General features: G+C 69.4%; 42 protein-coding genes and 2 tRNA genes. 34 read left to right on the plus strand and 10 right to left on the minus strand.

Annotated elements, in window-relative coordinates; genetic code table 11:
- Positions 1 to 146 precede the first annotated feature (146 nt).
- Positions 147 to 647, plus strand: coding sequence for a single-stranded DNA-binding protein (locus NJ4_RS10745; RefSeq protein WP_067434303.1), 501 nt, complete (start codon positions 147 to 149; stop codon positions 645 to 647).
- 39 nt (positions 648 to 686) lie between these two features.
- Here the strand turns inward: NJ4_RS10745 and NJ4_RS10750 are convergent, their stop codons facing one another.
- Entirely contained in the window at positions 687 to 1,607 is a 921-nt protein-coding gene (locus NJ4_RS10750; protein WP_067434306.1) for a hypothetical protein, read from the minus strand.
- On the minus strand, positions 1,607 to 2,125 hold the full coding sequence (locus tag NJ4_RS10755; protein WP_067434307.1) for a SigE family RNA polymerase sigma factor: 519 nt from the start codon (positions 2,123 to 2,125) through the stop codon (positions 1,607 to 1,609). The genes NJ4_RS10750 and NJ4_RS10755 overlap by 1 nt, the downstream gene beginning before the upstream one ends.
- Positions 2,126 to 2,265: 140 nt before the next feature.
- Here NJ4_RS10755 and ettA point away from each other — a divergent pair, with 140 nt between their 5' ends.
- Entirely contained in the window at positions 2,266 to 3,948 is a 1,683-nt protein-coding gene (ettA, locus tag NJ4_RS10760) for an energy-dependent translational throttle protein EttA (protein ID WP_067434309.1), read from the plus strand.
- 145 nt (positions 3,949 to 4,093) lie between these two features.
- On the opposite strand, the gene NJ4_RS10765 is transcribed toward ettA, so the two are convergent.
- Together NJ4_RS10765 and NJ4_RS10770 are read right to left on the minus strand one after the other, a co-directional pair.
- Positions 4,094 to 4,612, minus strand: coding sequence for a MarR family winged helix-turn-helix transcriptional regulator (locus NJ4_RS10765; RefSeq protein ID WP_067434311.1), 519 nt, complete (start codon positions 4,610 to 4,612; stop codon positions 4,094 to 4,096).
- A gap of 106 nt (positions 4,613 to 4,718) precedes the next feature.
- Positions 4,719 to 5,945: an acetyl-CoA C-acetyltransferase gene (locus NJ4_RS10770; RefSeq protein WP_067434313.1), complete on the minus strand. Its 1,227-nt coding sequence runs from the start codon at positions 5,943 to 5,945 to the stop codon at positions 4,719 to 4,721.
- Positions 5,946 to 6,047: 102 nt separating this feature from the next.
- Here NJ4_RS10770 and NJ4_RS10775 point away from each other — a divergent pair, with 102 nt between their 5' ends.
- Positions 6,048 to 6,938: an acyl-CoA thioesterase gene (locus NJ4_RS10775; protein WP_245644531.1), complete on the plus strand. Its 891-nt coding sequence runs from the start codon at positions 6,048 to 6,050 to the stop codon at positions 6,936 to 6,938.
- On the opposite strand, the gene NJ4_RS10780 is transcribed toward NJ4_RS10775, so the two are convergent.
- Positions 6,922 to 7,308: a globin gene (locus NJ4_RS10780; protein ID WP_174524598.1), complete on the minus strand. Its 387-nt coding sequence runs from the start codon at positions 7,306 to 7,308 to the stop codon at positions 6,922 to 6,924. The two genes, NJ4_RS10775 and NJ4_RS10780, sit on opposite strands and share 17 nt — an antisense overlap.
- A gap of 115 nt (positions 7,309 to 7,423) precedes the next feature.
- On the opposite strand from NJ4_RS10780, the gene NJ4_RS10785 reads away from it, so the two are divergent.
- A complete protein-coding gene (locus NJ4_RS10785; RefSeq protein WP_067434317.1) occupies positions 7,424 to 7,849 on the plus strand; it encodes an OsmC family peroxiredoxin in 426 nt (141 codons plus the stop codon).
- Here NJ4_RS10785 and NJ4_RS10790 read toward each other — a convergent pair.
- On the minus strand, positions 7,838 to 8,893 hold the full coding sequence (locus NJ4_RS10790; protein WP_082748416.1) for a mechanosensitive ion channel family protein: 1,056 nt from the start codon (positions 8,891 to 8,893) through the stop codon (positions 7,838 to 7,840). The two genes, NJ4_RS10785 and NJ4_RS10790, sit on opposite strands and share 12 nt — an antisense overlap.
- 60 nt (positions 8,894 to 8,953) lie before the next feature.
- Between NJ4_RS10790 and NJ4_RS25960 the strand changes: the two genes are divergently transcribed.
- Complete coding sequence (locus NJ4_RS25960) at positions 8,954 to 9,328, plus strand: hypothetical protein (protein WP_067434320.1); 375 nt, start codon at positions 8,954 to 8,956, stop codon at positions 9,326 to 9,328.
- Positions 9,315 to 9,683, plus strand: coding sequence for a DUF5130 family protein (locus NJ4_RS10800; RefSeq protein ID WP_067434321.1), 369 nt, complete (start codon positions 9,315 to 9,317; stop codon positions 9,681 to 9,683). Before NJ4_RS25960 ends, NJ4_RS10800 begins: the two co-directional genes overlap by 14 nt.
- A gap of 91 nt (positions 9,684 to 9,774) precedes the next feature.
- Here the strand turns inward: NJ4_RS10800 and pepN are convergent, their stop codons facing one another.
- Positions 9,775 to 12,327 carry an aminopeptidase N gene (gene pepN / locus NJ4_RS10805; protein ID WP_067434409.1) on the minus strand — a complete coding sequence of 851 codons (2,553 nt, stop codon included), beginning with the start codon at positions 12,325 to 12,327 and terminating at the stop codon, positions 9,775 to 9,777.
- Positions 12,328 to 12,414: 87 nt separating this feature from the next.
- Here pepN and chrA point away from each other — a divergent pair, with 87 nt between their 5' ends.
- From chrA to NJ4_RS10820, 3 genes are all read left to right on the plus strand, one after another.
- Entirely contained in the window at positions 12,415 to 13,524 is a 1,110-nt protein-coding gene (gene chrA / locus NJ4_RS10810) for a chromate efflux transporter (protein WP_067434322.1), read from the plus strand.
- A gap of 51 nt (positions 13,525 to 13,575) precedes the next feature.
- A complete protein-coding gene (locus NJ4_RS10815; protein ID WP_067434326.1) occupies positions 13,576 to 14,175 on the plus strand; it encodes a DsbA family protein in 600 nt (199 codons plus the stop codon).
- Positions 14,176 to 14,275: 100 nt separating this feature from the next.
- Positions 14,276 to 15,508, plus strand: a complete 1,233-nt coding sequence (locus NJ4_RS10820; protein WP_169799244.1) for an N-acetylmuramoyl-L-alanine amidase — start codon at positions 14,276 to 14,278, stop codon at positions 15,506 to 15,508.
- Positions 15,509 to 15,565: 57 nt separating this feature from the next.
- Here NJ4_RS10820 and NJ4_RS10825 read toward each other — a convergent pair whose 3' ends face one another.
- Entirely contained in the window at positions 15,566 to 16,246 is a 681-nt protein-coding gene (locus NJ4_RS10825; protein ID WP_067434331.1) for a GOLPH3/VPS74 family protein, read from the minus strand.
- Positions 16,247 to 16,297: 51 nt separating this feature from the next.
- Here NJ4_RS10825 and NJ4_RS10830 point away from each other — a divergent pair, with 51 nt between their 5' ends.
- Together NJ4_RS10830 and metG are read left to right on the plus strand one after the other, a co-directional pair.
- Positions 16,298 to 17,026 carry a lysophospholipid acyltransferase family protein gene (locus NJ4_RS10830; RefSeq protein ID WP_067434334.1) on the plus strand — a complete coding sequence of 243 codons (729 nt, stop codon included), beginning with the start codon at positions 16,298 to 16,300 and terminating at the stop codon, positions 17,024 to 17,026.
- A gap of 56 nt (positions 17,027 to 17,082) precedes the next feature.
- Entirely contained in the window at positions 17,083 to 18,876 is a 1,794-nt protein-coding gene (metG, locus tag NJ4_RS10835; protein WP_067434337.1) for a methionine--tRNA ligase, read from the plus strand.
- Positions 18,877 to 18,900: 24 nt separating this feature from the next.
- Here the strand turns inward: metG and NJ4_RS10840 are convergent, their stop codons facing one another.
- Entirely contained in the window at positions 18,901 to 20,112 is a 1,212-nt protein-coding gene (locus NJ4_RS10840) for a S1C family serine protease (protein WP_082748424.1), read from the minus strand.
- 104 nt (positions 20,113 to 20,216) lie between these two features.
- Here NJ4_RS10840 and NJ4_RS10845 point away from each other — a divergent pair, with 104 nt between their 5' ends.
- From NJ4_RS10845 to NJ4_RS10915, 15 genes are all read left to right on the plus strand, one after another.
- Positions 20,217 to 20,786: an LURP-one-related/scramblase family protein gene (locus NJ4_RS10845; protein WP_067434343.1), complete on the plus strand. Its 570-nt coding sequence runs from the start codon at positions 20,217 to 20,219 to the stop codon at positions 20,784 to 20,786.
- A gap of 10 nt (positions 20,787 to 20,796) precedes the next feature.
- Positions 20,797 to 21,720 (plus strand): alpha/beta hydrolase, encoded by a 924-nt coding sequence (locus NJ4_RS10850; protein ID WP_067434346.1) that lies wholly within the window; start codon positions 20,797 to 20,799, stop codon positions 21,718 to 21,720.
- 13 nt (positions 21,721 to 21,733) lie between these two features.
- Positions 21,734 to 22,255, plus strand: coding sequence for a ribose-5-phosphate isomerase (locus NJ4_RS10855; protein ID WP_067434348.1), 522 nt, complete (start codon positions 21,734 to 21,736; stop codon positions 22,253 to 22,255).
- Positions 22,248 to 23,096, plus strand: coding sequence for an Fpg/Nei family DNA glycosylase (locus tag NJ4_RS10860; protein WP_067434412.1), 849 nt, complete (start codon positions 22,248 to 22,250; stop codon positions 23,094 to 23,096). The genes NJ4_RS10855 and NJ4_RS10860 overlap by 8 nt, the downstream gene beginning before the upstream one ends.
- 113 nt (positions 23,097 to 23,209) lie before the next feature.
- Entirely contained in the window at positions 23,210 to 24,229 is a 1,020-nt protein-coding gene (locus tag NJ4_RS10865) for a PP2C family protein-serine/threonine phosphatase (RefSeq protein WP_245644532.1), read from the plus strand.
- A gap of 90 nt (positions 24,230 to 24,319) precedes the next feature.
- Positions 24,320 to 24,393: transfer RNA gene (locus NJ4_RS10870), tRNA-Gly, on the plus strand.
- 33 nt (positions 24,394 to 24,426) lie between these two features.
- Positions 24,427 to 24,499 (plus strand) — tRNA-Pro (locus tag NJ4_RS10875).
- A gap of 49 nt (positions 24,500 to 24,548) precedes the next feature.
- The gene (gene tig / locus NJ4_RS10880) at positions 24,549 to 25,943 is read left to right on the plus strand and encodes a trigger factor (RefSeq protein WP_067434351.1); all 1,395 of its coding nucleotides are present in this window, start codon (positions 24,549 to 24,551) and stop codon (positions 25,941 to 25,943) included.
- 133 nt (positions 25,944 to 26,076) lie between these two features.
- Positions 26,077 to 26,949, plus strand: coding sequence for an esterase/lipase family protein (locus NJ4_RS10885; protein ID WP_067434354.1), 873 nt, complete (start codon positions 26,077 to 26,079; stop codon positions 26,947 to 26,949).
- Positions 26,950 to 27,046: 97 nt separating this feature from the next.
- Positions 27,047 to 28,237, plus strand: a complete 1,191-nt coding sequence (locus NJ4_RS10890) for a lipase family alpha/beta hydrolase (protein WP_067434357.1) — start codon at positions 27,047 to 27,049, stop codon at positions 28,235 to 28,237.
- Entirely contained in the window at positions 28,234 to 28,695 is a 462-nt protein-coding gene (locus NJ4_RS10895; protein WP_067434360.1) for an SRPBCC family protein, read from the plus strand. Before NJ4_RS10890 ends, NJ4_RS10895 begins: the two co-directional genes overlap by 4 nt.
- An 86-nt stretch (positions 28,696 to 28,781) precedes the next feature.
- Positions 28,782 to 29,441, plus strand: a complete 660-nt coding sequence (locus NJ4_RS10900) for an ATP-dependent Clp protease proteolytic subunit (RefSeq protein ID WP_067434363.1) — start codon at positions 28,782 to 28,784, stop codon at positions 29,439 to 29,441.
- A 3-nt stretch (positions 29,442 to 29,444) separates the two neighbouring features.
- Positions 29,445 to 30,053, plus strand: a complete 609-nt coding sequence (locus NJ4_RS10905) for an ATP-dependent Clp protease proteolytic subunit (RefSeq protein ID WP_067434366.1) — start codon at positions 29,445 to 29,447, stop codon at positions 30,051 to 30,053.
- A gap of 89 nt (positions 30,054 to 30,142) precedes the next feature.
- Entirely contained in the window at positions 30,143 to 31,426 is a 1,284-nt protein-coding gene (gene clpX / locus NJ4_RS10910; RefSeq protein ID WP_067434369.1) for an ATP-dependent Clp protease ATP-binding subunit ClpX, read from the plus strand.
- 144 nt (positions 31,427 to 31,570) lie between these two features.
- On the plus strand, positions 31,571 to 32,200 hold the full coding sequence (locus NJ4_RS10915) for a hypothetical protein (protein WP_067434372.1): 630 nt from the start codon (positions 31,571 to 31,573) through the stop codon (positions 32,198 to 32,200).
- Between the two features lie 56 nt (positions 32,201 to 32,256).
- Here NJ4_RS10915 and valS read toward each other — a convergent pair whose 3' ends face one another.
- Positions 32,257 to 34,893, minus strand: coding sequence for a valine--tRNA ligase (valS, locus tag NJ4_RS10920; RefSeq protein ID WP_067434375.1), 2,637 nt, complete (start codon positions 34,891 to 34,893; stop codon positions 32,257 to 32,259).
- Positions 34,894 to 35,016: 123 nt separating this feature from the next.
- On the opposite strand from valS, the gene NJ4_RS10925 reads away from it, so the two are divergent.
- From NJ4_RS10925 to NJ4_RS10960, 8 genes are all read left to right on the plus strand, one after another.
- The gene (locus NJ4_RS10925; RefSeq protein ID WP_067434378.1) at positions 35,017 to 35,925 is read left to right on the plus strand and encodes a GNAT family N-acetyltransferase; all 909 of its coding nucleotides are present in this window, start codon (positions 35,017 to 35,019) and stop codon (positions 35,923 to 35,925) included.
- A 124-nt stretch (positions 35,926 to 36,049) separates the two neighbouring features.
- The gene (gene folC, locus NJ4_RS10930) at positions 36,050 to 37,414 is read left to right on the plus strand and encodes a bifunctional tetrahydrofolate synthase/dihydrofolate synthase (protein WP_067434381.1); all 1,365 of its coding nucleotides are present in this window, start codon (positions 36,050 to 36,052) and stop codon (positions 37,412 to 37,414) included.
- The gene (locus NJ4_RS10935) at positions 37,411 to 37,782 is read left to right on the plus strand and encodes a DUF4233 domain-containing protein (protein WP_245644533.1); all 372 of its coding nucleotides are present in this window, start codon (positions 37,411 to 37,413) and stop codon (positions 37,780 to 37,782) included. The genes folC and NJ4_RS10935 overlap by 4 nt, the downstream gene beginning before the upstream one ends.
- A gap of 2 nt (positions 37,783 to 37,784) precedes the next feature.
- Complete coding sequence (locus NJ4_RS10940) at positions 37,785 to 38,276, plus strand: DedA family protein (RefSeq protein ID WP_067434387.1); 492 nt, start codon at positions 37,785 to 37,787, stop codon at positions 38,274 to 38,276.
- Positions 38,277 to 38,319: 43 nt separating this feature from the next.
- Positions 38,320 to 38,748: a nucleoside-diphosphate kinase gene (gene ndk, locus NJ4_RS10945; RefSeq protein WP_067434391.1), complete on the plus strand. Its 429-nt coding sequence runs from the start codon at positions 38,320 to 38,322 to the stop codon at positions 38,746 to 38,748.
- Positions 38,748 to 39,734 carry a hypothetical protein gene (locus NJ4_RS10950; protein ID WP_067434394.1) on the plus strand — a complete coding sequence of 329 codons (987 nt, stop codon included), beginning with the start codon at positions 38,748 to 38,750 and terminating at the stop codon, positions 39,732 to 39,734. The genes ndk and NJ4_RS10950 overlap by 1 nt, the downstream gene beginning before the upstream one ends.
- A gap of 65 nt (positions 39,735 to 39,799) precedes the next feature.
- Positions 39,800 to 40,477 carry a response regulator transcription factor gene (locus tag NJ4_RS10955; RefSeq protein ID WP_067434397.1) on the plus strand — a complete coding sequence of 226 codons (678 nt, stop codon included), beginning with the start codon at positions 39,800 to 39,802 and terminating at the stop codon, positions 40,475 to 40,477.
- A complete protein-coding gene (locus NJ4_RS10960) occupies positions 40,470 to 41,852 on the plus strand; it encodes a sensor histidine kinase (protein ID WP_067434400.1) in 1,383 nt (460 codons plus the stop codon). Before NJ4_RS10955 ends, NJ4_RS10960 begins: the two co-directional genes overlap by 8 nt.
- Positions 41,853 to 41,877: the final 25 nt, after the last annotated feature.

A 41,877-nucleotide genomic window follows, 5' to 3' on the forward strand; every position in this document is an offset into this window, starting at 1 on the left:
AGTTCGTGACGTGGGGCCGGTATCGGTGCACATGTCGGTTCATGTGCGGGTTCTCCACAGTGCGTGCCGTTCGTGAGCTCGTACGTCGGTCGTCCTCCGCAGGCTTGTGCCATCGACAACCGATCGAGAGACAAGGACACCGTGCGATGAACGAGACCATGATCACCTTCCAGGGCTGGGTCGGCAGTGAGGTCAACTGCCGTGACGCGGGCGGCAGCCCGTTGGCCACATTCCGCGTGGCATCGACCCCGCGTCGGTTCAACCGTTCCCAGCAGAACTGGGTTGACGGCGAGACGAACTGGTACACCGTCAATGCGTGGCGCACCCTCGCCCTCAACTGTGCCGAGTCCCTGGAGAGCGGCCAGGCCGTGGTCGTGTTCGGCCGGCTGAACGCACAGGTCTGGCGTGATGACAACGGGGTCGACCGCCTCCACAACGTGGTGGAGGCGATCGCGGTCGGTCATGACTTCACCCGCGGTACCGCCCAGTTCCACAAGAGCGAGCCCGGCTCTCGCGACGGCATCGATCCGCAGGTGCTCGCCGAGGCGAACGCAGCGATGGGCGTCGGTGGTCCCCAGGTGACGAGCAACGGTCAGACGCTCGACGACCTGGTGGTCAAGGAGGACGCCGAGGCGCCGGCCGCCTGATCGGCAGCCGGCGCGCCGGCACGTGACCGGTGACCGCGGTCAGGGCTGGTACGACGTCCAGACCGGGTTCTCGGCAATCGCCCGCAGCTGTGCCAGCGAGAGGGCCACGTCGGGAGACGTCGCCGTCGCACCGTCCGGCCACTTGTCGGACAGGGTGTTGGCCACGTCGATCATCACCGTGCCGTCGTCCGGAGTGACCAGGGTGACCGACAGGTCACGCACCCCGTTGACCGTGGTGTCGAGGATGCGCCCGATCACCTGGCCGGCGTCGTCACGGATCACCGTGCAGTCCTTCGGGTTCGTGACCCCGGTCGGGTCGCAGTTGTAGCGGGCATCGCCTTCCGGCCCGGCCGCTTCGACCGGGTCGCCCTCCGAGGATTCGGCGTCGGGCTGCGACTCGCCGATCCACGACGGGCCGTTCGACTCCTCCCCACCGTCGACGGTGGAGGCGCCCGCAGGCTCGCCGCCTGAGAAGGCCAGGTTGACCTTGCCGGGGCCGTCCTCGGTGGTGAGTGTGGCGACCAGATAGCCCTCCATCTCGGCCTTCGCCTCGCCCGGTGCCCGGTCGGTGTTGATCAGCTCGGGATCGCTGAGCGTCACACCCCCGGGAAGAAGTGAGGTGAGTGTCTCGGCCATCTCGCTGGCGGGCATGCTCCACCAGCCGTCCTCGTCACCGCCCCGCGACTCCGTGGCACTCGGGTCGGTGGACGGATCAGCGGCAACGGCCGCGTCGGACGGTCGTTCGTCGACGCCGTCGCCCTGGCCGATCGCCATCGGCACCCCGATGGCGACGGTGGCGGCGACCGCGGCCACAGCCACGCCCGAAGCAAGCCTGCGGCGGGCGCGCAGGCGGCGTCCCCTCGAGCGGGCTCCGGCCTCCACCCCGGTGGGTGCAAGCACATCGTCCATCGAGGAGTGCAGCACCTCGCGCAACGCGTGTCCGTCAGTGTGTGGGTCCATCATCGGCCTCCGTTCGGCGCTTCGGACAGGGATGGCTCGGTGAGCAAGGTGCGCAGGGAGCGGAGGGCGCGCAGGCTGCGGTTCTTCACTGCCGCCTCGCTGATCCCCAGCTGGTCCGCCGACTCACGCACGCTCAGGTCCTCCCAGTAGCGCAGCACCACCACGGCCCGGTCGAGACGACCCAGCGTCCCCAGCGCCTGCATCAACGCCAGCCGCCGGGCCGGGTCCTCGTCGGTGACCCTCCGTTCGGGCAGGTCGGCCATCGCCAGCTCGTGGCTGCTGCGCCGACGCCGTTCGGAGAGGAACGACTTGGTGATGATGCCGTGCACGTAGGCCACCGGGTCCTCGGCGCGAACCACGCGTGGCCAGGCGACGTACGCCTTGGCCAGTGCGGTCTGCAGCAGGTCCTCGGCGCTGTGCGGGGAAGTGGTGAGCAGGTAGGCGTGGCGGAAGAGCCGGTCAGATCTCGCCGCGACGAACTCGGTGTAGTCGCGGTCGAGCCCCCGTCGATTGCGCACGTCCGAGCCTCCTGTCCGTGCGGTCCCCCGTTGGGACCATCACTCATGAAGACGCCCTGGGCGACTCGATGGTCTCAAACGGGTTGTCGGGCCCGGCACCGGTTGGTGGGCGGGCCCCTCGGCACCGTAGGCTCGCGCCCATGGCTGAGTATGTCTTCACACTGCGTAACGTCCGCAAGGCGCACGGCGACAAGGTTGTCCTCGAGAACGTCACCCTCTCGTTCCTGCCCGACGCGAAGATCGGCGTCGTGGGTCCCAACGGCACCGGCAAGTCGTCCCTGCTGAAGATCATGGCCGGGCTCGACAAGGCCAACAACGGCGACGCGATCCTGACACCCGGTGCGACGGTCGGCATGCTCCAGCAGGAGCCGCCTCTCTCCGAGGGCAAGACCGTCCTCGAGAACGTCGAGGAGGCCGTCGCCGAGACCAAGGCCAAGATGGCCCGCCTCGACGCCCTCTACATGGCGATGGGTGACCCCGACGCCGACCTCGACAAGATCAACGCGGAGGCCGGCGATCTCCAGAGCGAGCTCGACGCCGCCAACGTGTGGGACCTCGACAGCCGCCTCGAGCAGGCCATGGACGCGCTGCGGTGCCCGCCGCCGGACGCCATCGTCGACAACCTCTCCGGTGGTGAGCGGCGCAGGGTCGCGCTCTGCAAGCTGCTGCTCCAGCAGCCGAGCCTGCTGCTCCTCGACGAGCCCACCAACCACCTCGACGCCGAGTCCGTGCAGTGGCTCGAAGGCCACCTCAAGGACTACCCGGGCGCCGTCCTGGCGGTCACCCACGACCGGTACTTCCTCGACAACGTCGCGACCTGGATCCTCGAGCTCGACCGTGGCCAGGCGCACCCCTACGAGGGCAACTACACGACCTACCTCGAGACCAAGCAGTCCCGCCTCAAGATCGAGGGTCAGAAGGACGCCAAGCGAGCCAAGATGCTGGAGAAGGAGCTCGAGTGGGTCCGCTCCAACGCGAAGGCCCGTCAGACCAAGAGCCGTTCCCGTCTCGCGCGCTACGAGGAGATGGCCAAGGAAGCCGACCGGATGCGCAAGATCGACACCTCCGAGATCAACATCCCGGCCGGCCCGCGACTCGGTGACATCGTGCTCGAGACCCACGACCTGGCCAAGGGGTTCGATGACCGCACCCTGTTCCACGACCTGTCGTTCACGCTGCCGCGTGCCGGCATCGTCGGGGTGATCGGACCGAACGGCGTCGGCAAGACCACGCTGTTCCGGATGATCACCGGTGGCGAGCAGCCCGACGAGGGCGAGCTCAAGGTCGGCCAGACCGTGAAGCTGTCGTACGTCGACCAGAGCCGCGGCGGCATCGACCCGAACAAGAACGTCTGGGAGGTCGTCTCCGACGGGCTGGACTTCATCAAGGTCGCCAACTTCGAGATGAACTCGCGTGCCTACGTCGCCTCGTTCGGCTTCAAGGGCCCCGACCAGCAGAAGAAGGCCGGTGTGCTCTCCGGTGGTGAGCGCAACCGGCTCAACCTGGCGCTGACCCTGAAGATGGGCGGCAACCTGCTGCTCCTCGACGAGCCCACCAACGATCTTGACGTCGAGACGCTCTCCTCGCTCGAGGACGCGATCCTCGACTTCCCGGGCTGCGCCGTGGTCACCTCCCACGACCGGTGGTTCCTCGACCGGGTCGCGACCCACATCCTCGCCTGGGAGGGCGACGAGGAGGACCCGGCCAAGTGGTTCTGGTTCGAGGGCAACTTCGCGGCCTACGAAGAGAACAAGATCGAGCGCCTCGGCGCCGACGCCGCTCGCCCGCACCGCGTCACGCACCGCCGCCTCACCCGCGACTGAGCACCCGGCAGCCGCCACGGGCCGCCGTGCGCGCTTCTGCTCGTACGGCGGCACCTGTGCGGTGCAGTCGACGCTTGCGCGGTGTCCTGCCACGGGTGGAGCGACCGTGGCCCGCGTTGCACCGGCCAGGGGTGGGGCCGGGAGCTCAGCTGCCGGGGGTGCGCAGGTCGGCCTCGGGGTGGGCCTGGGCCAGCTGGTCGACGACGGCGTCGAAGACGCGGCCCATCGCCGCGAAGTCGGCCGGCTCGGTGAGGTCGACCAGGTGGGCCCGGACCCCGGCAACGTGCACCGGGGCGGCCTTCACCAGCAGGGCATAGCCCGCGTCGGTGAGGTGGGCGAAGATGCCCCGGCCATCGTCCTGTGCCTCGCTGCGTGAGACCCAACCGGCCGCCTGCATGCGCTTGATGGTGTGGGTGATCCGGCTCCGGCTGAAGCGCATCGCGTCGGCCAGTGCGGACATGCGCAGGGAGTGGTCCTCGCGCTCGGAGAGGCGGACCAGCACCTCGTACTCGTTCAGCCCGATGTTGAACTCCTCGCGGAGCTCGTCGTCGAGGCGGTCGGTGAGGAGGGTGGTGGCCACCATGTATGCACGCCACGCACGTTGTTGGTCAGGTTCGAGCCAACGAGTCTCCGCGGCGGCAGCTTCCGAGTTGCTGTCCGTCATGCGGGGCAGTCTAGACGTGCTCGGCCGGGTGAGCGCACACAGCGGCCCCGGGACACCGTGTCCCGGGGCCGCTGTCGTGGCGGAAGGTGCCGCGTGGAGCGTGGGCTCAGACGCGCTCGAGGATCAGCGCCATGCCCTGACCGCCGCCGACACACATGGTGATCAGGCCGGTGGACTTGTCGTGCCAGTCCAGGGAGTTGATCATCGTGTTCTGCAGACGGGCACCGGTCATGCCGAACGGGTGGCCGACCGCGATCGCGCCGCCGTTGACGTTGAGCCGGTCGATGTCGATGCCGAGGTCCTGGTAGGACGGCACCACCTGGGCCGCGAACGCCTCGTTGATCTCGACCAGGTCGATGTCGCCGATGCTCATGTTGGCGTTTGCCAGGGCGCGCTTGGTGGCCTCGACCGGGCCGAGGCCCATGATCTCGGGGGAGAGGCCCGAGACGCCGGTCGACACGATGCGCGCCAGCGGCGTGAGGCCGAGCTCGGCGGCCTTCGTGTCGGACATGATCACCACAGCCGCAGCGCCGTCGTTGAGGGCGCAGCAGTTGCCCGCGGTGACCAGGCCGTCGGGGCGGAAGACCGGCTGCAGCTGCGAGATCGCGTCGTACGTGACACCGGCGCGGGGACCGTCGTCGGTGCTGACGACGGTGCCGTCGGGCGTGGTGACCGGGGTGATCTCTCGGGCCCAGAAGCCGTCGGCGATCGCCTTCTCGGCCAGGTTCTGCGAGCGGACGCCGAACTCGTCGAGCTCCTGGCGGGAGAGACCGCGCAGGCGGGCGACGTTCTCCGCGGTCTGTCCCATCGCGATGTAGGCGTCGGGGAGCACACCGTCCTCGCGCGGGTCGTGCCAGTCCGGGGTGGTGGCGCCGTCGCCCTTGGCGTTGGTGTCGGTGCGTGCGGTGGCGTCGTCGAAGAGCGGGTTGCGGGTGTTCGGGATGTGGTCGGAGGTGCCGTTCTTGAACCGTGACACCGTCTCGACACCGGCCGAGATGAACACGTCACCCTCGCCGGCCTTGATCGCGTGGAAGGCCATCCGGCTGGTCTGCACCGACGAGGCGCAGTAGCGGGTGATGGTGGCGCCGGGAACCTGGTCCATGTCGTTGAGCACGTTGACGATGCGCCCCATGTTGTTGCCCATCTCGCCGCCGGGCAGACCGCACCCGAGGTAGAGGTCGTCGACGGTGTTGCGGTCGAGCGCGGGGATCTTGTCGAGCGCCGTCCTGACGATCATGGCGGCCAGGTCGTCGGGACGGAAGTCCTTGAGCGAGCCCTTGTTGGCTCGCCCGATGGGGGTGCGAGCAACGGAAACGATGACTGCCTCGGGCATGTTTCTCCGATCAGGGGTGGAAAGAAGGGGTCGTGCGACTCCGGCCAGACTAATCCGGGGTACGGACTGTCCGGGAGCAGGTCCCATCAACCGGGTCCGACCGTGCTCTGGGAGACTGACGTCGTGCGCCACGTCTACGAGTGCCCCGTCCGCTGGGCCGACCTCGACCTGCTCGGACACGTCAACAACGTGACGTACGTCGACTACCTCCAGGAGGCGAGGATCGACATGCTGTTGACCCACGCCCCCGACAGTCGGGCCAACGACCTGGCCGAGGGCGTGGTCGTGGTCAGTCACGACGTGAAGTACGCCCGACCCCTCACCTTCCGCACCGAGCCGGTGAAGATCGACAGCTGGGTCAGCGAGATCAAGGCAGCCACGTTCACGATGGCCTACGAGGTCTACGACGAGACACCCGAGGGGCGGGTCGTCTACCTGCAGGCCACCTCGGTGCTGACCCCGTTCGTCTTCGCCGAGGAGCGGCCGCGTCGCATCTCGGCCGACGAGCGCGCGATCCTCACCCGGTTCCTCGGCGAGAGCCCGCTGGCCCCCACCTCGGTGGCGACTCCGGCACGGCACACCGAGACCGGCCACTATTCGCTGCAGGTGCGCTTCTCCGACGTCGACGTCTACGGGCACGTGAACAACGTGAAGTACTTCGAGTTCTTCCAGGAGGCCCGCATCGCCTACATGACGCGGATCTGGGCGGGCGTCAGTGAGAGCACCAGCACGGTACCGATGGTGCTGGCCCAGATGAGTGTCACCTACCGGACGCCGATCCTCTTCCGCCCCGAGGCGTACGACGTCCGTTCGTGGATCTCCCACGTGGGCAACTCGTCGTTCGTGGTCGAGTCGGAGATCCTCGACGGAGAGCAGGTGCTGAGCCGGGCCCACGTGGTGATGGTGACCTTCGACCCCGAGACGCAGACGGCGGCCCGTGCCCCCGAGGCCTACCGCGAGGTGCTCACGCGCGAGCTCACTCGAACGAGTTGACCATGAACTGGGCGGCGTGGGTCACGTAGTCCCAGAAGCGCTGGTCCTGCTCGGGCGTCAGCTCAACGGAGTCGAGACCCTCCCGGAAGTGCACCAGCCAGCGCTCCGCAGCCGCCGGTGTCACCTCGTACGGCGCGTGGCGCATCCGCAGACGCGGGTGGCCGCGGTTGTCGGAGTAGGTCGTGGGGCCGCCCCAGTACTGGACGAGGAACAAGGTGAACCGCTCGGCGGCGGGGCCGAGGTCCTCCTCGGGGTACATCGGCCTCAGCAGCGGGTCGGTGGCGACGCCTTCGTAGAAGCGGTTGACGATGCGGCGGAAGGTCTCGAACCCGCCGATCTCGTCGTAGAACGTCACGTCGTCACTGCCCATGGCCCCCATTGTGGCCGGGCCTCCCGAACCGGGTGCTACCCGGGGTTGCGGCTGCCGTGGAAGACTCGAGGCGTCCCGCCGGAACCGGCACCCCCACATCGCACGGAGGAGCACCATGGCAACGACCCGCACCGCCAGCACCCGCTGGGAAGGCACCTTGTTCGAGGGCTCCGGCAAGGTCACCCTCAACTCCAGCGGCATCGGCACCTACGACGTGTCCTGGCCGGCCCGCGCCGAGGAGCCGGGCGGCAAGACCAGCCCCGAGGAGCTCATCGCCGCCGCGCACTCGGCCTGCTTCTCGATGGCCTTCTCCAACGGCCTGGCCAAGGCCGGCACCCCGGCGACGACGCTGGACACGAAGGCCGACGTCGAGTTCACGCCCGGCACGGGAATCACCGGCATCCACCTGACCGTGGTCGGCGTTGTCGAGGGCATCGACGAGGCGGCCTTCGTCGCGGCCGCCGAGGAGGCCAAGGCCGGTTGCCCGGTCAGTCAGGCGCTCTCCGGAACGACGATCACGCTGAGCGCCTCACTCGGCTGACGTGCTGTCGACTCCCGGGGTGGGTGCCATCGAGCCCGTCGGTGACGTGGCCCCGCCCTGGTGGGCGGGATCACGCACGACCCACTCGGGGTAGGGCACCTCGATGCCCTCGAAGTCGAAGCGTGACTTGATCCGCTGACGCAGCTCACGTCCGACCGCCCACTGCTCCTGCGGTGCGGTCTTCAGGGCGACCCGGATCAGCACGCCGTTGGCGCCGACCTCCTGGACGCCCCACACCTCGGGCTCCTCGATGACGATGCCGCGGAACTCGTCGTCCTGCCACAGGTCGTGGGCCACGTCGACCAGCACGCGGCGTACGTGCGCGAGGTCCTCGTGGTAGGCCACGGCCACGTCGAGCACGGTCCGTGCCCAGTTCTGGCTCATGTTGCCGACCCGCAGGATCTCGCCGTTGCGGACGTACCAGACGGTGCCGTTGACGTCGCGCAGCCGGGTCACCCGCAGGCCCACCGCCTCGACCGTTCCGGTCGCCTCGCCGACGTCGATCGAGTCGCCCACGCCGTACTGGTCCTCGAAGATCATGAAGATCCCGGACAGGAAGTCACGGACCAGGGCCTGGGCGCCGAACCCGAGTGCGACACCGAGGATCCCGGCGCTGGCGATCAGTGGTGCCACGTCGTAGCCGAGCTCGGAGATCGTCATGATCAGCACGACCGTGAAGATGACCCCGGTGACCACGCTCTTCAGGAGCGAGCCCATGGTCTGCGCGCGTTGCAGTCTGCGCGTGGCGGCCTCGCTCGGCGTGATGCCGAAGCGGGAGCCGACCGAGCGACCACCGAGGGTGATGTTGGTGACCCGCCCGGTCATCGTGCCGTCCGGGGTCTGGCGCACGATCCGGTCGATCACCCGGTGGATCAGCCATCGCGCGACGATCGCGATCAGGATCAGTCCGACGATCGCGAGAGGCTTGCCGATCACCCACTCCGCGAGGTCGGCGGCGGTCTCGTTTCCGGTCAGCTTCCACACCAGGCGGCAGGAGACGGCTCCGTTCTCACCGCACTGGTCGTACTGGTCGAGTGCTGGCATGTGACGGAGGCTACGGGCACCGTGGCAACAGGCAAAACTCCGAGCCGATAGCATGGAGGTGTGAACACCTCCACTGACTCGCGCGCGGTGCGCCGCGCCGCCAGGTTCGCCACTGTCACCGCGATGTTCGGCATCCTCGCCGGGGCAGCGGTGCTTGCCTCACCGGCTCAGGCCAGTGTCCCGGACGGCTGGAGCAACCCGGCCGACGTCGACCCGCTGCACGCGATCGCACTGCTCGCCGGTGTCCCGCTCCTCCTGTTCGTCGTGATCGCGCTGGCGGTCTACCTGCCCTCGCTGGCCCGGGGTGAGAAGTTCTCCGGTGGCGCCGCGGGGCCCGACCCCGAGTGGTTCGGTGGGCCGCGCAAGGGAAACGACGAGCTCGCCGCCCCCGACACTGCTGAGTCGCAGGCGGGTGGCGCAAGTGGCCAGTGGTGACTTCTTCAGCAACGCCGAGCGCCTCGCGATCGACACCACGATCCGCAAGTCGGAGCAGCTGTGCCGCTTCGAGTTCTCGGTGTTCGTCGGCCCGGTCGAGGGTGAGCCCCGGCCGTTCGCGACCCGCCTGCACAACACTCTCGTCGCCCCGACGAAGAGCATCCTGATCCTGGTCGACCCGGCCGAGCGGATCCTCGAGATCGTCACCGGTGCCGCCGTACGCCGCAGGGTGACCGACGCCGAGATCGACCATGTGGTGACCGCCATGTCCTCGCACTTCGCCGAGGGCAACCTGGCCGACGGCATCCGCCAGGGCATCACCCAGATCGCGGAGCACGCGCACGCCACGGCCTGAACCTGCAGGAAACCCCGGTGCACCGGGGAAACCGATGCTCCCCACGGAGAATGTTCCGTGGGGAGCATCGGTATCTCGTGGGAAGTGAGCCTCAGCTCGCGTCGCAGGCCCGGGCGGCCAGGGCCCGGACGATCTCGGCGCGGGCCTCGTTGACATAGCGCACGGCACCCTTGGGGGCCTTCGTCTCGGTCAGCCAGGCGTCGAGGCGCTCGACGGTGGCCGCGGTGCCGAGGGCCTTGGGGAAGCCGTACTCGAGCACGACCGACCCCTTGTGGAAGCCGAGGACGTCGATGCCGACCTCGGCCGCCTCGAGGTACTTCTCGAGGTACGGCGCCAGCACCTCCTCCTGCCCGAAGCGGAAGATCGAGAAGACCATCTCGCGTGAGGTCTCGTTAGGCGTCTCGGGATCCATGATCGCGGCCCAGCCGGCGGCCTTGGCGTCCGCATCGGGACGGGACACGCGTGCGGCCGCGGCCTTCTCCTTGCCGGAGATGGTCTTGTCACGCTCGAGCTCCGCGGCGATCTCGGCCTCGCCGAACCGGCCGACCTTGGCCAGCACGGTGATCAGGGCCCACCGCAGGTCCTGGTCGACGGCGAGGCCCTCGACCACGAACGATCCGTCGAGCAGGCCGGCCACCTCGTCGACGGCCGCATCACTGTGCGCCGCCCCGGCCCAGCTGCGGGCGAAGGTGAGCTGGTGGTCGCTGCCGGCCTCCGCGGCCAGCAGCAGCTCGCGCAGCCCGGACTCCCAACGAGCCTTCTGCTCGGCACGGCCAGCCGGGTCGGAGTAGAACTCCACCGCGAGGGCGGTGGAGGCGGGGATCCGGGTCACGCCCCAGGCGTCGGTCTCGCTGCCGATGTTGGCCAGCACGAGGTCGAGCCAGTCGCGGGTGCGCATCTCGCCGTCACGGGTCATGTCCCACGCCGAGCCCCACACCAGTGCCCGTGCCAGGGAGTCGTCGAGCTTGGAGAGTCCGTCGATCGCGGTGGTGAGCGACCGCTCGTCGAGACGGATCTTCGCGTAGGCGTGGTCCTCGTCGTTGAGCAGCAGCAGGTCGGGCTGCGCGGCGCCGATCAGCTCCTTCACGTCGGTGGACTCGCCCTCGACGTCGACCTCGACGTAGTCGCGGCGCACCAGCCGGCCATCGACCTCGTCGTACATGCCGATGCCGAGGCGGTGCCGGCGCAGCGTCGGCCAGTCGGCGTGCGCACTCTGGCGTACGGCGAACGCGGAGTAGTTGCCCTCGGCGTCGAGCTCGAACGACGGAGTCAGGGTGTTGACGCCGGCGGTCTGGAGCCACTCCTGTGCCCAGCTCTGGAGCTCACGGCCCGACGACTTCTCGAGCGCGGCGAGCAGGTCGGAGAACTCGGGGTTGCCGAAGGCGAAGTCCTTGAAGTACTGACGCAGGCCCGCCAGGAACGGGTCGAGGCCGACCCAGGCCACCAGCTGCTTGAGCACCGAGGCGCCCTTGGCATAGGTGATCATGTCGAAGTTGACCTCGACCGCGTGCAGGTCGACGTTGTCGGCCGCGATCGGGTGCGTCGAGGGCAGCTGGTCGGCGCGGTAGCCGGTCTGCTTGCGGGCGTTGGCGAATCCGGTCCAGGCATCGTCGAAGTCGGTGGCGTTGGCCTCGCACCAGTAGCAGGCCCACTCCGCGAACGACTCGTTGAGCCAGAGGTCGTCCCACCACTTCATGGTGACCAGGTCACCGAACCACATGTGCGCCATCTCGTGGGTGATCACCGAGGTGCGGAACTCGAAGAACGAGCGCGGCTGACGCGAGCGAGGGAGGTACTCGTCGCGCAGCGTCACGCAGCCGGCGTTCTCCATGGCTCCCATGTTGTATTCGGGCACGTAGAGCTGGTCGTACTTCCCGAAGGGATAGGGGTAGTCGAACTGCTCCTCGAAGAACTCGAAGCTCTGCTTGGTGAGCTTCACCAGCTCGGCGGTGTCCATGTGCTCCTTGATGGACTGGCGGCAGTAGTGCCCCAGGGGGATCTCGCCGAACTTGCCGACGTAGGTGTCGAACTCGCCGTGGTACTCGCCGGCCACGATCGCAGTGATGTAGGTCGACATCTTCTTGGTCTCGGGGAAGTTCCACACCGAGTTGCCGTTGCCGAGGTCCACCGGGTCGGGCGTCGGGGCGTTGGAGACGACCACCCAGTGCGAGGGCGCGGTGACGTTGAACGTGAAGACGGACTTCAGGTCGGGCTGTTCGAACGTGGTGAAGACGCGGCGGGCGTCGGGCACCTCGAACTGCGAGTAGAGGTAGACCCGGTCGTCGACGGGGTCGACGAACCGGTGCAGGCCCTCACCGGTGTTGGAGTAGGCACAGTCGGCGACCACGACCAGCTCGTTGTCGGCGGCCAGGCCCTCCAGCGTGATCCGGCTGTCGGCGTACGCCGTCGCGGGCTCGAGGGAGCGACCGTTCAGCGTGATCGAGTGCACCGTGGCGCCGACGAGGTCGGCGAAGGTGGTTGCTCCCGGATCGGTGCAGGCGAAGCGGATCGTCGTCGTCGAGGCGAAGGTGGTCTCCACGGCGTCTGTTCGCGGGGCGATGTCGAGGTCCACGATGTAGGACTCGACACTGAGGAGGGCGGCGCGGGTCTGCGCTTCCTCGCGGGTGAGGTTGGTTCCAGGCATGCCCAGCATCATGTCACCCACGTCACAACGCGATCCAATTGTGACCCGGGGCCGGCCTGGCCCGGCCCGACCCGGCAGGATGGGCGCATGCCTGTCGCCCTGCGTGAGGTCACCGCGGTCTTCCTGCGTCTGGGCGTCTTCGCCTTCGGTGGCCCGGCAGCACACACGGCGATGATGCGTGACGAGCTGGTCCGGCGCCGCGGGTGGGTCTCCGACGAGCGCTTCGTGGACCTGATGGGCGCGACCAACCTGATCCCCGGCCCGAACTCGACCGAGCTGGCCATGCACCTGGGTCACGAACGGGCACGCTGGCGTGGGCTGGTGGTCGCCGGCGTCTGCTTCATCGTCCCGGCCGCGCTGATGGTCACCGGGCTGGCGTGGGTCTATGTGGAGCACGGCTCGACCCCCGCGTTCGAGGGCGTGCTGTACGGCGTGGTCCCCGCCGTCGTTGCGATCATCGCCCACGCCCTGGTCGGTCTGTTGCGCACCGTGCTCAAGACGGTGTGGCTGACCGCGCTCGCCGGCGTCGCCCTGGCGGCGTACTTCCTGGGCGTGAACGAGCTGGTCATCCTCTTCGGCGGCGCCGCGGTCGCGGGCCTGGCCTGGGCAGCACGGCGTACGACGACCGCGCAGGTGCTGGTTCTCCCGTTGGTCCTGGCCGGAGATGCGAGCGCGGGCGAGACCGCGAGGCTGTTCTGGACGATGCTCAAGATCGGTGCCGTCCTCTACGGCAGCGGCTACGTGCTGCTGGCCTTCCTCGAGGGCGACTTCGTCGACCGGCTCGGCTGGATCACCCATGAGCAGCTGCTCGATGCGATCTCGATCGGCCAGGTCACGCCGGGTCCGGTCTTCACGACCGCGACCTTCATCGGCTACCTCGTGGCGGGGTGGTGGGGTGCGGTGCTGGCCACGATCGCGATCTTCCTGCCCTCGTTCGTCTTCGTCGGGCTGCTGACCCGGATCACCGACAAGATCCGTTCGGCGGTGTGGAGCTCGGTGATGCTCGACGGGCTCAACGCCACCGCCCTGGCGCTGATGGCCGGGGTCTCCTGGCAACTCGGACGCAGCGCCCTGGTCGACCCGTTGACCGTCGCGATCACCCTGGCCACGTTGGGGTTGCTGCTCACGACCCGGCTCAACAGTGCGTGGTTCATCGCCGGGGGAGCGGTGCTCGGCCTGCTCGCCCAGCTCCTGTGAGAGGGAGTCCGAGGCCGGGAACAATCGCCGGCACGAGCTGGTTCCCCCGACATGACGAAAGCTGACTTCTGGTTCGATCCGCTGTGCCCGTTCGCCTGGCTGACCTCTCGCTGGATCCTCGAGGTGGAGAAGGTCCGCGACATCGAGGTGCAGTGGCACGTGATGAGCCTTGCCTACCTCAACCAGGACAAGGACATCCCCGACGATTACCGCACGATGCTGGAGCCCGCGTGGGGTCCGGTGCGCGTCGCGATCGCGGCCGAGCAGGCGCACGGCAACGAGGTGCTGCTGCCGCTCTACACCGCGATGGGCAACCTGATCCACCTCGAGAAGCAGCCGATCAGCCGCGAGCTCGTCGAGAAGGCGCTCTCCGAGGCCGATCTGCCGCTCGAGCTGGCCGATGCCATGGAGTCCACCGACTACGACGAGGCGCTGAAGAAGTCGCACCACGCGGGCATGGACCAGGTCGGCGAAGAGGTCGGCACCCCCGTCATCTCCATCGAGGACACGGCGTTCTTCGGCCCGGTGATCACCAAGACGCCTCGCGGTGAAGAGGCCGGGAAGCTCTGGGATGCGGCGGTCGGGCTGGCCGCGTACCCGTACTTCTTCGAGCTCAAGCGCACCCGCACCGGAGATCTCGACTTCAGCTGAGCCGGCCGCTCCTGGACGAGCCGAGCCCACGGGGATTCGCCACCCGACGACTCGCCGGTGATCGAATTTGTGACAGATGTGGCGCATGATGGATCAGGTCATGTCTGTTACTCGGAGAGATTCTGCCCGTCCGTCGCACCGGGTCGGCGTGTGCGTGGCCCTGGTCACCGCCCTCGTCGGCACCGCGCTCGTCGCGCTCGTCTGGTCCGGTGGTGGGGCCGGTGACCGAGGCGCGCGCACCGCGAGCGGAACCGACCCCGACGTGCGCCTGGTCAAGGACAGGGGCAGCGTCGTGCGTGCCGCCACGCTCCCACTGGCCCGAGCCGCGGCCCTGGGCCTTGCTGCCGATGCCCGTGGCGGTGGGATCCAGACCCAGCCCATGTCCACCGACGACTACAAGATGGTCGCGGTCACCTGGGAGACCGGGAACCCCGAGGTCGAGGTGCGCGTCCGCAGGACTCGCGGTTGGTCCGGGTGGACACATCTCGACACGCTCACCGACCTCCCGACCGTGGGCGAGGCCGAGTCGCGCCAGGCGGAGCGGCACGGCACCGAGCTGCTGTGGGTCGGCGAGGCCGACGGCGTGCAGGTCCGCTCGACTGACCGCACCGAGCTCGAGCTGGTCCTCATCGACCCGGGCGAGCTGGCCACGGACGACACCGCGACCCCCAGCACCACGACCACGACCACGGCCACGCGCACCGCGACCGCCCGCCGCCCCCGGTCGGCGCCGCGACCACCGCTCTACGACCGTGGAGTCTGGAAGCCCAACCCCGACTGGCTGAACGGGTCGCCCTACTACACGAACATCATCAAGCAGGTGCACGTGCACCACACTGCCTCGGCCAACGGCTACTCGCGGGCCGACGTACCCGCCATCCTCCGCGGCATGTACCGCTACCACACCCAGACGCTCGGCTGGTTCGACATCGGCTACAACTTCCTGGTCGACCGCTTCGGCCGCAGCTGGATCGGGCGGTCGGGTGGGGCTCGCAAGCGAGTCCGCGGGGCGCACACGCTCGGCTTCAACCACAACAGCGTGGGCATCGCGGTGATCGGCAACTACCAGTCGAAGAATCCGACGAGGTACGCCGTCACCGCGATCGTCCGTCTCGCGGCCTGGAAGCTCGACCTGGACGGCCAGCACGCGACGGGTCGCACGTGGATGTACTCCAAGGGGAGTGACAAGTACCCCGCCGGCCGGAGGGTCGCGCTCTACCGGATCGACGGTCACCGCGACACCAATGACACGGCCTGCCCGGGAGCCCGGCTCTACCGGTTGCTGCCGGACATCCGCACCCGGGCCGAGCGCAGACTCCGCTACTACAGCTGACGAGCTCGGCTGCCGGATCGGCCGGCGAGGTCGGCCGGCGCCTTCTTGGCGGCGGGCTCAGCCGGAGGTGACCGCCGCGGTGGTGGCGGCCGTGGTCGCCGCGGTCATCGCGGCCTGCGCCGAGACGACCGCGTCGCGCACGGCCTTGGCGGCCCACTCGCCGTCGGCGATCTCCTTCGCCCGGCTGCGAATCTGCCGGGCGGCGATGCCGTGGTTGTCGGCGAGGATGCGGTGCGCCTTGCTCACGGCGTGCAACAGCGCGATCAGGGCGGCGGTCCGGTCCTCGGGACGCGCGCCCTCGAGCAGGGCCGCAGCCAGCTGCCGGCGTACGACGTCCTCGTGGCTGGAGTCGATCGCGGGCCACCGCTCCCGCGGAAAGATGCCCCACACCCTGTCCTCCTGGTGCGCGACGATGCCACGCTCGACCAGGCGCTCGAGCAGGGTCTCCTTCAGACCCTTGCCGAGGCGGTTCACGAGGTCCTGGGCGGTGCGCTCCTTGTCGCCGGTGGTGCGCAGTGCATCGACCAGGATCGGGTCGGACGGCTGCCGGGCGTCGGTCAGCACGTGCACCTTCGCGGACGACCAGGCCCCGTTCTTGCGGACCTCGAGGGACTCGGCCATGGCCAGCTCGAGCAGCACCGCACCGCCGAGCAGCGGGGTGAGATAGGTGGCGTCGAGCTTCCCGGAGTCGTCGTCGAGCAGGAGCAGCAGCAGGTCTTCGGCGATCAGCGTGGACATGCCCATGACCGTAGCGGCCCCGCGGGAAATCGGCGTGACAGCATGGCGCCCATGCCTGATCTGAGTCATGAGGAAGCCCACGAGATCGCCCGGCGCGGCACCAGCAAGGTCGCCTGGGTGCTCGTGAAGCTGCTGATGATGCCGGTGCTGCGGCTGCTCTTCATGATGCGGGTGACCGGTCGGGAGAACGTCCCCGACCACGGTCCGGCAGTGATCGCCCCCAACCACAAGAGCTTCTGGGACGCGTTCTTCGTCTCGGCCGTGACGAAGCGACGGATCTTCTTCATGGGCAAGTCCGAGCTGTTCCGCGGCCGCCGCGGCCGCTTCCTGCTCCTGCTCGGTGGCTTCCCGGTCAAGCGCGGTGAGTCCGACGGCGAGGCCATCGCGACCGCCAAGGCCATCCTTGCGCGCGGTGACGTGCTGGCACTCTTCCCCGAGGGCACCCGGGTCAGCGACCCGTTGTCGCTGGGCACTCCGCGGCGCGGGGCCGCGCGGATCGCCATCGAGGCGGGCGCGCCGATCATCCCGACCGCGATCACCGGCACCGAGAAGCGGCGCTGGCCGCTGCCGCGTCGGGTGCAGATCGCCTTCGGCGAACCGGTGCCGGTCGACGACCTGAGTGCCACCCCGGAGCTGGCCCACGCGCTGACCGCGCAGACCCTGTGGCCCACGATCGACGAGGACTACCGACGCCTCAGGGCCCGTCCCGGTGTGATCGCGGCCGGCGTGGCCGCGGTCGGTCTCGGTGTGCTGGTGCACAAGCTCCGCCACCGGCAGTGATCCATGGTGGGAAACCGGTGTGACCCGTCCTGACCGCCCGACCTAGGATCACCCCCATGAGCAAAGTCCTGTCCGCCGTCGCCTGGCCGTACGCAAACGGCCCGCGCCACATCGGCCACGTGGCCGGTTTCGGTGTGCCCTCCGACGTCTTCAGCCGCTACATGCGGATGGCCGGTCACGACGTGCTCATGGTCTCCGGCACCGACGAGCACGGCACGCCGATCCTGATCGCCGCCGACGAGGCCGGCGTACCCCCTCAGGAGCTCGCCGACCGCAACCACCGGCTGATCGCCGAAGACCTCACCGCACTCGGCATCTCCTACGACCTCTACACGCGGACCACGGCACGCAACCACCACGCCGTCGTGCAGGAGATGTTCCTGGGCGTCTACGAGAACGGCTACTTCGTCGAGCAGACGACGTACGGCGCGATCTCGCCGTCCACCGGCCGCACCCTGCCCGACCGCTACATCGAGGGCACGTGCCCGATCTGTGGCGCCGACGGTGCGCGTGGTGACCAGTGCGACAACTGCGGCAACCAGCTCGACCCGCACGAGCTGATCAACCCGAGGTCGAAGATCAACGGGGAGGTCCCGGAGTTCATCGAGACCCAGCACTTCTTCCTCGACCTGCCCGCGCTGGCCGAGGCGCTGACCGGCTGGCTCGACGAGCGCGAGGCGTCGGGCACCTGGCGCCCGAACGTGATCCGGTTCAGCCAGAACATCCTCAAGGAGATCAAGCCGCGGGCGATGACCCGTGACATCGACTGGGGCATCGCGGTCCCGCTCGAGGGCTGGCAGGACAACCCGACGAAGAAGCTCTACGTCTGGTTCGACGCGGTGATCGGCTACCTCTCGGCGAGCATCGAGTGGGCCCGTCGCTCCGGTGACGCCGATGCCTGGCGCGCCTGGTGGAACGACCCCGAGGCCCTGTCCTACTACTTCATGGGCAAGGACAACATCACCTTCCACAGCCAGATCTGGCCGGCCGAGCTGCTGGCCTACTCAGGCAAGGGAGACAAGGGCGGCAAGCCGCGTGAGTACGGCGAGCTGAACCTGCCGACCGAGGTGGTCTCCAGCGAGTTCCTCACCATGGAGGGCAAGAAGTTCTCCTCCTCCAAGCGCGTGGTGATCTACGTCCGCGACCTGCTCAGCCGCTACCAGCCCGACGCGTTCCGCTACTTCGTGGCCGCCGCCGGTCCGGAGAACCAGGACTCCGACTTCACCTGGGCCGAGTTCGTCCGCCGCACGAACGACGAACTGGTCGCAGGGTGGGGCAACCTGGTCAACCGCACGGCCACCCTGATCGCCAAGAACTTCGGCGAGATCCCGGCCGCCGGTGAGCTCACCGACGAGGACAGCACGATCCTGGCCACCGTCGAGGCGGCCTTCGGCAGCGTCGGCGACCTGCTCGGCGCCCACCGCCAGAAGCAGGCGATCAGCGAGGCGATGCGGGCCGTCGCCGAGGTGAACAAGTACGTCACCGACACCGCTCCGTGGACCCTCAAGGGCGACGACCAGCGCGAGCGACTGGGCACCGTGCTGCACGTGGTCGCCCAGTGCGTGGCCGACCTCAACCTCGTGCTGTCGCCGTTCCTGCCGTTCTCGGCCAACGCGGTCGACGAGGTCTTCGGTGGCGCCGGCGACGTGCAGCCGATGCCGCACGTGGTCGAGGCCGACGACCTCGACGGCGGGGCCGGCTACCCGATCATCACCGGCGACTACCGCGGGGTCCGGGCCTGGGAGCGGGCGCCGATCAAGGTCGGTACGCCGATCGCGAAGCCGACTCCGGTCTTCGTGAAGCTCGACACCGCGATCGTCGACGAGGAGCTGGCCCGGCTCGCCGAGTGAGGATGCTCGGTCCGCCCGCCCTGCTCAGGCGATCGGGCTCTCACCGAGGCTGACCGACTCCTGGTGCGTGGCGCCGGAGGCATCGGTCCACGAGATCTGCACCCGGTCGCCGGGCTCGTGGTCGGCGACGGCGGCGACCAGGGTCTCCGCCGAGGAGACGGGGGTGTCACCGACACGGGTGATGGTGTCACCGGCGGCCAGTCCGGCACCCGCGGCGGGCCCGTCCTCCTCCACGCCGGCCAGCGTGGCAGCGTCGGTCTGGGCGGACACCGAGACCCCGAGGAACGCGTTGGGCCCGATCTCGACGGTGCCCGACTCGTGGCCGCTCTCGATCTGGTCGGCCACGTCCATGGCCGTGTCGATCGGGACCACGTAGCTGCGGGTGCCGTCGGAGGCCGCGGCCGTCGTGATCCCGACGACCTCTCCCTCGGCGTCGTACGCCGGCCCGCCGCTGTAGCCACCCACCACGGGGGCGTCGGTGGCGATCAGCCCGGTGAGGTCCTCGGCATCACCCGTGCCCGGCCCGGTCTGGGCCGAGATCTTCTGGTCGAGACCGATCACGGTCCCGCCCAGGGCGGACAGGTGGCCCTGACCCTGAGCGTTTCCCACCGCGGTCACGGCGTCGGTGGTCGCGATGTCGTCGTCATCGGTGGCGACCGTGTCGAGACCGCTGGCGCCCTCAAGTCGGATCAGGGCGACGTCGGCTGACTCGTCGTGGCCGATCACCGTCACCGGATAGGTCTCTCCGGTGGCCGCGACCGTCGCCTTGATGTCGGTCGCGCCGTGGACGACGTGGTAGTTGGTCAGGGCCACGCCGTCGGAGTCGATCACCATCGCGGTGCCGGCCCCGGAGCCGTCGGTCAGCGTGCTCTCGACCAGCAGCACGCCCTTGGTCTGGGCATCCGTGGCGGCTTCGCCGGTCGACCGGCCGATCTGCTGCGGTTGCACCTGTCCCTGGTTGCCGTAGGGCCAGGCGTCGCCGCCGGCGATGTCGGAGTCGCCGGCCCCGGACAGGCCCGAGTCCGGAACGTCGGCCCCGGCCGACGGTGACGCACTCGCGCCCATCTGGGCGCCGTCGCCGGACCGTTCCACCAGCTGCCAGGTCAGGGGCACGGCGACGGCCGCGGAGAGCGTGGCGCCGGCGGCGAGACCCGCCACCACGGGTCGCCACCGGCGATGCGGCCTGCCGGTGCTCGGGGTCGGCGCGGACATCTGCGGCGGAAAGGAGGGCTCCATGGAAGAGAGTCCATCGCGCCAACCTCAAGAACTCTTCAGAAGAACCTGTGAGTTCGGTGTGGGTCCGGGTTTGTGGTGTCGCGCCGCTGGTTAGGCTCCGCATCATGACAGCCGAGATGTACGTGCCCCAGTTCTTCGTCAAGCAGAAGGTCACCATGATGGTGAACCGCTACGAGATCATCGCCGCCAACCCCGACGGCTCCGAGGGCCAACTGATGGCGCTGGCCGAGCAGAAGCGCTTCGCGTTCAAGGAGCAGGTCACGTTCTTCTCCGACGCCGCCAAGACCCGCCCGGTCTTCGGCTTCAAGGCCCGCAAGAAGATCGACCTCAACGCCGGCTACGACGTGACCGACGAGAACGGCCAGCCGATCGGCTTCTTCCGCAAGGACTTCAAGGCCAGCCTGTTCCGCTCCACCTTCCACGTCGAGGGCCCCGGCTTCGCCGGCACCGGCCAGGAGCGCAGCGGCCTCGTCGCGGTGCTGCGTCGCTTCACCGACGTGCCCTTCCTGCGCTTCCACTTCGACTTCACCGACACCGACGGCGCACCGCTGTTCGCCAGTGAGCGCAAGGCCTCCCTGCGCGACAAGTACACCGTCACCGTGCCCGACCAACGCATCGACTTCCGGGTCGCGGCGGCGGTGGCGGTGGCGCTCGACGCGCTGATGGCGCGCTGACTCTCCACTGATGGCGCTCTACCCCCAGGCGCGCCGGGCCATCGAGGCCCAGGCCGGCGTACAACCTGTCCATGATCCGTCGTACGACATCGCGACCGCGCGGGCCCAGTCCCGCGTGGTCGCGGCCAGTCAGCCGCGGGAGGACGTGGACGAGGTGCGCGACCTCGACGCCGGGGGAGTGCCCTGCCGGTACTACCGGCCGGCCGCTTCCACGCCCGGGCTCGTCGTGCACCTGCACGGCGGCGGCTTCGTGTTCAACGATGTCGACGTGCACGATGCGGCCGTCCGCCGGTTGGCGAACCGCAGCGGCCTCGCGGTGCTCAGCGTCGACTACCGCCGACCGCCCGAGCACCGGTTCCCCGCAGCGCCCGACGACGTCGACACGGTGCTCGCCTGGCTGGAACGGAACTTCCCGTTGGCGGGGCAGAGCTGGTTGACCGGCGACGACGAGGAACGGCGCGACAAGATCCCCGTCCTCGTGCACGGCGACAGTGCGGGTGCGAACCTCGCGCTGGTCGCAGCCCTGCGCCACCCGGGACGCTTCGCGGGCGTGGCGCTGATCTACCCGTTCCTCGACCCGACCGGCGGCTTCGAGTCCTATGGGACCGCGGCCGAAGGCTTCGACCGGCGCGAGGCGCAGTGGTACTGGCAGCAGTACGCCGCCACCGAGGCCGACTACACCGACCCCGATCTCGCGCCGTTGCTGGCGAAGAACCTCAACACGTTGCCACCCACGCTGGTCGTCACTGCCGAGCACGACCCCCTGCGCGACGAGGGCGAGCACCTGGCCCACCTGCTGGCCGAGGCTGGGGTGAAGGTCGTGGCGAGCCGGCAGCTGGGCATGGTGCACGGCTTCTGGCGTCACCCCGACGCCTTCGACGCGGCGGAGCCGCTGACCCGTCAGGTCGCCGGGTTCCTGCGGATGCTGGTCTGACAGAATTCGTCGCATGCGCGTTCACCTCGGATCCGACCATGCCGGACTGGAACTCAAGGACCACCTGCTCAACTGGCTCGTCGAGTCGGGGCACGAGGTCGTCGACCACGGCCCGTTCGTCTACGACGCCCTCGATGACTACCCGGTCTTCTGCCTCCGGGCCGCCGAGGGCGTGGCCGCGGAGCGCGCCGAAGGCCAGGACAGCCTCGGCGTCGTGATCGGCGGCTCCGGCAACGGTGAGCAGATGGCCGCCAACAAGGTCAGGGGCATCCGCTCGGCCCTGGTCTGGTCGAAGGAGACCGCCGAGCTGGCGCGCGAGCACAACGACGCCAACGTCATCTCGGTCGGCGGCCGCATGCACACCGTCGACGAGATGACCTCGTTCATCGAGGCCTTCCTCTCGACCCCGTTCACTGGTGAGGAACGCCACGTGCGCCGCATCGCCCAGCTGTCGACGTACGAGATCGACGGCGAGCTTCCCCCGCTGCCCGAGTCCGCCCTGGGTGCCGGCCCGGGCGCGCCAGCGGATGCCTGAGGGGCACACCCTCCGCAAGCTGGCCAACGATCTGCACGACGCCTTCGCCGGCCGCCCGGTGCGGGTGCAGAGTCCGACCGGCCGCTCCGCCGCGGACGCAGCGGTGCTCGACGGCGCCGTTCTCGTCGAGGCGGACAGCGTCGGCAAGCACCTCTTCGTCGAGTTCGAGGGTGAGCGGTTCATCCACGTGCACCTCGGCCTGATCGGCAAGTTCGACGTCGCAGCCCAGGTGGCCGCGATCCCGCATCCGCAGGGTCAGGTGCGGCTGAGGATCTTCGCCGGCGGCGAGCACCCGGCGTACGCCGACCTGCGGGGCGCGACCCAGTGCGAGTTGCTCGGACCCGACGGACGCGATGCGGTCGTGGCGAAGCTGGGGCCCGACCCGTTGCGCGCCGACGCCGACCCGGAGCGGGCCTGGCGGCGGATCACGAGCAGCCACCGCCCGATCGGCGACCTGCTGATGGACCAGGCCGTGCTCGCGGGAGTCGGCAACGTCTACCGCGCGGAGGTGCTGTTCCGGCACCGCATGCACCCCTTGCGCCCCGGGAACACCCTGCGGCACGGACAGTTCCTCGCGATCTGGGAGGACCTGGTCGCGCTGATGTCCGTGGGGGTGGTCAGCGGGCGCATCGACACCGTCCGTCCCGAGCACGAACCCCAGGCGATGGGGCGTGATCCGCGCAAAGACGACCACGGGGGAGAGGTCTACGTCTACCGTCGTACCGGTCAGGCATGCCATGTGTGTGGTTCGCGGGTCCGGACCGAGGAGCTCGTGGGGCGCAACTCGTTCTGGTGTCCTCGCTGTCAACCGCGGTTCCGCTCACGCGCTGGCCTAAAGTAGGGCGCAATTAGTTTGTTCGACTCTCCAGACAGGAGGAACCGGTGGCCCAGTCCGGTCAGCCCGTCCTGATGAGGCGGGTCCGGCGCAGATGGGCACGCTGGCGGCGGAGCGGCTTGGCGACGTCGAACCTGGCGCTGGTCGGCCTGATCGCGTTGACGCTGACCTGCGCTGTCCTCTTCTGGCTGGCGCCCGAGATGTGGCCGCTGACGTTGGTCGTGCTGCCGATGTATCTCGGCGGGCTGTTCCTGGGTCCCCGCCAGCTGCCGTGGTTCGTGGTCTCGGTGCTGGCCGTGCTCGCCTTCGCGGTCACCCGGCAGGAGCTGTCCCCTCGGCTGGTCATCGGGGTCGTGGTGCTGTTTCTGCTCGGCTTCATCACCTTGATGTCCTCGTTCCGGCGCTCGCGGCTCGGGGTGGCCGGCGCCCAGGGGGAGTCGATGCTGGTCGACCTGCGCGACCGCATCCTCAGTCAGGGGCGGCTCCCCGACCTGCCCGCGAACTGGTATGCCGAGTCGGCGCTGCGCTCCGCCGGCGGCTCCCCGTTCGCGGGGGACTTCGTGGTGGCGTCGAGGCGCGAGAACGACTCCCGCCTCGACTTCGTGGTCGTCGACGTCTCCGGCAAGGGCGAGGACGCCGGCACCCGCGCGCTGCTGCTCTCCGGCGCGTTCGGCGGCCTGCTGACCGCCCTCACCGCCGAGGAGTTCCTCCCGGCCGCCAACGACTACCTGCTGCGACAGAACTGGGACGAGGGGTTCGCCACCGCTGTCCACCTCACCGTCGACCTGGACAGCGGCGACTTCGCCGTGCGTACGGCGGGCCACCCGCCGGCCGTGCAGATGCTGGCCGGGTCCGGCAAGTGGATCGTGCACGAGTCCGAGGGCCCGATCCTGGGAGTGATCCCCGGGGCCGACTTCAGCGTCGTCCGTGGCCGGATCCGTTCGGGCGACGCGGTCCTGCTCTACACCGACGGGTTGGTGGAGACCCCGACCCGGGAGCTGAGCCTGGGCATCGACAAATTGCAGGGCCAGGGCGAACGACTGCTGCGCAGTGGTTTCGACAACGCGGCCCGGAGGCTGATCGAGTCGCTCGGCTCGCGTCAGGACGACCGTGCCCTCCTGCTGCTGCACCGCCGCTGATCCCGGATTCGCGCCGAGCCGTTTGCGGCGGGCACCTGATTGGGAGCCGCGCCCGCGCGTGTGGCACCATGACACCGCACAAATGTGCGCGCGGATGTAGCTCAATGGTAGAGCCTCAGTCTTCCAAACTGATTACGCGGGTTCGATTCCCGTCATCCGCTCCAAGTGCCTGGAGGTTTGTCCCGAGGGCCACTTGGCGGGGCGTAGCGTAGTGGCTAGCGCGCCTGCTTTGGGAGCAGGAGATCGCAGGTTCGAGTCCTGTCGCCCCGACAGTTGTTCCCTGCATCCGCACCATCCCCTGACACCTGAGGAGAAACCTGTGAAGAGCGCCGTCGAGACCTTGAGCCCGACCCGGGCCAAGCTGACCGTCGAGGTGCCCTTCGAGGAGCTCAAGCCGAGCCTCGACGCGGCGTACAAGAAGATCGCTCAGCAGATCAACGTCCCCGGCTTCCGCCGTGGCAAGGTCCCGGCCGCGGTCATCGACCGCCAGGTCGGTCGTGGCGCGGTCCTCGACGAGGCCATCAACGAGGTGCTTCCCAAGAAGTACATCGAGGCCCTCCAGGAGAACAACCTCGAGCCGCTTGCCCAGCCCGAGATCGAGGTGACCAAGCTCGAGGACAACGAGACCCTCGAGTTCACCGCCGAGGTCGACGTGAAGCCCGAGATCGAGGTGCCCGCCTACGACGGCGTCGAGGCCAAGGTCGAGGACCTCGCGGTCAGCGACGCCGACGTCGAGGAGCAGGTCCAGGCCCTTCGTGAGCGCTTCGGCACCCTGAAGACCGTGGAGCGCGCGGCCGCCGACGGCGACTTCGTGACCCTGGACCTCAAGGCCAGCAAGGACGGCGAGGTGCTCGAGGGCGCCGAGGTGACCGGCATGTCCTACCAGGTCGGTCGCGGCGGCATGCTCGACGGACTCGACGAGGCGCTGGTCGGCATGGCTGCCGACGAGACCAAGAACTTCTCCTCCGAGCTGGTCGGTGGCGACCTTGTCGGCGAGCCCGTCGACGTCGAGGTCACCGTCGGTCAGGTGCAGGAGCAGGAGCTGCCCGAGGTCGACGACGAGTTCGCCCAGCTGGCTTCGGAGTTCGACACCGTCGAGGAGTTCAACGCCGACGTGCGTGAGCGCCTGACCCGCGGCAAGCGCCTCGAGCAGGCCGCCGAGGCCCGTGACGCCGTCCTGGAGAAGCTGCTCGAGCAGGTCTCGATCCCGCTGCCCGAGACCCTGGTCACCGAGGAGCTCAACGCCCGGCGCCAGAACGTCGAGCAGCAGCTGGTCTACTCGGGCCTGACCATGGAGAAGTACCTCGAGGACGAGAAGCAGACCGTCGAGGAGTTCGAGGCCGACCTCGACCGCCGCGTCCGCGACGCCGTGACCGCGCAGTTCATCCTCGACGAGGTCGCGAAGAAGGAGGAGCTCGGCGTCGACCAGCAGGAGCTCTCCGAGCACCTGATCCGTCGTGCGCAGCAGTCCGGCCAGGACCCGCAGGAGTTCGCGAACCACATGTTCGAGCACAACCACATCCCGGACCTCGTCCAGGAGATCCTGCGCGGCAAGGCGCTGGCCACGATCGTCGAGTCGGCGGTCGTCAAGGATGCCTCCGGCAACGTGGTCGAGCTGAAGAACCTGCGCCCCGACGGCACCATCGGTGAGCCCGAGGCCGAGGTCGTGGCCGAGGAGACCGAGCCCGAGACCGCGGAGACCGACGAGGCCTGATCATCGTGGCCCGGCCTGACTCGGCCTGACTCGTTCGAGGCGCCCCCGACGGAACCATCGTCGGGGGCGCTTCTGCGTCTCGTTCCGGCGTGGTCGGTTGGAGAGTCGCGTCCCCACCACGCAGACTGCATGCGTGAGCTCGTCGTCGGTGGTCGCCGCCCCCCTGCGCCTGTGGCGCCTGCTCGGTCTGGGCCGGTCGCCGTTGGCGCTCGCCGTGCCGCTGGTGCGCCTCGGATCGCGCTCGGCTGCCCCGGACCTCGCTCCGGTCTCCATCCGCTCGGCCGGCCAGGACGTGCCTGCCGACCCGGTCTCGCTGGAGCGCGCCTTCCCGCACGCCACCGATCGCATCGTGGTCCTGCTGCCGGGGGCCGACGAGGACGAGTCCGTCTGGCAGCAGCACCTCGACCAGGTCGGTGGCACCTACGCCAGTCGACTCTCCTCCCTGCTCGACTGGACGCCGGTGCACCTGCGGGCGGCGTCCGGGTCCGGCGTCGACGTCGCGGCCACGCTCCAGGCGCTGGTCGACGGGTGGCCCGGCGACGTACGCCGGATCGCCCTGGTCGGCCACGGACACGGGGGACTGGTGCTGCGAGCCGCGTGCGCGGTGCGCAGCCTGACCGCCCGGCCCTGGCAGGACCTGGTTGGCGACATGGTGCTGCTCGGCACACCGCACCTGGTGGTGCCGGCCGGTCGCGCGCTCCTTCCCGCCGCCCGTGCCGTGGACGAGGAGCTGGCCGGGATCGTGACCGATGACCTGGTCGACGCGGACGCCGAGCCGCTGCCCGGCGTGCGGTGCGTCGTGGTGACTCCTCACACCCGGCTCCAGCAGAGCCGCCTCGGCGGGCTCGTCGGCGGCCTGGTCTGGTGGCGGCACCGACTGCCCCTGCGTCCTCGGCGAGCCCGGGCGCTGTTCCCCTCGGCGACGCTGCACCACGTGCCGACCCATGAGATCAGCCTGGCCAACCACCCCGACGTGCACCAGGCGCTGCTGGCCTGGCTGGAATGAGCCCGGCTGATGGCCACGTGGTCGGGATCATGCTGACTTGTTGAGTGAACAGGCGTACACTCAACAAGTCAACGCTCGAAGTCCCGGAGGTGTCACCGTGTCGACTCCCGCCCAGCCCACCACGCCGAGCGCCCAGCCCGGCGTGCTCGACGCGCTCGGGCTGCTGCCGACGTACGGCGACGAGATCGTGCTGCAGACCGTGCGTGACACGCACCGCGCCTGGGCGGGTCGGGTCTACGGCCTGCTCAACCGGGCCACCGGCAACCGCGCGCGAATCCCGCAGCTCGTGCACGACGGAATCGCCACGACGATCTACACCTCGATCGGGCTGGGGCTCTCCACCAGCTCGGTCGCGCTGCGTGCGGCCGGACACCAGGGCCTCGGCCCCCGGCTCGACGCCTCCCCACGTGGACGGTTCGTCCGTGCCGCGCTCAACGGTCTGGTCGGCGACCGATTCGCCGACGAGGGCTCACCTCTGGCCATCGAGGTGTCCGTGCGTCGCAACGGTGTGGACGTGCCGCTCAGCACGGAGGCGTTGTCGACGGCGTTCCCCGGGGCGACGGGCCGCATCGCGGTCCTGCTCCACGGGCTCTCGGAGAACGAGTCCTTCTTCGACCTGCACCGCGAGGACGTCGGCACGACGTACGCCGAGACGTTGTCCGAGCTGGGCTGGACGACGGTGCTGGTCCGCTACAACACCGGCCGGCCGATCCGGGTCAACGGGGTCGAGGTGGCGGCGCTTCTGCGCGACCTCGTGGCGGCGTGGCCGGTGGAGGCCGGCCGGATCGCGTTGGTGGGCCACTCCATGGGTGGCCTGGTCTCGCGCGCTGCCTGCGCGGTGGCCACCGAGGACGACCGTCCTTGGACCGACCTGATCACCGATGTCGTCACCCTGGGCGCCCCGCACGCCGGCGCGCCACTCGCGGTCGCCGTCGGCCACGGCAGCCGGCTGCTGGCCCACCTGCCCGAGACCTCTGCCTTCGGGCGCATCCTCGACCACCGATCGGTCGGCATCGAAGATCTCGTCGACGGCCTCGGTCACGACGTACCGCCCCTGCCGGGCGTGCGCTACCGCCTGGTGGCGGCGACCCTCACCGCGTCCGCACGACACCCGGTCGGGCACCTGGTGGGCGACCTCCTGGTGCGGGTGCCCTCGGCGCACGGGCGGTCGCGGCGCCAGCCCGACCTGTTCCCGGACGCGGACGTGCTGCACGTGCCCGGGTCCGACCATTTCGGGCTGCTCAACCATCCCGACGTGCATGAGGCCATGAAACGGTGGCTGGCATGAGCGCTGATCGTGAGCTCCGTGCGGAGACCACCATCGACGGGTCCCCCGAGCAGGTCTGGGCCGTGCTCTCCGACTTGTCCCGCATGCCCGAGCTGAGCCCCGAGACGCTGCGGATGGTGCCGCTGAAGAAGGGCGGGCTCCGGGTCGGTCAGTGGTATCTCGGGCTGAATCGCCGCAAGTACGTCGTCTGGCCGACGCGCAACGTGGTCGTCGATCTCGAGCCGGCGCGCAGGCTCAGCTGGGACACGACCTCCAGCGGGGCTCGCTGGATCTACGAGCTGGAGGCGGAGGGTGCGGGGACGCGGGTGGTGCACAGTCGTCCCGTGACGCGCCGGTTGACCCTGGTCAGCAGGGCCTTCGCGCCTCTCGCGCTCGGGGGCAGCGACGAGCACGCCGACGAGCTGGAGCAGGGCATGGCCGCCACACTCGCCCACCTGAAGTCGGCCGTCGAGCGCTGAGTCCGTTCCTCGTGTCGAATCTGCTGTGGGCGAACAGGGGTGTCAGACGCGTGGATGTGTCGCTCCCGGCGGCTAATGTCGCTCTCGTGAACCAGAACCAGAGCCAGACGAATGAGCCCCAGCGGTCCGCGGGTGTCGAAGCCAACGGCGGCGGCGCGTCCTACGGGCTGGATGACCACATCTACCAGCGGTTGCTGCGCGAGCGCATCGTGTTCCTCGGCTCCGAGGTGCGCGACCAGAACGCCAACGCGATCTGCGCCCAGCTGCTGCTGCTCTCGGCCGAGGACCCCGAGGCCGACATCTTCTTGCACATCAACAGTCCCGGCGGCTCCGTCGACGCCGGCATGGCCATCTACGACACGATGAACTACATCCCCAACGATGTGGCCACCGTGGGCATGGGCCTGGCCGCCTCGATGGGCCAGTTCCTGCTGTGCGCCGGCACGACGGGCAAGCGTTACGCCCTCCCGCACGCGCGCATCATGATGCACCAGCCCTCCGGAGGCATCGGCGGCTCCGCCTCCGACATCCGCATCCAGGCCCAGCAGAGCCTGCTGCTGAAGAAGCAGCTCGGCGAGCTGATCGCCCACCACACCGGCCGATCGGTCGAGGAGATCGAGCGCGACTCCGACCGTGACCGTTGGTTCACCCCGACCGAGGCCCTCGAGTACGGCCTCATCGACCAGGTGATCACCAACGCCCGTGAGACCACCGACCAAGGCCGCCCGGCCCACGGAAAGGCCTGAGCCATGAACTACTACATCCCCCAGTGGGAAGAGCGCACCTCCTACGGCTTCCGCCGGATCGACCCCTACGGCAAGCTCTTCGAAGACCGCATCATCTTCCTCGGTACGCCGATCAGCGACGACATCGCCAACGCGGTGATGGCCCAGCTGCTCTGCCTGGAGTCCATGGACCCCGACCGTGACATCTCCATCTACATCAACAGCCCCGGTGGCTCCTTCACCGCGCTGACCGCGATCTACGACACGATGCGGTTCATCAAGCCCGAGGTGCAGACCGTGTGCCTGGGTCAGGCCGCGTCGGCTGCCGCCGTGCTCCTCGCGGCCGGGGCCCCGGGCAAGCGTCTGGCCCTGCCCAACTCCCGCATCCTGATACACCAGCCCTACACCGAGGGCCAGGGCGGCCAGATCTCCGACCTGGAGATCCAGGCCAACGAGATCATCCGCATGCGCGAGATGCTGGAGAAGATGATCGCCGACCACAGCGGAAAGTCCGTCGAGGAGGTCAGCCGCGACATCGAGCGCGACAAGATCCTCACCGCCGACGCCGCCGTCGAATACGGCCTCGTCGACGCGATCCTCGAGTCCCGCAAGGCGCTCCCCGCGCTCGCATGACCCCGAACGGACCTCGTGTCCGGCAGCGCATGCGGCCGGACACGGGGTACCGTCGAGAAGTTGATTTGGCTGAGGAAGGATGACCGCCCGTGGCACGCATTGGTGACGGAGGCGACCTGTTGAAGTGCTCTTTCTGCGGAAAGAGCCAGAAGCAGGTCAAGAAGTTGATCGCCGGACCGGGTGTCTACATCTGCGACGAGTGCATCGACCTCTGCAACGAGATCATCGAGGAGGAGCTCAGTGAGCGCTCCGAGGTGGGCCTCGAGGAGCTGCCGAAGCCGAAGGAGATCTTCGACTTCCTCAACTCCTACGTGATCGGCCAGGAGCACGCCAAGAAGTCGCTCGCGGTGGCGGTCTACAACCACTACAAGCGGGTCCAGGCCGGTGGCGCGGCCGACACCGGCAAGCACGCCAAGGACGAGGCCGTCGAGGTCGCCAAGTCCAACATCTTGGTGATGGGCCCGACCGGCTGCGGCAAGACCTACCTGGCGCAGACCCTGGCCCGCATGCTCAACGTGCCGTTCGCGATCGCCGACGCCACCGCGCTCACCGAGGCGGGCTACGTCGGCGAGGACGTCGAGAACATCCTCCTCAAGCTGATCCAGGCCGCCGACTACGACGTCAAGAAGGCCGAGACCGGCATCATCTACATCGACGAGATCGACAAGGTGGCCCGCAAGTCGGAGAACCCCTCGATCACGCGCGACGTCTCCGGTGAGGGCGTGCAGCAGGCCCTGCTGAAGATCTTGGAGGGCACCTCGGCCTCGGTGCCGCCGCAGGGCGGGCGCAAGCACCCCCACCAGGAGTTCATCCAGATCGACACCACCAACATCCTGTTCATCGTGGGCGGTGCCTTCGCCGGGCTCGAGCACATCGTCGAGCAGCGCGTCGGCAAGAAGACTCTCGGCTTCACCGCCGACGTCCGCGGCCAGGCCGAGCGCGAGGCCGAGGACCTGATGGCCAAGGTGCGCCCCGAGGACCTCACCAAGTTCGGCCTGATCCCCGAGTTCATCGGTCGTCTGCCGTTGATCACCAGTGTCACCAAGCTCGACCGTGAGGCTCTGGTGCAGATCCTCACCGAGCCGAAGAACGCCCTGGTCAAGCAGTACCAGCGCCTCTTCGCCATCGACGGGGTCGAGCTCGAGTTCGACGACGAGGCCATCGCCGCCATCGCCGACCGCGCGATGGAGCGCGGCACCGGTGCCCGCGGGCTGCGCGCCATCATCGAAGAGGTCCTGCTGCACGTGATGTACGACGTCCCGTCGCGCGGCGACATCGCGAAGGTCGTGGTGACCCGCGAGGTCGTCGAGGACAACGTCAACCCGACGCTGATCCCGCGTGAGGCCGAGCCCAAGAAGAAGAAGTCTGCCTGATCCTGCTCGCCGACCCGGGCGTCCTGACCTGACTGGTCCGGGCGCCCGTAGTCCATTTGGATCATTTCTCCCGTCCGATGCGGCGAATCACGTCCGCGCCCGTGAGAATTGGGTGCAGTTGACAACCACCAGCCAGGGACGTGAATGAGCTCCGAACACAAGAGGCCGCTTTTCGCCTTCGTCGTGATCGCGCTGGGCTGCGCCCTTTTCATGGGCTACACCTTCAGGGCCGAGGCCCTGATCGGTGTCGCCCGAGGCGACGTGTCCCCGCGTGACCTCGCCTCGCAGGTGATCTCCGCCGGCGCTGTCCTGCTCGATGGCGACGACGCGCCGGCCGGCCGAAGCCCCGGCACGTCCGCACCGGTCGCCACCGCCCCGCAGCGGGCCCAGAGCACCGAACGCAGCGGTCCCTCGGAGACCAGGACGGCCCGGCCGGTCGCGCGGGCGCCGTACCTGGCCAGGTCGAAGGCCTCCTCAGTGGGGACGACCCCCACGAAGGGGACGCGAGCGAGGGCCGCCGCAACGGCGGGGGCACCGACCGCACTTCGCCGGGCGAGAATGCTCCGCGCAGGCACGTGGGACCACCACGCCTCGGCCCGGGCCGACCAGCAGAACCGGCACCACTCATCCGACCGGGGCCGGGCCCACCGACGCGGTGAGGGCACGGGGCACCGCACGGGACTCTCGAGCAGTCGCGGGCACCGCACGGGCTCTGCCCACGGGCACTCGGGTCACCGTGGTGGCGCCCACCACCGCGGCCACCACCGTCGCTGACCTGTCGTGAGTTCGACGAACTCACGACAGGTCAGCGCTAACTCACGACGGGTCGACTACTCGGCGGGGGGAACCAGAGTGGCGTCGACGGTCAGCTCGGTCGCATCCGCCACCGGCGTCAGCACGAACTCGCCGGTGATCTTGCCGACCTTCATCAGATCGTCCTGGGCAGCGGCGATGGCGTCCAGGGCGACCTGCGCACCGGTGAACTCCACACGCGACACCTCGGTGCGCTGGGTGACCTTGGCCTGCGACTTGGCGCCACGGATGCCGGTCAGCGCCGCCGCCACGTGGGTGAGCATGCTGCCCTGGGCGGCCGCCGCCGAACCGAGCTCGGTGGCGGTCGGCCACGAGGCGCGGTGCACCGAGCCCTCCTGCCACCACGACCAGGCCTCGTCGGTCACGTAGGGCAGGAACGGAGCCAACAGGCGCAGCTGCACGTGCAGGGCGCCGGCCAGGGTGGCCTTCGCGGATTCCGTCGGGGAGCCGCCGTCCTCGGCGTAGGCGCGTTCCTTGACCAGCTCGAGGTAGTCGTCGCAGAACTCCCAGAAGAACTTCTCGACGGTCTCGAGGGCGGTGGTGTAGTCGTAGGCCTCGAACGCCTCGGTGGTGGCGGTGATCACGTTGGCCAGGCGCCCCATCAGCGCACAGTCGACCGGGGCCGAGATCGCGGCCGGGTTCAGCTCGGTGGCGCCGACGCTGCCGAGCACGAACTTCGACGCGTTGAGCACCTTCATCGCCAGGCGCCGACCGACCTTCATCTGGGTCTCGTCGAACGGCGAGTCCAGCCCCGGGCGGGCCATCGCGGCACGCCAGCGCACGGCGTCGGCGCCGAACTTGTCGAGGATCTCGGTCGGCACGACCACGTTGCCCTTGGACTTCGACATCTTCTTGCGGTCGGGGTCCATGATGAAGCCGGAGATCATCGCGTGCGACCACGGCACCGTGTGGTTCTCGTGGTGGGAGCGCACGACCCGGGAGAACAACCAGGTGCGGATGATGTCGTGGGCCTGGGTGCACAGGTCCATCGGGAAGACCCGCTGGAACAGGTCGTCATCGGACTCCCAGCCGCCCGCGAGCTGCGGGGTCAGCGAGGAGGTGGCCCAGGTGTCCATCACGTCGGGGTCGCCGATGAAACCGCCGGCCTGCCCGCGCTGCGCCTCGTCGTAGCCCTGTGGTGCGTCCGTCGACGGGTCGACCGGCAGCTGGGCCTCGGTGGGCAGCAGCGGGTGGTCGTAGTCGGGCTCACCGTCGGTGTCGAGCGGATACCAGACCGGGAACGGGATGCCGAAGAAGCGCTGGCGCGAGATCAGCCAGTCGCCGTTGAGCCCGCCGACCCAGTTGTCGTAGCGGTGCTTCATGTGGGCCGGGATCCAGGTGATCGCGTTGCCGTCCTCGACCAGCTCGTCACGCAGCTCCGCGTCGCGGCCTCCGTTGCGGAGGTACCACTGGCGGGTGGCCACGATCTCGAGGGGCTTGTCGCCCTTCTCGTAGAAGTTCGTCATCCGCTGGGTCGGCTTCGGGTCGCCGTCCAGGTCGCCGGACTCCCTGAGCCTGGCGACGACCGCCTCGCGTGCGCTGAACGCCGTCTTGCCCTTGAGGTCCTCGTAGGCCGCCGACGCCTGCTCGGATGCCAGCCATTCGGGGGTGTCGCGCAGGAACCGGCCGTCGCGACCGATGACGGTGCGCACCGGCAGCTGCAGCTCGCGCCACCACTGGACGTCGGTCAGGTCACCGAACGTGCAGCACATCGCGATGCCGGCGCCCTTGTCGGGCTCGGCGGCCGGGTGGGCCAGCACCGGGATCTCGACGCCGAAGACCGGCGAGGTGACGGTGGTGCCGAACAGGTCGGCGTACCGCTCGTCGTCGGGGTGCGCGATCAAGGCAACCACCGACGGGATCAGCTCGGGACGCGTGGTCTCGATGAACAGGGGCTCGTCGGTGGTCGAGCCTGCCGAGACCTTGTGGAAGGCGACCCGGTGGTAGGCGCCGGCGTACTCCCTGGCCTCGAGCTCGGCCTGGGCCACGGCGGTCTGGAACGTGACGTCCCACAGGGTGGGGGCCTCCTGCAGGTAGGCCTCGCCGCGGGCGAAGTTGCGCAGGAACGCGGTCTGGCTCACCGTCTGGGCCTTGGGGCCGATCGTGGTGTAGTCCTGCGACCAGTCGACCGAGATGCCGACGCGACGCCACAGCGCCTCGAAGGCCTTCTCGTCCTCGACGACGAGTTGCTCGCAGAGCTCGACGAAGTTCGGCCGGCTGATCGGCACCTGCTTCTTGGGGTCAGGCTTGGTGGGTGGCGTGAAGTCGGCGTCGTAGGGCAGCGACGGGTCGCAGCGCACGCCGAAGTAGTTCTGCACGCGCCGCTCGGTCGGCAGGCCGTTGTCGTCCCAGCCCATCGGGTAGAACACGGTCTTGCCCTGCATGCGCTGGTAGCGCGCGATCAGGTCGGGGTGGGTGTAGGAGAACACGTGGCCGACGTGCAGTGAGCCGGACACCGTCGGCGGGGGAGTGTCGATGGAGTAGACGTTCTCCCGGGGCTGGGTGCGGTCGAAGGCGTAGACGTCGCCGGCCTTCCACAGCTGTGACCACTTCTCCTCGAGACCCTCGAGCGCGGGCTTGTCCGGTACGACGACGGCGCGCGCGTCGGCGGGCGTCGTCTCGGACAGGTCGGCGGTGTTCGGAGTCTCAGTCATGGGCGGAATGTTACGTGTGAGAACCGATGGGTCGCGAACCAGTTCCGATCCGTGACGCGGAGGCCGCGAGGCCGTCCGGAAAATCCGGTTTCGCGAGGAGGTCGGCGCCACTAGCGTTCGGTCATGAGCGCTGCCGTGACCCTGGAGATGTTCACCGATCCTCGGCCCTTCCTGGCCGCGGCCGGCGAGCACCTGGCTGCCGATCCGGTGACCGGCACCGTGATCGCCACCGTGAGCGAGCAGATGGTGCGTTCCCTCGAGGCCGGCGACCCGCCCGCGCAGCTTCCCTACGAGATGTGGTGGGCGGTGATCCGTGATGCCTCCGGCGCAGTCGTGGGAGAGGCGATGCGTACGGCGCCGTTCGCGCCCTACCCGTTGTTCGTGCTCGCGATGCCCGAGATCGCGGCTCGCGAGCTGGCCCGGATCCTGCACAGCCGCGGCGAGGAGGTCGGTGGCGTCAACGGTGCCCTACCGGCTGCGTGGCAGGTCGCCGACGAGCTGGCGGCTCTCACTGGTGGGACGGCCAGGGTGTGGGAGCACACCCGGCTCTTCGAGCTCGGCGACCTGGTCGAGCCGGAGCGTCCGACCGGCTCGCTCCGCGCGGCCCGGATCGTTGAGGGCCCACTGGCGTTGGACTGGTTCCGTGACTTCCACACCGAGGCCGACAAGCAGGCAGGCAGAGAGCCGGATCCCTCGCTCGCCGAGCACGTCGGCATCGATGACGTGCTGGTGCGCATCGAGGAGGGCCGGATCTGGTTCTGGGTCGACGAGAACGACCGTCCCGTGCACCTGACCGGTGCCAGCGCCCCGTCGTACGGCGTGGCGAGGATCGGCCCGGTCTACACGCCGCCGGAACAACGCGGTCGCGGCTACGCCAGTGCCGCGGTGGCCGCGGTGTCCCGCCGGATTCTCGACGACGGGGTGCGGGCCTGCCTGTTCACCGACCAGGCCAACCCGGTCTCCAACGCGATCTACCAGCGGCTCGGGTACCGACCGGTGGTCGACATGGGGAACCTGCACGTCCGGGGCTGAGACCCGAGCCCTCACCGGCCGCCGTCGCGGCTCCACGGGCGGATGCAGGTTGCCCGGCGTCGTGATCAGCGACCGGGCGCAGATGATCTGGGCGCGACCACCCGGCACTAGACTCGGGGACGCCATGACTGAAACCTCCCCGCAGCCCCGTTCCGCCGAGACCTTCGCCGAGGCCGAGGACGCGCTGCTCTCCCGCTGGCCCGAGACCAAACTCGAGCCGAGCCTCGACCGGATCCGCGCCTTCACCGAGCTGTTGGGCGACCCGCAGGCGTCCTACCCGGTGATCCACCTGACCGGCACCAACGGCAAGACCTCGACGTCGCGGATGATCGATTCGCTGCTGCGCACCATGAACCTGCGCACCGGACGCTTCACCAGTCCGCACGTGGAGAAGATGAGTGAGCGGATCTCGATCGACGGTGAGCCTCTCGACGACGAGGCCTTCGTGCGCGCGTTCAACGATGTCGCCGGCTACACGCACCTGGTCGATGCCGACCAGCCGCACCCGTTGTCCTTCTTCGAGGCGGTGGTCGGCATGGCGTTCAGTGCCTTCGCCGATGCCCCGGTCGACGTGGCGATCGTCGAGGTCGGCATGGGCGGTTCGTGGGATGCCACCAACGTCGCCGACGGCCGGGTCGCGGTCGTCCTCCCGATCGCCATCGACCACGCCACGTATCTCGGCGACAGCGTGACCGCGATTGCCCAGGAGAAGGCCGGCATCATCAAGGAGGGCGCACAGGTGATCATCGCCGAGCAGACCCCCGAGGTCGCCGAGGTGCTCCTGGCCCGCGCCGTCGAGGTGCACGCCACCGTGGCCCGCGAGGGCATGGAGTTCGGCGTGATCACCCGGGTGCCCGCGGTCGGCGGCCAGACGATCTCCCTGCAGGGGCTCCGGGCCCGGTACGACGACCTCTTCCTCCCGCTCTACGGCGCCCACCAGGCCCAGAACGCCGCGGTGGCGCTGGCCACGGTCGAGGCGTTCGTCGGCGAGGACGCTCTCGACGACGCGATCGTGCGCGAGGCGCTCGCCGAGGTCACCTCCCCCGGACGGCTCGAGGTCATCCGCAGGAGTCCGACGGTGGTGCTCGACGCCGCCCACAACCCGCACGGCGCCGAGGCGACCGCCGCAGCCCTGGAGGACTCCTTCGCGTTCTCGCCGCTGATCGGGGTGATCGGGGTGATGGCCGACAAGGACTACGAAGGACTGCTGGCCGCGTTCGAGCCGCACCTGTCGCACATCATCTGCACCCAGAACTCGACCGAGCGGGCGATGAGTGCCGAGTCCCTGGCCGAGGTGGCCCGCGAGGTCTTCGGTGAGGACCGGGTCACGGTGACCCCGCGGCTGGCCGATGCGATCGACCAGGCCGCCACCATGGCGGAGGCCGGCGAGGCGATCAGCGACGCGTTCGGTGCCGGCGGGGTGCTGGTGACCGGCTCCGTGGTCACCGTCGGCGAGGCGAGGTCGATGCTGAAGGGCCGCAACGCATGAGCGAGAGGCAGCGTTCACCGCGCCGGGGCATGTGTGCCGGCATCCTGTCGCTGGAGGCGATCGGCCTGGGCCTGACCACACCGGTGCTGATCACCCTCTCCGACGTGAGTGTCGCGGCGGCGTTGACGATCGGTCTCGGTCTGGCCGTCGCCTGCATCGTGGTGGCCGGAATGTTGCGCAAGGAGTGGGCCTACGGCGCGGGCTGGGCGATCCAGGTCGCGGCCATCGCGGTCGGCTTCCTGGTGCCGACGATGTTCTTCCTCGGCGGGCTCTTCGCGCTGCTGTGGGGCACGGCGTACTTCCTGGGCAAGAAGATCGAGCGCGAGCGCGCCGAGGCGTACGCCGCCTACGAAGCTGGAACTGACTGACGTTGCACCTCCCCGAGGGGTCGGGCTCCACGGTCTGGGCCATCTTCTTCGCCGTGGTGTTCCTGCGTGCCCAGGCGACCTACTGGATCGCCCGAGTGGTGACCCAGCAGGCGCTGGACCACACCGCGCCGACGTCGGGCCCCGCCGCGAGGCTGCACGCGTGGCTGGAGGGCAGCTCGGCCCGCCGCGGCATCGAGTCCCTGCGCCGCTGGGGTGCGATTGCCGTGCCGCTCTCGTTCCTCACCGTCGGCGCACAGACCGTGGTCAACGCCGGCGCCGGTGTGATCCGGATGCCGGCCTGGCGCTACACCCTGGTCATGCTGCCCGGTTGTGCCGCCTGGGCGCTGGTCTGGACCACGATCGGGCTGTCCGCCTTCTACGCAGCGATCGGCTCGGGGCTCTCGACCCGCTGCGGGATCGGCGTCGCCTTCGCGGTGGTGATCGTCGTGGGCCTGCTGATCGGGTTGGTGCGCCGCAGCCGGCGTACCGCCTGACCGGGGGCGCACCCTCGCCGCGTCGCTGGTTAGGCTGTGCGTCGTGAGCGAATCGATCGAACGGTCCCTGGTCCTGGTCAAGCCCGACGGCTACCGTCGCGGACTCAGCGGGGAGGTGCTGCGCCGCATCGAGGCCAAGGGCTACGTGCCGATCGCGCTCGCCGTGACCACCCCGACTCGCGAGCAGCTCGCGGCCCACTACGCCGAGCACGAGGGCAAGCCGTTCTACGAGCCCCTGGTCGAGTTCATGTCGTCGGGCCCGGTGACCGCCATGGTCATCGAGGGCCAGCGCTGCATCGAGGGGTTCCGGTCCCTGGCCGGCGCCACCGAGCCGACCGGCGCCCTGCCCGGCACCATCCGCGGCGACCTCGGCCGTGACTGGGGCCTCAAGGTGCAGCAGAACATCGTGCACGGCTCCGACTCCCCGGAGTCCTCCGCGCGCGAGATCGGCATCTGGTTCCCCGAGCTCTGATGCGCCGCGCCGGTGCCGTCGCGCTGGCGCTGCTGCTCAGCCTGACCGCTTGTACGTCGACCTCCGGGGACTCTGATCCGTCGTCGGCCGAACCGGGCGATCGCTGTTCCGGCATCTCCCACGACGAGGTCCGCGGCGAGGTGCCGTCGTACGGATCGAGGCGGTTGCGCTCCTTCCCAGTCGACCACGCGGTCTGTGCGGCGTACTGGATCAAGCAGGCCGATGACGATTTCGTGCCGCAGGGCCTGGCCCTGCGCGGACGCACGGCATTCGTCGGCGGCTACGGCTGGGTCCAGAACCGCACCGACCGCGCCTGCCAGATCGCCCGGGTGGACCTGCGCACCGGCCGCACGGTGGGCTTCACCCCGAGGATCGAGGCGAACGTCTACGGTGACCGGCTCACCTTCTGCCGTCACGGCGGTGGCCTCGAGCTGACCGAGGACGGACTCTGGCTGGCCGAGGCGGAACGCCTGTGGCTGCTCGATCCCGATCGCATCGGCCGGGGTGACCCCGTGCTGCGGGTCTGGCGCATCGAGCCGGGGATCAAGGGATCGACCCTGGTCATCCACAGGGGTCGACTCGGCTTCGCGGAGTACCGCTCCGTCGGTCGAGGTCACCTGACCTGGTTCGCGCTCGCCGACGTACGACGTCCGGGCGTCGACGACCTGCGCCATCGAGTCCGCGACTCCAGCGACGCGGGCGTGACCGGCCGGGGCCGGGTCCCGAACCGGGTGCAGGGCGTTGCCGGCGACCGGACGGGTGTGTGGCACTCCTCCTCGCGGATCTCGTGCGGTGAGCTGCACGGACCCCGCGGCCAGGAGGTCGGGTCGGTCCCGGGCGCAGAGGACGTCGAGTTCCGTGGCCCGGACCTCTGGGTGGTCAGCGAGGCCGGGGCCAGGCACTGGATCGACGAAGACGCGGTGCCGATGCTGCTGCGCCTGGACCGGAGGGCCGTGATGCGGTCGTCCTCCACCTGCGACTTCTGAGCCGACTTCTCCGCCGGTCGGCCCGTTCAGCGCGGATTCAGTCATGACCCGTCACAATCGACCCCATGCGTGTGCTGGTGATCGATGACGAGGTGCGGCTGGCCCGATCGCTGAAGATCGGGCTCGAAGCCGAGGGCATGGCCGTCGACGTCGCCCACGACGGCACCGACGGCCTGTGGCTGGCGCGCGAGAACGACTACGCCGCGATCGTGCTCGACCTGATGCTGCCCGGGATCAACGGCTACAAGGTGTGCGCTGCCCTGCGCGCGGAGCAGAACTGGACGCCGATCCTGATGCTCACCGCGAAGGACGGGGAGTGGGACCAGGTGGAGGGTCTCGACACCGGTGCCGACGACTACCTGACCAAGCCGTTCTCGTTCCCGGTGCTGGTCGCCCGACTGCGTGCGGTCGCCCGGCGTGGTGCCACCGAACGGCCGACCGTCCTGGAGGCCGGTGACCTCCGGCTCGACCCGGCGGCCCGACGCGTGTGGCGCGGTGACGACGAGGTCGACCTGACCGCCCGTGAACACTCCCTGCTCGCGTTCCTGATGCGTCACCGCGGCGACGTGGTCTCCAAACAGCAGATCCTCGAGGCCGTGTGGGACGTCAACTTCGAGGGGGACCCCAACATCGTCGAGGTCTACGTCCGCCACCTGCGCAACAAGATCGACCGGCCGTTCGGCCGCGAAGCCATCGAGACCCTGCGCGGCGCGGGCTACCGGCTGGCGGGCAACGGTGGGTAGGCGCGCCGGTCGACGGGCCTCGGTGCGGCTCCGGGCGACCATCGGCGCTCTCGTCGTCGTGGCCGTGGCGATGACGGCCGGTGCGGCCCTGCTGGTCGTGCTGCTGCGGCAGTCGCTCCTGGACGGGCTGGAGACGAGTGCGGAACAACGTGCCTCCGACCTGGCCGACCAGATCGAGCGGAGCGGGCTGCCTTCCTCGCTCGACGACACGGACGACGGCGAGGAGGACGACGAGCCGGACGACGACGATGAGCCCGAGGACGTCGTCATCGTCGTCCGCGGGCCCGATGGAGCCGTCGTCCTCACCTCGCAGCCGGTGGCCGCCGGCCTCCCCGAGGACGATGCCCGAGGCGTCGAGCTGCACGGAGGAGACCACGACTACGTGGTGGCCGCCGAGGAGGCCGACACGGACCTGGGGGAGTACGTGGTCAGCGTCGCCGTCTCCCAGGAGGACGCCGACGAGTCGACCGCCGCCCTGGTCCCGCTGCTGGCCGTTGGCCTGCCGGTCGTCCTGCTGGTCGTCGGGGCGACGGTGTGGGTCGTGGTCGGTCGGGCGCTGGCTCCGGTGGAGCGGATGCGCCGCGAGGTCGACCAGATCACCGGCGCCCGGCTCGGCACCCGGGTGGAGCCACCCGGTTCGCGCGACGAGATTCACCGCCTCGCGGTGACCATGAACGCGATGCTCGACCGCCTCGAGACGTCCCGTGATCGACAGCAGCGGTTCGTCTCCGACGCCAGTCACGAGCTGCGCTCGCCGCTGGCCGGCTTGCGACAGACGGCTGAGGTGTCGATCGCCCACCCGGGAGCGCTGCCCGAGGGCGAGCTGGCCCAGGCCGTGCTCGAGGAGTCCCTGCGCATGCAGCGGCTGGTCGACCAGATGCTGCTGCTGACCCGGGCCGACGAGAGCGGGGGCGCCGGGCCGACCCGCGAGGTCGACCTCGACGACCTCGCGCTGGCCGAGGTCGAGCGGGCTCGTCGTCTGCACCCCACGCTGGGCGTCGACGGCTCGTCGATAGCACCGGGACGCGTGCTCGGCGACCGGGCGGCGCTGGCCCAGGTGACCCGCAATCTGGTCGACAACGCTGCCCGACACGCTGCCACCCGGGTGCAGGTGGCGGTCGGCACCGACGCCACCACCGTGTGGTTGAGCGTCGACGACGACGGCTCCGGCGTGCCCGAGGCCGAGCGGGAGCGCATCTTCGAGCGATTCGTGCGGCTCGACGAGGCACGGGCTCGCGACGACGGCGGCTCCGGGCTCGGGTTGGCCATCGTGCGTGAGATCGCCCGCGCCCACGGGGGAGAGGCCAGCGTCTCCCGTGCGCCGGGCGGTGGCGCCAGGTTCGTCGTACACCTCCCCGCCGCGGCGGGCGCCTGATCGATGGAGAAGTTCCGGCCTGTGG

This window comes from Nocardioides jensenii JCM 1364 = NBRC 14755, assembly GCF_001552535.1.
Taxonomy (GTDB): domain Bacteria; phylum Actinomycetota; class Actinomycetes; order Propionibacteriales; family Nocardioidaceae; genus Nocardioides; species Nocardioides jensenii.

Bases quoted from the DNA above. Each gene is read 5' to 3' on its own strand.
- NJ4_RS10895 (WP_067434360.1), top strand. From the start codon at position 28,234: ATGAGCGCTGATCGTGAGCTCCGTGCGGAGACCACCATCGACGGGTCC.
- NJ4_RS10820 (WP_169799244.1), top strand. From the start codon at position 14,276: ATGTCTGTTACTCGGAGAGATTCTGCCCGTCCGTCGCACCGGGTCGGC.
- folC (WP_067434381.1), top strand. From the start codon at position 36,050: ATGACTGAAACCTCCCCGCAGCCCCGTTCCGCCGAGACCTTCGCCGAG.
- pepN (WP_067434409.1), bottom strand. From the start codon at position 12,327: ATGCCTGGAACCAACCTCACCCGCGAGGAAGCGCAGACCCGCGCCGCC.
- NJ4_RS10855 (WP_067434348.1), top strand. From the start codon at position 21,734: ATGCGCGTTCACCTCGGATCCGACCATGCCGGACTGGAACTCAAGGAC.
- NJ4_RS10850 (WP_067434346.1), top strand. From the start codon at position 20,797: ATGGCGCTCTACCCCCAGGCGCGCCGGGCCATCGAGGCCCAGGCCGGC.
- NJ4_RS10950 (WP_067434394.1), top strand. From the start codon at position 38,748: ATGCGCCGCGCCGGTGCCGTCGCGCTGGCGCTGCTGCTCAGCCTGACC.
- ettA (WP_067434309.1), top strand. From the start codon at position 2,266: ATGGCTGAGTATGTCTTCACACTGCGTAACGTCCGCAAGGCGCACGGC.
- NJ4_RS10825 (WP_067434331.1), bottom strand. From the start codon at position 16,246: ATGTCCACGCTGATCGCCGAAGACCTGCTGCTGCTCCTGCTCGACGAC.
- NJ4_RS10745 (WP_067434303.1), top strand. From the start codon at position 147: ATGAACGAGACCATGATCACCTTCCAGGGCTGGGTCGGCAGTGAGGTC.
- NJ4_RS10935 (WP_245644533.1), top strand. From the start codon at position 37,411: ATGAGCGAGAGGCAGCGTTCACCGCGCCGGGGCATGTGTGCCGGCATC.
- NJ4_RS10925 (WP_067434378.1), top strand. From the start codon at position 35,017: ATGAGCGCTGCCGTGACCCTGGAGATGTTCACCGATCCTCGGCCCTTC.
- NJ4_RS10765 (WP_067434311.1), bottom strand. From the start codon at position 4,612: ATGACGGACAGCAACTCGGAAGCTGCCGCCGCGGAGACTCGTTGGCTC.
- NJ4_RS10905 (WP_067434366.1), top strand. From the start codon at position 29,445: ATGAACTACTACATCCCCCAGTGGGAAGAGCGCACCTCCTACGGCTTC.
- NJ4_RS10840 (WP_082748424.1), bottom strand. From the start codon at position 20,112: ATGGAGCCCTCCTTTCCGCCGCAGATGTCCGCGCCGACCCCGAGCACC.
- NJ4_RS10770 (WP_067434313.1), bottom strand. From the start codon at position 5,945: ATGCCCGAGGCAGTCATCGTTTCCGTTGCTCGCACCCCCATCGGGCGA.
- NJ4_RS10830 (WP_067434334.1), top strand. From the start codon at position 16,298: ATGCCTGATCTGAGTCATGAGGAAGCCCACGAGATCGCCCGGCGCGGC.
- NJ4_RS10955 (WP_067434397.1), top strand. From the start codon at position 39,800: ATGCGTGTGCTGGTGATCGATGACGAGGTGCGGCTGGCCCGATCGCTG.
- NJ4_RS10785 (WP_067434317.1), top strand. From the start codon at position 7,424: ATGGCAACGACCCGCACCGCCAGCACCCGCTGGGAAGGCACCTTGTTC.
- NJ4_RS10915 (WP_067434372.1), top strand. From the start codon at position 31,571: ATGAGCTCCGAACACAAGAGGCCGCTTTTCGCCTTCGTCGTGATCGCG.
- metG (WP_067434337.1), top strand. From the start codon at position 17,083: ATGAGCAAAGTCCTGTCCGCCGTCGCCTGGCCGTACGCAAACGGCCCG.
- NJ4_RS10845 (WP_067434343.1), top strand. From the start codon at position 20,217: ATGACAGCCGAGATGTACGTGCCCCAGTTCTTCGTCAAGCAGAAGGTC.
- NJ4_RS10750 (WP_067434306.1), bottom strand. From the start codon at position 1,607: ATGGACCCACACACTGACGGACACGCGTTGCGCGAGGTGCTGCACTCC.
- NJ4_RS10790 (WP_082748416.1), bottom strand. From the start codon at position 8,893: ATGCCAGCACTCGACCAGTACGACCAGTGCGGTGAGAACGGAGCCGTC.
- valS (WP_067434375.1), bottom strand. From the start codon at position 34,893: ATGACTGAGACTCCGAACACCGCCGACCTGTCCGAGACGACGCCCGCC.
- NJ4_RS10860 (WP_067434412.1), top strand. From the start codon at position 22,248: ATGCCTGAGGGGCACACCCTCCGCAAGCTGGCCAACGATCTGCACGAC.
- NJ4_RS10815 (WP_067434326.1), top strand. From the start codon at position 13,576: ATGACGAAAGCTGACTTCTGGTTCGATCCGCTGTGCCCGTTCGCCTGG.
- NJ4_RS10780 (WP_174524598.1), bottom strand. From the start codon at position 7,308: ATGGGCAGTGACGACGTGACGTTCTACGACGAGATCGGCGGGTTCGAG.
- chrA (WP_067434322.1), top strand. From the start codon at position 12,415: ATGCCTGTCGCCCTGCGTGAGGTCACCGCGGTCTTCCTGCGTCTGGGC.